The 56,367-nt window shown below is 71.6% G+C and carries 55 protein-coding genes and 1 pseudogene (1 of these 56 only partly in view); 20 read left to right on the top strand and 36 right to left on the bottom strand.

The window, feature by feature from the left end:
- Both AB0958_RS12995 and AB0958_RS12990 read left to right on the top strand, forming a co-directional pair.
- Positions 1-69, top strand: the end of a protein-coding gene (locus tag AB0958_RS12995; RefSeq protein ID WP_366890445.1) for a polymorphic toxin-type HINT domain-containing protein. 6,534 nt of this gene lie to the left of the window's left edge; only the last 69 of its 6,603 coding nucleotides appear in the window; the start codon falls outside the window, past its left edge; the stop codon is at positions 67-69.
- A gap of 13 nt (positions 70-82) precedes the next feature.
- A complete protein-coding gene (locus AB0958_RS12990) occupies positions 83-331 on the top strand; it encodes a hypothetical protein (RefSeq protein WP_366890444.1) in 249 nt (82 codons plus the stop codon).
- 142 nt (positions 332-473) lie between these two features.
- On the opposite strand, the gene AB0958_RS12985 is transcribed toward AB0958_RS12990, so the two are convergent.
- From AB0958_RS12985 to AB0958_RS12975, 3 genes are read right to left on the bottom strand one after another with little or no spacing between them, the layout of a single operon-like run.
- Positions 474-1,775 carry a site-specific integrase gene (locus AB0958_RS12985; protein ID WP_366890443.1) on the bottom strand — a complete coding sequence of 434 codons (1,302 nt, stop codon included), beginning with the start codon at positions 1,773-1,775 and terminating at the stop codon, positions 474-476.
- On the bottom strand, positions 1,775-1,963 hold the full coding sequence (locus AB0958_RS12980) for a helix-turn-helix domain-containing protein (RefSeq protein ID WP_366890442.1): 189 nt from the start codon (positions 1,961-1,963) through the stop codon (positions 1,775-1,777). The genes AB0958_RS12985 and AB0958_RS12980 overlap by 1 nt, the downstream gene beginning before the upstream one ends.
- The gene (locus tag AB0958_RS12975) at positions 1,960-3,666 is read right to left on the bottom strand and encodes a replication initiator (RefSeq protein WP_366890440.1); all 1,707 of its coding nucleotides are present in this window, start codon (positions 3,664-3,666) and stop codon (positions 1,960-1,962) included. The genes AB0958_RS12980 and AB0958_RS12975 overlap by 4 nt, the downstream gene beginning before the upstream one ends.
- Before the next feature lie 350 nt (positions 3,667-4,016).
- Between AB0958_RS12975 and AB0958_RS12970 the strand changes: the two genes are divergently transcribed.
- From AB0958_RS12970 to AB0958_RS12955, 4 genes are all read left to right on the top strand, one after another.
- Positions 4,017-4,436, top strand: coding sequence for a GntR family transcriptional regulator (locus AB0958_RS12970; protein WP_366890439.1), 420 nt, complete (start codon positions 4,017-4,019; stop codon positions 4,434-4,436).
- Positions 4,437-5,013: 577 nt separating this feature from the next.
- The gene (locus AB0958_RS12965) at positions 5,014-5,211 is read left to right on the top strand and encodes a hypothetical protein (protein ID WP_155057999.1); all 198 of its coding nucleotides are present in this window, start codon (positions 5,014-5,016) and stop codon (positions 5,209-5,211) included.
- Positions 5,212-5,220: 9 nt separating this feature from the next.
- Complete coding sequence (locus AB0958_RS12960; RefSeq protein WP_366890438.1) at positions 5,221-5,625, top strand: type II toxin-antitoxin system VapC family toxin; 405 nt, start codon at positions 5,221-5,223, stop codon at positions 5,623-5,625.
- A gap of 952 nt (positions 5,626-6,577) precedes the next feature.
- Positions 6,578-7,147 (top strand): suppressor of fused domain protein, encoded by a 570-nt coding sequence (locus AB0958_RS12955; protein ID WP_366890437.1) that lies wholly within the window; start codon positions 6,578-6,580, stop codon positions 7,145-7,147.
- 89 nt (positions 7,148-7,236) lie between these two features.
- On the opposite strand, the pseudogene AB0958_RS12950 reads toward AB0958_RS12955, so the two are convergent.
- The 10 genes and pseudogenes from AB0958_RS12950 to AB0958_RS12905 all read right to left on the bottom strand — a co-directional run.
- Positions 7,237-7,581: pseudogene (locus AB0958_RS12950) on the bottom strand (tyrosine-type recombinase/integrase); the annotation flags it as partial.
- Positions 7,582-7,750: 169 nt separating this feature from the next.
- Positions 7,751-8,620, bottom strand: a complete 870-nt coding sequence (locus tag AB0958_RS12945; protein WP_366890436.1) for an XRE family transcriptional regulator — start codon at positions 8,618-8,620, stop codon at positions 7,751-7,753.
- Positions 8,621-8,757: 137 nt separating this feature from the next.
- Positions 8,758-9,111, bottom strand: coding sequence for a hypothetical protein (locus tag AB0958_RS12940; protein WP_358970929.1), 354 nt, complete (start codon positions 9,109-9,111; stop codon positions 8,758-8,760).
- Entirely contained in the window at positions 9,108-9,587 is a 480-nt protein-coding gene (locus AB0958_RS12935) for a hypothetical protein (protein WP_366890435.1), read from the bottom strand. Before AB0958_RS12935 ends, AB0958_RS12940 begins: the two co-directional genes overlap by 4 nt.
- A 180-nt stretch (positions 9,588-9,767) precedes the next feature.
- Positions 9,768-10,601, bottom strand: a complete 834-nt coding sequence (locus AB0958_RS12930) for a hypothetical protein (RefSeq protein WP_366890434.1) — start codon at positions 10,599-10,601, stop codon at positions 9,768-9,770.
- 87 nt (positions 10,602-10,688) lie between these two features.
- Entirely contained in the window at positions 10,689-11,726 is a 1,038-nt protein-coding gene (locus tag AB0958_RS12925) for a rod shape-determining protein (protein ID WP_366890433.1), read from the bottom strand.
- 344 nt (positions 11,727-12,070) lie between these two features.
- Positions 12,071-13,414, bottom strand: coding sequence for a carboxyl transferase domain-containing protein (locus tag AB0958_RS12920; protein WP_366890482.1), 1,344 nt, complete (start codon positions 13,412-13,414; stop codon positions 12,071-12,073).
- Entirely contained in the window at positions 13,407-14,846 is a 1,440-nt protein-coding gene (locus tag AB0958_RS12915) for an acyl-CoA synthetase (RefSeq protein WP_366890432.1), read from the bottom strand. The genes AB0958_RS12920 and AB0958_RS12915 overlap by 8 nt, the downstream gene beginning before the upstream one ends.
- Positions 14,847-15,130: 284 nt before the next feature.
- Complete coding sequence (locus AB0958_RS12910; RefSeq protein ID WP_366890431.1) at positions 15,131-15,991, bottom strand: SMP-30/gluconolactonase/LRE family protein; 861 nt, start codon at positions 15,989-15,991, stop codon at positions 15,131-15,133.
- Positions 15,988-16,761, bottom strand: a complete 774-nt coding sequence (locus AB0958_RS12905; RefSeq protein ID WP_366890430.1) for an IclR family transcriptional regulator — start codon at positions 16,759-16,761, stop codon at positions 15,988-15,990. Before AB0958_RS12905 ends, AB0958_RS12910 begins: the two co-directional genes overlap by 4 nt.
- 155 nt (positions 16,762-16,916) lie before the next feature.
- Here AB0958_RS12905 and AB0958_RS12900 point away from each other — a divergent pair, with 155 nt between their 5' ends.
- Positions 16,917-17,483, top strand: coding sequence for a hypothetical protein (locus AB0958_RS12900; RefSeq protein WP_366890429.1), 567 nt, complete (start codon positions 16,917-16,919; stop codon positions 17,481-17,483).
- Here the strand turns inward: AB0958_RS12900 and AB0958_RS12895 are convergent.
- Positions 17,461-18,339 carry a hypothetical protein gene (locus AB0958_RS12895; protein WP_366890428.1) on the bottom strand — a complete coding sequence of 293 codons (879 nt, stop codon included), beginning with the start codon at positions 18,337-18,339 and terminating at the stop codon, positions 17,461-17,463. The two genes, AB0958_RS12900 and AB0958_RS12895, sit on opposite strands and share 23 nt — an antisense overlap.
- A gap of 291 nt (positions 18,340-18,630) precedes the next feature.
- Here AB0958_RS12895 and AB0958_RS12890 point away from each other — a divergent pair, with 291 nt between their 5' ends.
- Positions 18,631-20,142, top strand: coding sequence for an alpha-N-arabinofuranosidase (locus AB0958_RS12890; RefSeq protein ID WP_366890427.1), 1,512 nt, complete (start codon positions 18,631-18,633; stop codon positions 20,140-20,142).
- A gap of 87 nt (positions 20,143-20,229) precedes the next feature.
- On the opposite strand, the gene AB0958_RS12885 is transcribed toward AB0958_RS12890, so the two are convergent.
- Positions 20,230-23,226, bottom strand: a complete 2,997-nt coding sequence (locus tag AB0958_RS12885; protein ID WP_366890426.1) for a beta-galactosidase — start codon at positions 23,224-23,226, stop codon at positions 20,230-20,232.
- Between the two features lie 73 nt (positions 23,227-23,299).
- On the opposite strand from AB0958_RS12885, the gene AB0958_RS12880 reads away from it, so the two are divergent.
- On the top strand, positions 23,300-23,758 hold the full coding sequence (locus AB0958_RS12880) for an Rrf2 family transcriptional regulator (protein ID WP_366890425.1): 459 nt from the start codon (positions 23,300-23,302) through the stop codon (positions 23,756-23,758).
- A 7-nt stretch (positions 23,759-23,765) separates the two neighbouring features.
- Here AB0958_RS12880 and AB0958_RS12875 read toward each other — a convergent pair whose 3' ends face one another.
- The gene (locus AB0958_RS12875) at positions 23,766-24,758 is read right to left on the bottom strand and encodes a YdcF family protein (protein WP_366890424.1); all 993 of its coding nucleotides are present in this window, start codon (positions 24,756-24,758) and stop codon (positions 23,766-23,768) included.
- A gap of 230 nt (positions 24,759-24,988) precedes the next feature.
- Between AB0958_RS12875 and AB0958_RS12870 the strand changes: the two genes are divergently transcribed.
- The gene (locus AB0958_RS12870; protein ID WP_366890423.1) at positions 24,989-25,657 is read left to right on the top strand and encodes a DUF4360 domain-containing protein; all 669 of its coding nucleotides are present in this window, start codon (positions 24,989-24,991) and stop codon (positions 25,655-25,657) included.
- Between the two features lie 76 nt (positions 25,658-25,733).
- On the opposite strand, the gene AB0958_RS12865 is transcribed toward AB0958_RS12870, so the two are convergent.
- From AB0958_RS12865 to AB0958_RS12850, 4 genes are all read right to left on the bottom strand, one after another.
- A complete protein-coding gene (locus tag AB0958_RS12865) occupies positions 25,734-26,720 on the bottom strand; it encodes a helix-turn-helix domain-containing protein (RefSeq protein WP_366890422.1) in 987 nt (328 codons plus the stop codon).
- Positions 26,721-26,781: 61 nt separating this feature from the next.
- Entirely contained in the window at positions 26,782-27,300 is a 519-nt protein-coding gene (locus AB0958_RS12860; protein ID WP_366890421.1) for a hypothetical protein, read from the bottom strand.
- Between the two features lie 122 nt (positions 27,301-27,422).
- Positions 27,423-27,605, bottom strand: a complete 183-nt coding sequence (locus AB0958_RS12855; RefSeq protein ID WP_366890420.1) for a DUF397 domain-containing protein — start codon at positions 27,603-27,605, stop codon at positions 27,423-27,425.
- Positions 27,602-28,441 carry a helix-turn-helix transcriptional regulator gene (locus AB0958_RS12850; RefSeq protein WP_366890481.1) on the bottom strand — a complete coding sequence of 280 codons (840 nt, stop codon included), beginning with the start codon at positions 28,439-28,441 and terminating at the stop codon, positions 27,602-27,604. Before AB0958_RS12850 ends, AB0958_RS12855 begins: the two co-directional genes overlap by 4 nt.
- A 121-nt stretch (positions 28,442-28,562) precedes the next feature.
- On the opposite strand from AB0958_RS12850, the gene AB0958_RS12845 reads away from it, so the two are divergent.
- The 3 genes from AB0958_RS12845 to AB0958_RS12835 are packed head-to-tail and all read left to right on the top strand — an operon-like array spanning position 28,563 to position 29,748.
- Complete coding sequence (locus tag AB0958_RS12845; protein ID WP_366890419.1) at positions 28,563-29,069, top strand: ATP-binding protein; 507 nt, start codon at positions 28,563-28,565, stop codon at positions 29,067-29,069.
- A complete protein-coding gene (locus tag AB0958_RS12840) occupies positions 29,066-29,551 on the top strand; it encodes a hypothetical protein (RefSeq protein ID WP_366890418.1) in 486 nt (161 codons plus the stop codon). Before AB0958_RS12845 ends, AB0958_RS12840 begins: the two co-directional genes overlap by 4 nt.
- Complete coding sequence (locus AB0958_RS12835) at positions 29,530-29,748, top strand: hypothetical protein (RefSeq protein WP_366890417.1); 219 nt, start codon at positions 29,530-29,532, stop codon at positions 29,746-29,748. The genes AB0958_RS12840 and AB0958_RS12835 overlap by 22 nt, the downstream gene beginning before the upstream one ends.
- Before the next feature lie 82 nt (positions 29,749-29,830).
- Here AB0958_RS12835 and AB0958_RS12830 read toward each other — a convergent pair whose 3' ends face one another.
- The 4 genes from AB0958_RS12830 to AB0958_RS12815 form a co-directional block, all read right to left on the bottom strand.
- A complete protein-coding gene (locus tag AB0958_RS12830) occupies positions 29,831-31,444 on the bottom strand; it encodes a carboxylesterase family protein (RefSeq protein WP_366890416.1) in 1,614 nt (537 codons plus the stop codon).
- A 51-nt stretch (positions 31,445-31,495) separates the two neighbouring features.
- Complete coding sequence (locus AB0958_RS12825) at positions 31,496-32,131, bottom strand: GPP34 family phosphoprotein (RefSeq protein ID WP_366890415.1); 636 nt, start codon at positions 32,129-32,131, stop codon at positions 31,496-31,498.
- Between the two features lie 112 nt (positions 32,132-32,243).
- The gene (locus tag AB0958_RS12820; RefSeq protein ID WP_366890414.1) at positions 32,244-32,903 is read right to left on the bottom strand and encodes a response regulator transcription factor; all 660 of its coding nucleotides are present in this window, start codon (positions 32,901-32,903) and stop codon (positions 32,244-32,246) included.
- Positions 32,900-34,063 carry a histidine kinase gene (locus AB0958_RS12815; protein ID WP_366890413.1) on the bottom strand — a complete coding sequence of 388 codons (1,164 nt, stop codon included), beginning with the start codon at positions 34,061-34,063 and terminating at the stop codon, positions 32,900-32,902. Before AB0958_RS12815 ends, AB0958_RS12820 begins: the two co-directional genes overlap by 4 nt.
- A gap of 148 nt (positions 34,064-34,211) precedes the next feature.
- Between AB0958_RS12815 and AB0958_RS12810 the strand changes: the two genes are divergently transcribed.
- Positions 34,212-35,381, top strand: coding sequence for a 4-hydroxybenzoate 3-monooxygenase (locus AB0958_RS12810; RefSeq protein ID WP_366890411.1), 1,170 nt, complete (start codon positions 34,212-34,214; stop codon positions 35,379-35,381).
- 56 nt (positions 35,382-35,437) lie between these two features.
- A complete protein-coding gene (locus tag AB0958_RS12805; protein WP_366890410.1) occupies positions 35,438-37,057 on the top strand; it encodes a methyltransferase in 1,620 nt (539 codons plus the stop codon).
- A 161-nt stretch (positions 37,058-37,218) separates the two neighbouring features.
- Here the strand turns inward: AB0958_RS12805 and AB0958_RS12800 are convergent, their stop codons facing one another.
- From AB0958_RS12800 to AB0958_RS12765, 8 genes are all read right to left on the bottom strand, one after another.
- The gene (locus AB0958_RS12800; RefSeq protein WP_366890409.1) at positions 37,219-38,964 is read right to left on the bottom strand and encodes a histidinol-phosphate transaminase; all 1,746 of its coding nucleotides are present in this window, start codon (positions 38,962-38,964) and stop codon (positions 37,219-37,221) included.
- 233 nt (positions 38,965-39,197) lie between these two features.
- Complete coding sequence (locus AB0958_RS12795; RefSeq protein ID WP_366890408.1) at positions 39,198-40,352, bottom strand: aldose epimerase family protein; 1,155 nt, start codon at positions 40,350-40,352, stop codon at positions 39,198-39,200.
- Between the two features lie 135 nt (positions 40,353-40,487).
- Positions 40,488-41,732 carry a multiple monosaccharide ABC transporter permease gene (mmsB, locus tag AB0958_RS12790; protein ID WP_366890407.1) on the bottom strand — a complete coding sequence of 415 codons (1,245 nt, stop codon included), beginning with the start codon at positions 41,730-41,732 and terminating at the stop codon, positions 40,488-40,490.
- Complete coding sequence (gene mmsA / locus AB0958_RS12785; protein WP_366890406.1) at positions 41,729-43,279, bottom strand: multiple monosaccharide ABC transporter ATP-binding protein; 1,551 nt, start codon at positions 43,277-43,279, stop codon at positions 41,729-41,731. The genes mmsB and mmsA overlap by 4 nt, the downstream gene beginning before the upstream one ends.
- 44 nt (positions 43,280-43,323) lie before the next feature.
- Positions 43,324-44,433, bottom strand: a complete 1,110-nt coding sequence (gene chvE, locus AB0958_RS12780) for a multiple monosaccharide ABC transporter substrate-binding protein (RefSeq protein WP_366890405.1) — start codon at positions 44,431-44,433, stop codon at positions 43,324-43,326.
- A 165-nt stretch (positions 44,434-44,598) separates the two neighbouring features.
- Positions 44,599-45,573, bottom strand: a complete 975-nt coding sequence (locus tag AB0958_RS12775) for a hypothetical protein (RefSeq protein ID WP_366890404.1) — start codon at positions 45,571-45,573, stop codon at positions 44,599-44,601.
- Between the two features lie 116 nt (positions 45,574-45,689).
- Entirely contained in the window at positions 45,690-46,697 is a 1,008-nt protein-coding gene (locus tag AB0958_RS12770; protein ID WP_366890403.1) for an alcohol dehydrogenase catalytic domain-containing protein, read from the bottom strand.
- Positions 46,694-47,851, bottom strand: a complete 1,158-nt coding sequence (locus AB0958_RS12765; protein WP_366890402.1) for a mandelate racemase/muconate lactonizing enzyme family protein — start codon at positions 47,849-47,851, stop codon at positions 46,694-46,696. Before AB0958_RS12765 ends, AB0958_RS12770 begins: the two co-directional genes overlap by 4 nt.
- 201 nt (positions 47,852-48,052) lie before the next feature.
- Here AB0958_RS12765 and AB0958_RS12760 point away from each other — a divergent pair, with 201 nt between their 5' ends.
- Together AB0958_RS12760 and AB0958_RS12755 are read left to right on the top strand one after the other, a co-directional pair.
- The gene (locus AB0958_RS12760) at positions 48,053-48,979 is read left to right on the top strand and encodes a hypothetical protein (protein ID WP_366890401.1); all 927 of its coding nucleotides are present in this window, start codon (positions 48,053-48,055) and stop codon (positions 48,977-48,979) included.
- Positions 48,980-49,107: 128 nt separating this feature from the next.
- On the top strand, positions 49,108-49,581 hold the full coding sequence (locus AB0958_RS12755) for a carboxymuconolactone decarboxylase family protein (RefSeq protein ID WP_366890400.1): 474 nt from the start codon (positions 49,108-49,110) through the stop codon (positions 49,579-49,581).
- Between the two features lie 46 nt (positions 49,582-49,627).
- Here AB0958_RS12755 and AB0958_RS12750 read toward each other — a convergent pair whose 3' ends face one another.
- Positions 49,628-50,077 (bottom strand): MarR family transcriptional regulator, encoded by a 450-nt coding sequence (locus AB0958_RS12750; RefSeq protein ID WP_366890399.1) that lies wholly within the window; start codon positions 50,075-50,077, stop codon positions 49,628-49,630.
- A 90-nt stretch (positions 50,078-50,167) separates the two neighbouring features.
- Here AB0958_RS12750 and AB0958_RS12745 point away from each other — a divergent pair, with 90 nt between their 5' ends.
- The gene (locus tag AB0958_RS12745) at positions 50,168-51,166 is read left to right on the top strand and encodes an NADP-dependent oxidoreductase (RefSeq protein WP_366890398.1); all 999 of its coding nucleotides are present in this window, start codon (positions 50,168-50,170) and stop codon (positions 51,164-51,166) included.
- Positions 51,167-51,248: 82 nt separating this feature from the next.
- On the opposite strand, the gene AB0958_RS12740 is transcribed toward AB0958_RS12745, so the two are convergent.
- Entirely contained in the window at positions 51,249-52,409 is a 1,161-nt protein-coding gene (locus AB0958_RS12740) for a serine hydrolase domain-containing protein (protein WP_366890397.1), read from the bottom strand.
- Positions 52,410-52,583: 174 nt separating this feature from the next.
- On the opposite strand from AB0958_RS12740, the gene AB0958_RS12735 reads away from it, so the two are divergent.
- Positions 52,584-53,372 carry an EI24 domain-containing protein gene (locus tag AB0958_RS12735; protein ID WP_366890396.1) on the top strand — a complete coding sequence of 263 codons (789 nt, stop codon included), beginning with the start codon at positions 52,584-52,586 and terminating at the stop codon, positions 53,370-53,372.
- 211 nt (positions 53,373-53,583) lie between these two features.
- Here AB0958_RS12735 and AB0958_RS12730 read toward each other — a convergent pair whose 3' ends face one another.
- A complete protein-coding gene (locus AB0958_RS12730; RefSeq protein ID WP_366890395.1) occupies positions 53,584-54,558 on the bottom strand; it encodes an aldose epimerase family protein in 975 nt (324 codons plus the stop codon).
- A gap of 22 nt (positions 54,559-54,580) precedes the next feature.
- Positions 54,581-55,480, bottom strand: coding sequence for an SGNH/GDSL hydrolase family protein (locus AB0958_RS12725; protein ID WP_366890394.1), 900 nt, complete (start codon positions 55,478-55,480; stop codon positions 54,581-54,583).
- 251 nt (positions 55,481-55,731) lie between these two features.
- Between AB0958_RS12725 and AB0958_RS12720 the strand changes: the two genes are divergently transcribed.
- Entirely contained in the window at positions 55,732-56,226 is a 495-nt protein-coding gene (locus AB0958_RS12720; RefSeq protein ID WP_366890393.1) for a DUF3145 domain-containing protein, read from the top strand.
- Positions 56,227-56,367 lie beyond the last annotated feature (141 nt).

Below are 56,367 nucleotides of genomic sequence, written 5' to 3'. Positions count from 1 at the left end.
ATCCGGTTGCCGAGCGGTCTGGGCGCGAGGTTCTCCCAGTCAGGGGCCTTCTCCGGGTTCCTCGACTGACAGGAGGTGTGAGATGTCAAGAGATTCATTTCAGGGAAAGGAATTCGACGTCATTGACTTCGATGACGTGACATCGGATGAGCGGGTGATCGAATTCGTTGACCCTGAAAGAAGTGCTCTCGGCTCACTCCTCGCTGTCACCGTTTCTGGTGACGGCGGCTGGGAGGAAGCCTCAGTGAGCATTAGCCCCAGGATTCAGAATGTCTCTGCCGAATTCATGCGCTGGGCACTCGATGTCGCCCACTCGAAAATCGCCGGGTAATGCTGCCGAGGTCTCGCTGGATTTGCTTTCCGGTGGGGCTTCGCGGCTGCCCTGACGGCAGCGCTGACGGCAACGGCGGCGAACGGAAGAGCCCCGCACCGTGGTGACGGTGCGGGGCTCCGTGGTGCTCGGGCGGTCGAGGTCAGCGGGAAGGGGTTACGGCGAGGGGGGCGTCGGGGTCGTTGCCGTCTTCCAAGGCATGGCCGAGGGCTTCGATGGCCTGGTGCTGGAGGCGAAGTCGGACGTGTGCATAGACCTCGGCGGTGACCGCGATGTGGGCGTGGCCGAGGAGTTCCTTGATCGTGACCAGCTCGACGCCCTGCTCCAGGAGGAGGGTGGCGCACGTGTGCCGTAGATCGTGGAAGCGAGTTCGGCGAAGTCCAGCCCTTCCCAACAAGGTTCGGAATCGTTGAGTGACGCCGCCGGGATCGAGCGGGCCGCCGGTGAGGGCGGCAAAGATCAGGTTCCGCTCTGCCCAGGCATCCCCGGCGGCTTGGCGTTCGGTGTCCTGGGTTCGGCGGTGCCTGCTGAGGGCGGTGAGGCAGGCGGCGGGGAGGGCGATGCGGCGTTCGGCGGCGCGGGTTTTGGTGGGGTAGAGGGCGGTGCCGCCGTTGGGGGCGTTCTGGAGGGTGCGGCGGACTTTTAGGGTGCGGCTTTCGGTGGCGAGGTCATCCCAGGTCAGGCCCAGGAGTTCGCCGCGCCGCAGGCCAGTGCGCAGGGCGAGTTCCCACAGCGCGTGGAGCCGGTCAGTTCGTGCTACCTGCAGGAAGCGGCGGGCTTCGGCGGCGGTGAGGGGTTCGAAGCGGCGGTGGCGTATCTGGCCGACCTGGACGTGTCGCGTGACGTTGCGTTCGACGCGTTCGTCGCGGACGGCTTGCTGGAGTGCGGAGTTGAGGACGGCGTGGACGTACTGGAGGGTGCGCGGGGAGAGGCGCTTGTCGCAGCACTGGCCGATCGCGCAGCAGCGGGGCTGCTGGTTCGGGTGCTTGGGGTCGGGGCGTCGGGCGGCGTCGGTGCCGCGTGCGCAGCATTGACAGGCGGCGCGGAGCTGGTCCAACCAGGCGCGCACGTCGGCGATGGTGAGCCGGTGGAGCTTCTTGTGGCCGAGTGCGGGCAGGATGTGGAGGCGGGCGACAGCGGTGTAGCGGGCGTGCGTCGTGGCCCGCAGCCGGTGGACCGCGACGGTGTCGAGCCAGTAGGTGAGGTACTGGGCGACAGTGGTGTCGCTGACGCGCGCGGGCAGGCCGCGGTTACTGGCGGCGGCGGCTTCGGTGAGCTTGTCGGCCGCTTCCTTGCGAGTGGTGCCGTAGACGCGGATGCGCTTGCGGGTGCCGCCGGGGGCGAGGACGTAGCCGGCGGCTTCCCAGCGGCCGTCCTTGCGCTGGTAGATGGTGCCGTCGCCGTTAGCACGGCTGCGGCGGGATGCGGGGCGGGGGTTGGTCATCAGGCGGCTTCCTGTTCGAGTCGGGTGCGGACGAGGTGGTCGAGGGCGTGAGCGGGGATGCGGCGGGCTCGGCCGAGGGTGAGGGAGGGGAGCTGGTGGGTGCGCAGCAGGTCGTAGACAGCGGTGCGTCCGAGTTGGAGGCGCTCCATGACCTGGGGAACGGTGAGGAGTTCGGTGCCGACGGTCACGCGACGGCTCCCGTCCGGTCCGCGCCGGGCTGGCGACCGGGGTGACCAGGTCGGTGACGGTCGGAGTGACCGGGGCCATTCGGTCGATGTCCGTCGGGCCGGGTAGCCCGCTTGGCTTCCAGGAGGTCGGCGAGGTGGGCGAGTTCGGGTAGGAGGCCGGTTCCGGCGTACTGCCAGTGCGAGATGACGAGGGTTGTGTCCGCGCTGCCGCGCTGACCGGCTGTGTCGGCGCAGTGACCGGCTCGGTGACCGGCGGTCAGGTCACTGCGGTCGTCGCGGTCACCGTGCCGGTCAGTGACCGGCTGCCCGCCGGTGGACATGTTGCTGCCGACGTTCGTCTGCCCGGCGCGCGGGCCGACCGGGGCCGGAGCAGCCGCGTCAGCTTGGCGGGTGCGCCAGGCGGTGCGTTCGGCGCGGAGGTGGGCGAGGGTGGTGGAGTAGTGGCGGGTGCGGGTGGAGAAGTGGCCTCGGAAGCCGAGCATGTGGGCCCATTGCCGCAGGCGGAGGTGGGCGTGCTGGGGACGGGCGGCGAGGTGCCAGGCGGTGTGGATCATGCGGCGGGCGTGGTCGGTGATGTCGTACTGGGCGAGTTCGGCGAGGAGTCGGAGGCGGCGGTCGAGGGTGCCGGTGGTGGTCTCGGCGCCCTTGGTGGCGTACTTGGCGATGTAGGCGGCGACGTGTCGGTCGGTGACCGGTGCGTCGCCGGTGAAGTCCGTGCCGCGTATCGGCCGGACGTCGATCTGCCGCCCGAACCGGAACATCAACCGCCGTTCCCGATCAGCGTCCTGGGCTCGGAGTGCGTCCCCGGCGGAGTGCCGCGACTGGCCTTCGTGCAGGACGCGGGTGCGTGTGGCGGCGGCGCGTACGGCGTGGTCGAGGAGCTGGGTGGTGGCCCAGGCGGGCGGGGTGCTGGTGGGGCCGGTGGGTCCGTCGAGGCGGATGACGGCGTGGAAGTGGACCTGGCCGCGTTTTTGGTACTCGGCGACCTTGGCGTAGGAGAGGGTGGCGTGGTGCCGCAGGGTGCGCTGGGTGAGTCCCGCGGCTTTGGCGATCTCGCGGCGCAGGTGGGTGGTGAAGCGCGCCCACAGGGCGGGGGCATGCGCGTTCCACAGCACCGCGCCCGCGTAGTCGTAGCGCTTGGGGTCGAGCGGGGTGCCGAGGAGCGGGTCGCCGTCGGGGTGCCGGGCACCGCAGTGGCAGTGGCCGGTGTCGGGCTGGTTGTGGACGGGGCCGAAGCCGGGGGCGGTGAGGGTGGCGAAGACGCGGGGGTGTGCGGCGACGCTGGTGGGGACGGTCTTGCCGCCGCGCAGTCCGGCGGCGATGAGCTGGTAGGTGTCGTAGCGGTAGACGGTGGAGCAGGCCGGGCAGCGGGTGGCGCGACGGTTGCCGCAGCGGACCAGGAGCTCACCCGCGGGGAGGTGCCGCGAGTCGAGGTGGTCGAGGACCTGGCCCGTCGTGCTGTGGATGCGGGTGCGCTGTCCGGTGAGGCGGACTGGGCGGGCGCAGCCGCCGAGGGTGCTGATCTGGCGTGCCAGTGGTGCGAGGTGGCCGGTGGCGGAGAGTTTCGCCAGCCTGCCGGTCAGCCTGGCCCGGCGCTCCAGCGCCGACCGCCCAACGGTGCCGAGTCGGTGGCGTTCGCCGGGCCGGTCGGCGTGGTGAACGCCGATGACGGACGCGTGCGAGCGGGAGCGGTTGTGCAGCAAGGGAATTGGAGCTGTGCGGACATGCGCGGATGAGCCTTTCGGCGGAAGGCGGAACGTGAGGAGGGGCGGCACGGCGTGCGCGGGCAGGCCGAAGCGATCGGCTCACAGGAGAACGGGCGCCTCGTAGGTGGGCGCGGACGCCGGGACCGGCGGGGTCTGGTCGGCGGGGGCGCGGTGGTGATCACCGGCGGGTGCGTGACGTTAACATCGCTCCACGTGCGCATTCAAGTGCATCCCTCCTCATTCCTTTCTGTGGGTGGCGGGACGCGGGTAGTGTGAGGCCGGTCTCCCGGTTTGGACGGGCCGGAATCTGCTGGTAGAGGGCACGGAAAGCAGGGGTGGCGGGCGTGATGACGACGCGGCGCGGGCGCAGGCCGGCGGGCGGCGGAGTGCCGTTGACGTTCGAGGTCATCGCCGAGACCCTGCGAGAGCAGATCCGCTCCGGCGGGCTGAAGCCGGGGGACGCGCTGCCGACGCAGACCACGTTGATGCGGGAGTTCGGGGCCTCCAGCCTGACCGTGCAGAAGGCCATGGGCCTGCTGAAACAGGACGGCTGGGCTGTCTCGCGCCCCGGCAAGGGCGCCTTCGTCGCCCGCCACGCTGACAGTGATGACCTCGATCAACCGGAGGGGAAGACCGGGCCCGCAGGCGGGACGGCGGCCCGCGTCGAGGCACTGGAGCGGGCACTGTCCGAGGCCGTCGAGCAGCTCGCCGACCTCCGCGCCCGCGTCGAAGCCCTGGAAGCGGGCGGCACCGAGCGAAGCCGCTGAATCGCCGCCCCAGGCGGCGCGAGGAACGTGCGTTCAGATTTTCTCTGCGAGGTTCAAGGCGGGCCCCGCCCGCCAGGGCTGGCCGCCGTCGCCGACAGACCCGCCGTTCACTGCCTGGGATCAGGCGCTACTGGAGGGCGAGCCGCCGGGGGCGGTCGGGCGGCGGGAGCGGCAACGGGCCAGCTCGCTGGGCTGACCGGAGTCGGGCTCCTGGCAGAGCAAGTTGTCGCCTACGACCGTCCTACGGCCGGATCGCAGGCACAGGGCCAGCCAGGGGGCCGACCCTTGACGTCCGTCACCGGGCTCACCGAGGGCGGTGGCCGGCGTCGCCTTGGGCGGGGAGCGAAGCTCCCAGCGCCCCAGCATCGGCCGATCCCTCCCCACCCGGCCCCGGACACCTGCCCCTACCCGACCCCACCCCAGGCAGGCCAGCGGCCCAAGATCCCGCCGGCACCTTCGAGGGCCGGCGCACGCACGTTCGGAGATCGGCTCCGTGGGGTGAAGCCCGGTGTCAGCGCGAGTTGGCCCTCGTATGCTGGTCTCGGTAGTTACATGCCGTCCCTGGTGGAGGTCCCCGATGAGCACACCCGACGCGGAGTACTCCGGCTACCCGCCGCTTCGGCCCCGCGTTTCGGTCGAGGAGCTGCTGGCCGCGAAGAACACCCAGCCGATTCGGTCCCTGGACGACCTCGCCGCCGACACCTTCGAGTCGGACGAGGAACTGGAAGAGTTCCTGGCCTTCACGTACGCCGAGCGCCACCGCGACGTCGCCTGAGCCGCCGCCGTGCAACCCGTCATCCTCGACACCGACGTCGCCTCGCTGTCCCACAAGCGCAAGCTCACCGGCCCGGTCGCCACCAGGCTGATCGGCCGCAAGCCGCTGATCACCTTCGTCACCTTCGGCGAACTGACCAAGTGGACCGAGATCCGCCACTGGGGCGACCGCAGCCGCCAGGAGCTCGCCGACTGGCTCTCCGGCATCCCGGTCCTGCCCGGCGACGAAGCCGTCGCCGCCACCTGGGGCCGCCTGTCAGCCGCGGGCATCCAGCGCGGACGCCCACGCCCGATCAACGACATGTGGATCGCGGCCTGTGCCCTCACCTACGACCTGCCGCTGGCCACGCTCAACCTCAAGGACTACGAGGACTTCCGAGCCCACCACGGCCTGCGCATCCTCGGTGCGGAGTAGCCGCTCACCGCTGACGCAGCCGGACCCGGCTCTCAGACGAGGCAGCGGCCCGTGACCAGGCTGACCAGAAACTGGCTGCTGGCGCAGCAAATTGTTCCGTTGGATATCCCAACGGGCTATCCAACGGGAAGAGGGCCGACCCAGGGGGCCGACCCTTCTCGTCCGTCGCCGGGCTCACCGGGGCGGTGGCTGGCGTCGCCTCCGGCGGAGAGTCGACCGACCACTCCCGCCCCCGGCACTCGTGTTGCGAGGCTGACCGACGCACCAGTGGGCCGCACGCCTGCTGAGGGTCGCCCCGGTGACCGCCCGCCGAACCGCGGAGGTCCCGCCAGACAAGTGGTCTAGACCCTTGACGGCAGTAGTGACGGCAACAACCACGAACAACCCCGGCCGAACGCGTACCTCAGCGGGTCACCGAACACCGCTTGACCTGCAAAAACGCAGGTATAGAGGGGTCGCATAGCACACGTACTATGTGGTGGCGGGCGGCGTTCCGATCTTGGTTCACAATACGGATGCCTCGTGTCGCATACCTGCGGGGCAGCCTGGAGCAGGACGGTTTGCTCCGAATCCTGATCGACTGCAGGCCGGGCAACTGGATAGCGATGGAATGTTGCGTGGCACGAATGAGACCGGGCAAACTACAAGCCGCGGGAGCTTTCGTGTTGCCACAGAGGATGACGCCTGGGACAATGCGGAAGTTGGACCCAATGCGGGACGGCTATGCCCGACACAAGGGCCGAGCTGCGCGGGGGAGGTATTGGTTGCACCGCGAACGCCTGATGTAACACGGGACTGGGATGTGAGTCATAACCCGTCCTGGACTAATCGGCAGTTCGATCCTGGTGTTTCCCGTGAGGAAGTGCTCGACAATTACCAGGAGGGCACAGGCCTTGAATGCATACCCTGTAACCGCGGGGGTGGAAATGACGATTCTAGGTTTGGTTAGCAAGTGAAGCTCATTGAGCACATGGAGAGTCGGCTCGGGCGGATGGTCGAGGGCTGGTCGGTCGACTCCGAGTCGAACCCTATGCCCTTCCAGGTTGGACGCTTCCAGGATGGCGAGCTCTCCGGCGTGGTGACCTATGCCACAATCGGACTCAGTAAATACGCCCTGACGTCTCGCACCTCGGGTCGTGGAATCCACCAAGAGCTAATACTTTCAGTTCACTCGGAAATTGCTTCCGGGATGTTTCCTGCGCTGGTTCATCAGCTCGCCGTGGGCTTGCTTGAGCGCGGCGAGGCAATTTTGCGAGGAGATGTCATTGGGCCCCGGGGGTCAGTGATTTCCGGGAGTTCCATGGAGGCCTTTTATGCGGCAATTCCGGTCTATTATGACGAAGCATTTCCGGCTGTTGATCTAGAGTCCGGAAAGCGGGCGGTGATGGTCTGGATGGTTCCAATTGGAAGGGCCGAGGCTGCGTTCGCGGCGGAGGCTGGTTGGTCCGCCTTTGAGTCGAAGCTTGCTGAGCAGGATCCGGACTTGCTGGATCTGAATCGGAGCGAGATTCACCTGGGGTAAATAGAGTCATGAAGACACCACAGCGGCCCCACCGTATTTGCCTCTGGTGGGGCCGCTGTGGTGTCTGACGGCAGTAGTAGACGGCAACGTCAGCGGACGGGTGCTGCACAAACCGGCGGATCGTCGCCGTCGTCGGGTTGGCCGGCGGACTCCGAGCGCTCGCCGAGGGCGCGGCGGAGGAGGTCGATGGCGTCACGCTGGAGGCGGAGTCGGACGTGTGCGTAAACCGTCGCGGTCACTCCGATGTGGGCATGACCCAACAGCTCCTTGATCACGACGAGTTCGACGCCCTGTTCCAGGAGGAGTCTCGCGGTCGAGTGCCTCAGGTCGTGGAACCGGATCGCCCGCAGGCGGGAGCGGCGGAGCAGGGTGTTGAAGTGGCGGCTGAGGGTGGCGGGTTCGATGGGGTGACCGTCCGGGCGAGTGAAGACGAGATCGGTGTCCATCCACTCCGCTCCGGCCTGTGTCGACGCTCCTTGTCAGCGTTGACCATGCCCCCGGACCGTTCGCACGGCCGCGGGGGTTCTGACGAGACGTCAGCCTGCCGACCCGTGATGCACCGCGGTTGCACCGAAGGGTGCAACTCCACCCGCCAGAGATCCGCTATATCCCGACCCACTCCGCGTACTGCGCCAACGAGCCGTTACGCGCCCGCTCCCGCCGCTTCAGCGCCAGTACGGTCTCCCGCACGGTCGGGTGGTAGCGGGTCTGCTGCGGGGCGATGCGCCGGGCCTGGTGCAGGCAGTCCAGTGCCCTGTCCGGGTGGCCCGCCCACGCGTGGGCCCGGCCGAGGTCCATCCAGTGGTGACCGGCCCGGGAACGGGTCCAGCCGCGTGGAATGCGCACGTTCTCGGCGAGTTCGATCGCGCGCCCGAAGTCGTCAGCCTCCGAGGCGATCGCCACGGCATGCACACCGACGTTCACCGGTCCCCAGGTGACGCCGAAGTCGGGCAACTCGCCTGTGGCCTGGGCAAGGGCACGGGCCTCGGCCAGGCGGGCGTCGGCGTGGTCCCTGTCCTTCATCCGGCCCGCGATGGTCGCGGCACGCAGGTGCAGCATGCCCCGCATCGCCTCGACGCCCGCCGGGCGGCGTGACTCCTGGCCATCGAGGTCCCGCAGAGCCCGATCGACCACCCGCAGACCCACGTCGTACCGACCCGACGACAACGTGGTCTGCGCACGCAGAAAGGCATGCAGCGCGGCCAGCCCCGGCTCGTCGGCGCGCGGCGCGGTCCACGCGAGTCGGTCCAGCGCGACGGTGGCCAGATCGAGGAAACCGAGCTTCCACGCCACGGTGAACACACACCGGAATGCCTCCGCCAGGCACTCGTAAGACAGCCGCTGCTCTTCCCCGGCGCTGGTGTGCACTGCCTGCACCGACTCGTCGATCAGCACAGGCAGGTCGCGCACCATGTCCGTGTACTGCGCCTGGCGGCGCTGCTCCAGCGCCCGCTGGACATCCGCCCAGATCAACGAGGCCGGGCGTGCAGGGGGCGCATGGGCTCACACGGGCGTCCCCATGGGAAGTGCTGCGGGCGATGGCTCCATGCACAGGGCTCCAAAAGCGCACCGTATCCGCCGAGTTATGGCGGGCGGCGGGCGGAGGGCGATCAGTCGGTGGCTTTGGGGTGTCCGGTGCCTGCGTAGGTGATCCAGGCGGTGCGGTTGGTGTCGTCGACGAGGTACCAGATGCGGCCGCCGCCGGTGACCTCGTACTGCCAGCGCTCCAGCGTCTGTCCCTTCCAGACCGTGGAGCCGAGCTTGCCCTTGAGGCGGTGGTGGCGCTCGGGGTCATCCGTGGCGCGTGGGCCGGAGCGGATCTTGTCGAAGGCGCGGCGGAGGTTGCCTGCCGCGTGGCGGGAGAGGTGGTCCCAGCCGTTGGCCGCCTCGGTGTTGGCGAAGCGCAGGTCGAACTCGTCGTCGACCGGGGGTGGAGCCGCCCGGTCACCGCGTTTGGGGCTCACTCGGCGGTCTCGCCTTCAGACGCGGGGACAGGTCCGAGATCGCCTTCTGGCTCGCGGGTGAGGAGGGTGTGCAGGGCGGGGTCGGCGTAGATCTCGGCACTGTGCCGCCACTGGGCCAGCAGCAGCGCGATGGGAGCAAGGTTCTCGAGCGCAGCCGCCCCGCGAGCGGTGTCCACCAGTTCGCCGAGCATCGCCTCGACGTCGTCATCGGGGAGGAAGACCGACCAGGGCAGAGCATCCGGCAGGGCTTGACGCAGAGCGGCGGTGTTCTCGGTGCGGACCAGCCCGGCGAGCAGACGGGCGGTGAAGTCGACCACGGTGGAGTCCTGCTCCAGCTGGTCCGCGCGAATGAGGGCGAGGTCGCCCGCGTCGCGTCGGCGCAGGCGCAGGGCGCGGACCGCGTCCAGGCGTCGGGCGGTGGCAGCGGGGTGGTGGAGCAGCTCGCTGAAGGGCACGTCCTCGTAGGCCGTCGTCATGACATCCACAGTAGCTCGGATGTCCTGTGTGGGGGTAGTGGCTCGCGGTCGGGGCGCCGCTCCTCTGGCGGCGACGCTGACGGAAACCGGCCCGACAGCGCCGCACGCCCACGGACTTCCCCACCGACTTCCTTGTCCGAGAACAGTCGCGGGACTGCAGTGATGCGTCGGTGCCCCGCTCTACCCAAGCGTCCGCAGCACCTCGGCGACGTGGGCACGGTACGTCCGCAGCGCCCGCAGCCCGGCGGTGTAGCGGTCGCGGTGCCTGGAGATGTCCGCGGTCTGCTTCCGTGCCCGGACAGCGTGCCAGAGCTCGGCCGTATGGTGGCGGCGCTTGCAGGTGACGTCCGCGGCGGCGGTGGCCCGCTCCCGCGCCGTGTGCCGGGTGTTGCCGTCACTGCCCCGCTGCCAGGCGGTGTCCGTGTACGCCGCCCCGGGGTCGGGATAGCGCGTGAACCCCTGGTCCGCCACACAGCGGGACCACACGTCCCACGCCGCCCGGAGGCGCGGGTCGCGCTTGACCGCCTTGTCGACCTCGACCGCCCGCGTACCCGCGTAGAGCCAGTCCCGTTTGACGTCGATGCCGCGCAGCAGCCGTCGGCTCGCCTCCGCGTTGCAGGCGGGGAAGTCCGCGTACTCGGCGTCGGTCATGCGACGGCCCTTCGGCCGCTGAGCCTGGGACTTCGCCGGGTCCCAGCCGTAGCCCCAGCGGCGGGCGTCGTCGAGGTCCAGGGCACCGTAGTCGGTGCCGACCGCGGTGGCGACGAGGGGGTCGGTGGGGTAGCGGGGGTCGAGCGGGAAGTCCGGGTGGCCGTGCTCCGCCATGCACTGCCGGACCAGTAACGCCGACGCCCGCTGCGATCGCTGGTAGTCCTGCGGCGTGTAGTCGTAGCGGTCGGCCGGGAGGGGGCCGAGGTCCGACGCCGTAGTGATGACCTCCGGCCGTCCCGTACCGGAGACACAGAGCGCCGCCAGCACCGCCACCACACCTAATCGGTACCCCCGCATTGTCATGCTCAGGGATGCTAGCGAACAGCGCCCCAGGGCCGGCCTCGGCCCCGGCACGCACCGGGTCGGCGAGTCACGCCGGTTGAGGGGTCCTCAGCAGGACCGCGGGCCGAGCAGCAGCGGCTCGATGCGGCCCTCCAGCATCTCCCCGAGGCCCTGGACGGCGCACACGTCCGGCCGCTCCGCGATGTGCACCGGCATCCCCGTGGCCTGCCGCAGCAGCTGGTCGAAGCCGGGGAGCAGCGCGGACCCGCCGACCATCACCATCCCGCGGTCGGCGAGATCGGCGACCAGGTCGGGCGGGCAGTCCCGCAGCACCTTGCCGATCCCGTCCAGGACGGCGGTCAGGGGCGTCTGGATGGCGTCCCGGACGGCCGCCGTGTCGACCTGCACGCTGCGGGCGAGGCCGGTGGCCACGTCCCGGCCGTGGATCTCCGTGGACGTCGGCCCGTGCGGGGTGAGCCCGTTCTCCGAGAGAGCCAGCTGCAACGGCCGTACCGCCTGACTCGGCAGCATCAGTTCGTGCTCGTGGCGCAGCAGCTGCACGATCGCGTGGTCCACCGACTCACCGCCGACGGGCATCCGTTCCGCGCGCACGATCGACCCGAGGGAGAGGACGGCCACCTGGGTGGCGGCCGCCCCGCAGATGAGGATCATGGTCGCCTCCGGCCGCTCCACCGGCAGCCCGCACCCCACGGCCGCGGCGATCAGCGTGTCGACCAGCTCCACCCGCCGCGCGCCGAGCCCCACCAGCGTCTCGATGGTCGCCCGCTGCGCCAGCGGGTCGGCGTCGTGCGGGGTGCAGGCGGCGGCCCGCAGCCGGGGTTTGCGGCGCAGCATGCGGCGGGTCCGGTCGCCGAGCAGCTGCCGCAGCATTCGCTGGGCCATCTCGATGTCGACCACCGTGCCGCCGGAGATCGGGCGGACCACGCGGATGTAGTCGGGGGTACGGCCCGTCATCTTCTCCGCGAACTCGCCCACGGCGATCAGGGCACCCGTGCGCGTGTTCATCGCGGCGACGGACGGCTGGTCGACGACGAGCCCCATGCCCTTCACGTACACCCGGGTGCGGGCGGCCCCGAGATCGACGGCGAAATGGCAGCGGCGCAACTGCTCCAGACTGACGGTCACGGCGATCCTCCCGAGTGCGCGGGCCGTGGGACGGCGGACGACGGCTTCTTTCGCATCCTCTGGGTGATCCCGGCGGCGCGCCTGCGGGAGGGGGCCGGGCGGGGCGCCGCTGAATGGGGGGTTCGGCAACGAACGGCACCGGGGAGGAGCGGAGGGGCGTTGACCGGGGTGGTGTCGATGGAGGCGACGCGGCAGGGCGGTGCCGCTCGGGGCGGATCTCGGTGGAAGCGGCCGGGCCGGTGGTGCGGTTTGGGGGCGGGTCCCGGCGGGAGCGGCCCGGTGAGACCCGCCGGTGTTGTCGTCCGGGCGGGCCGGGGGCGTGGTCGCCGAGGCGGCGCTCCGGGTCAGGGGGCGGTGGGGACGATGCCTCGGATCACGCCCAGGGCCAGCAGGTCCTGGGGGCGGATGCGCAGCTGGTCCGCGGTGGCCTCGACCGCGTCCGGGGGCCGCTTCAGGATCGCCGCCGCCAGCTCCGGGGCGATCACCGAGAAGTAGCTGTCGGGTGTGGCCCAGGTGTTGCCGGGGGCGGCCGGTGCCAGTGCCCCGCCGGAGCCGCCCTCGCCGATGACGAGCGTGGTGACCGGCGTACGGGCCGCGGCCACCGCGCCGAACAGCTCCGCGATCGCGGCGCCCGCGCCCTGCCGTTCCGCCTCCGCGTCGTTGGCGGCGCCCGGGGTGTCGACGAGGGTCAGCACGGGGATCCCCAGCCGGTCCGCGAGCCGTATCAGACGGGCGGCGGTACGGAATCCGGCGGGCCGGGTCGCCGTACCGGTCTGCGCGGCGAAGGCGACGGTACGGCCGTCCCGCTCCCCGAACCCGCACAGGATCCCCTGCGGATCCGCGCCCCCGCACCGGTCGCCGACCAGGGCGACCCGGCGGCTGAAATAGGCGTCCAGGTAGGCGCCGGCGCGCGGGCGCCGCGGGTCCCGGGCGCGCTCGACGGCCGCCCAGCCGGTGCCCGGCAACCGGGCGTCGCCGAGGGCGGCGGGCGGCTCGGCGGGCCGTGTGGAGGGAGAGGTCAGCAGCCGCAGCCACAACCCCAGGCATGCCTTCAGGTCCGCCAGGGGCACCACGGCGTCCGCCGCCCCCGACGCCAGCTGGGCGTCCGCCGTGTACGCGGCCGGGTCCGCGTCCGGTGGGCGGACCCGGGAGCCCGCGAAACCGACCTGGGCGCCGGGCAGCGCCAGGATCACGTCGGCGCCCGCGCCCAGGGTGGCCCAGCCGCCGCCGGTCGTCGGGTCCCGCAGGACCGCGATCTGCGGCAGCCCCGCCTCGCGGGTGAGCGCCGACTGCCGTGCCACCCGCTGCAACTGGGACAGGGCGAGCATGCCCTCCTGCATCCGGCTGCCGCCGGTGGCGACCAGCGGGACGACCGGCAGCCGGTGCGTCCGGGCGTGGCCGTACGCCGCCTCCAGCCGGTCCCCGGTCCGCTCGCCCAGCGACCCGCCGAGGAACCCGAACTCGAACGCGATCAGCACGGCCGCCGTGCCCTCGACGCGCCCGGTGCCGACCACGACCGACTCCCGCTCGCCGGTGCGTGCGGCGGCGCGGGCGCGCGAGGCGTCGTAACCCTGCCAGCCGAGCGGGCCGTCGGGCGCGGACTCCCCTTCGGAGAGCGGGAGTTCGGCAAAGGTACCGGGGTCGGTGACGAGGTCGAGGAACCGCCGGGCGGAGAGCCGCTCAGGCAGGCTCACCGAGGGCCCGCTTCATGATCTTCCCCATGTCGTTGCGGGGGAGGGCGTCCAGGTAGCGGACCACACGGGGGCGTTTGTGCGGGGCGAGCCGGCCGGCGACGTGGCCGGCCAGCTCCTCGGCCGGGGGCGGCGACTGCGGATCCGCCGGGACGATCCAGGCGACGATCCGTTCGCCCAGGTCGGCGTCCGGCTCCCCGGTGACGGCGGCCTCCCGCACCCCGGGGTGTTCGAGGAGCGCGTTCTCGATCTCACCGGCCCCGATCTTGTAACCCCCGCTCTTGATCAGGTCGGTGGCCTTGCGGCCGACGATCCGTACGTAGCCGTCCGGCTCCCGTACCGCCATGTCACCGGTGCGGAACCAGCCGTCGGCGGTGAAGGCGGCGGCGGTGGCGTCGGGCCGGTTGAGGTACTCGGTGAACAGGTTCGGGCCGCGCACCTGGATCTCGCCGACGCTCTCCCCGTCGTACTCCGTGATCGCCGTCCCGTCCTCCTCCACCAGCCGCAGCTCCACCCCCGGCAGCGGCACGCCGACGGTGCCCGTGCGGGCCTGACCGTCGGCCCGCACGCTGGTGTTCATCAGGGTCTCCGTCATGCCGTACCGCTCGATGACCCGGCGGCCGGTGGCCGCCGCGATCCGCTCGTGGTCGTGGACGGGCAGCGCGGCCGAGCCGGAGACCAGCAGCCGGGCCCGGCCGAGCGCCCGCGCCAGCTCGGGGTCGGTGGGCAGGGCCTCGGCGATGCGGTGGTACATGGTGGGGACGCCGAACATCATGGTCGCCCCGTCGTCGAGTTCCCGGGTGACGCCGGCGGTGTCGAACCGCCCCAGGTGCCGGACGCAGCCACCGCGCCGCAGCGGCCCGAGGATCCCGATCACGAGCCCGTGCACATGGAAGAGCGGCAGGGCGTGGACGAGGGTGTCCTCCGCGGTCCACTGCCAGGCGTCGGCGAGCGCGTCCAGGGTCGCGGCGACGGCCCGGCGGGGGATGACGGCGCCCTTGGGCGGGCCGGTGGTGCCGGAGGTGTAGACGACGAGTGCGGGGTCGGACTCGGCGGAGTCGTCCTCCGGTACCGGGGCCGCCGCCTGCGGGTCGACGTCGATGCGGGGCAGACCGGCGAGGGCGGCCGGCAGTTCGGTGCCGGGCGCGGTCAGCACGGCCGTCGGCGCGCTGTCGGAGAGGATGTGCGCGAGTTCCTTCTCGCCCGACCTGGGGTTGAGGGGGACGGCCGCCCGGCCGGCGAGCAGGACGCCGACGACGGCGACGGCGGTCTCCAGCTCCGGGGTCGCCCACACGGCGACCCGCGCGGCCCCCCGCACCCGCCCGGCGACGGCCCCGGCCGCCCCGGCGAGCTGCCCGTACGTCAGCGACCGCCCCCCGAACCGCAACGCGACCCGCTCACCCGCCAGCTCCGGAAACAGACCCGACACGCCACGCCCCTCACCGATCGACAGCCGAACGCCTCCTTCCTACCCCAGCCAGGCCGCCCCCACCACGGCCGACGTCCACCGCCGACCAGTCCCGTAAGGGGCGCTGGGGGTGCCCCCGGCCGTTGCCACCGCCGACCGATCGAGCCACGCCAAGCACAGCGTCCCGTAAGGGGCGCTGGGGGCACCCCCGGCCGAAGGCTGGGGGAGGAACTGCGCGAACTGCGCGATCAGCCCCCACGCACCCGCAGCCGAGACACGACCCCACACCCCCCGAACACAACCCCCTACCCCGCGAACACCGGCTGGACAACCCCCTGCCCCACCCCCGGAACCACCAGCAGCGAACCGGCCGTCGCCTGCGGCGCGGCCAACCCCACGCGCGCCGTCGTGACGTACAGATCGGTCAGCCCGGCGCCGCCGAACGCGCACGCCGTCGTACGCGGCGTGGGCAGCGTGACGACCCGGTCCAGCTCACCCGTCGGCGTGTAGCGGCGCACCGCACCCCCGTCCCACAGTGCCACCCACACACAGCCGTCCGCGTCCACCGTCAGCCCGTCGGGGAACCCGGCGCCCTCCTCGATCGTCACCAACGGCCGCCGGTTGCGGGGGAGTCCGCCGTCGTAGTCGAAGACGTCCACCCGGCGGGTCGGGGTGTCGACGTAGTAGACGAGGCGGCCGTCCGGGCTCCAGCCCGTCCCGTTGCTGACCGTGACGTCCGGCAGCAGCGTCGTCACCGCCCCGTCGGCCCCCACCCGCGACAGCGTGCCCCCGCCCGCCGCCTCGTCGTAGCGCATCGTGCCGGCCCACAGCGAGCCGTCGGGCGCGACGGCCGCGTCGTTGGCGCGGCGGCCGGGCACCGGCTCGCGGTGCAGCCAGCGGAACGTGTCGTCGGGGTCGAGGACCGCCACGCCGTCCCGGAGGTTGAGCACCAGCCCGCCGTTCGCACGCGGCTTCACCGCGCCGACGTGCTGGTCGGTGGTACGGGTCGTACGGCGTCCGGTGGCCGGGTCGTACGTGTGGACGCGGGAGCCGAGTATGTCGATCCAGAGCAGGCGGCCGGTCGCCGCGTCCCACGTCGGGCCCTCGCCGAGCGTCGCCTCCGCCGCGACCGCGACCTCGTACGCGGTGTGCACCGTCGTCGTCATGCCACGCTCCGGTGGCCGAGGCGCTCGGAGAGTTCCGCGGCGCCCTTCACGGCCAGCTGCTCCAGCTCGTCCAGGCGCTCGTCGCTCCAGCGGATCATCGGTACGGAGATGGAGAGCGCCGCGACGACCTGGCCGGTGCGGTCGCGGACCGGGGCGGCGACACAGGAGACGTCGGGGTTGGACTCGCGGCTCTCCACGGCGATGCCGCGCGCGCGGATCTCGGTGAGGGCCTGACGCAGCGCGTCCGGGTCGGTGATGCTGTTCGGCGTCATCCGGACGAGGTCGGCGTCGTCCGGGATGCGCGCGGACAGCTCCGGCTCCGGCAGCGAGGCCAGCAGCATCTTGCCGACGGAGGTGCAGTGCGCGGGCAGCCGGCGGCCCGCGGCGGAGACCATGCGGACCGCGTGCGTGGAGTCGACCTTGGCGATGTAGATGACGTCGGTGCCTTCGAGGATCGCCACGTGGACGGTCTCGTCGCAGGTCTCGGCGACGGACCGGGCGACCTGCTGGCCCTCGGCGGCGAGGTCGAGCTGCTCCGCGTAGCGGCTGCCGAGCTGGTACGGGCGCACGCCGAGCCGGTAGCGTCCGGGCTGTCCGGGTACGGGCACGATGTACGAGCGGGCGGCGAGCGTGGTCACCAGTTCGTGCACGGTGGTCCGCGGCAACTGGAGTTTGCGCACTATGTCGGGGGCGGAGAGGGTTCCGTCCCCGTCCAGGAAGAGCTCAAGAATGTCGAGAGCCCGGGTCACGGCAGGCACAAGGCGTCCCACGTCCGGCCCCCTCCCTTGGGTCTAAGCGCCAGATCTCGTCGGAGCGGCGGAGCCGTTCGAGATATCAACAGGCGATCGGCATGACGAACACAGGCTAACCATCGGGGATTGCCCGGGCAATGGCCGGGAACGAGCCGGGCACGCGGAGGTGCACCATGGGTCCTGTGCGACTGGACTTCCACCTGGTGCTGCTGCGCCGCATGGCCGACCACAATCCGGACCTGGTCGAGGACGCCCGCCGCGAACTGGGCGCGTCCCTCGCGGACATGAGGGAGGCCAACAAGCGCTGGCAGGCGATGGTCCGCTCGCCCCGGTCCCGGTCCGCCGCCGCCCGGTACCGTTCAGTGCTCGGCCCGCCCGAGTGGGAGGGCAAGCGCACCGTCGGCGACCTGGAGTGCGCGGTGTGGCAGTGGCGGCTCCCGCTCTGGCCCACCCTGCGCTTCGAGGTGCTGGTCGCAGGAGGCGGCGCGGTCTGGAACGAGTGGCTGGTCCGCGACCCGGAGGCGCCCGCCCCCACCCTGGAGACCTACGCGGACCTGACCCCCTGGTCCTGCACGATCGACGAGGCCGCCCGCGCCTTCGCCCCCGCCCGCCCCCTGGAGGGCACCGCCCCCACCCGGTGGGGGCTGGCCCTCACCCTCCCCGACGGCCGTCAGGCGGTCGCCGAGTTCACCTGGGGCCTGCTCCAGCGCACCGCCGTCATCGACGGGCCGCGCCGATGACCGCCTCCGTCACCGCGGCCACCGACTGGGGGTGCAGGAACAGGAACAGGTTCGGCTCGACCAGCTCGAGCTCCATCACCCGCGGCCGGCCGTCCTCGCCGTCGACCAGGTCCACTCGGGCGTAGAGCAGCTCGGACGCGTCCGGTACGGCGGTCAACGCTCGCTCCGCCACGGCCAGTTCGGCCGGCGTCGGGGTCCACGGCGTCAGGTCCGGATGGGCGACCTTGTCCGCGTCGTACGCCGTGCCCGGCGTGAGCACGGCTCGCTTGCGGCTGGCGTGCAGCAGCCGCCCGCCGAAGAACTGCAGCGCCCGCTCCCCGCTGACGTCGATGCCCGAGACGTACGGCTGGACCATCGCGGTCAGCCCCTCCTCGTGCATCCGGGCGAGGTGCCGCAGGGCGGTGTCGTGCTCGCCGGGTGTGTAGCGGGCGGCGAACCGGGCGCCGGCGCCGAAGGTGGGCTTGACCACGAAGTCGCGGTCGGCGGGGAGGGCGGGGCCGGCCGGGTCGCCGGGGGCCAGGTAGCGGGTCGGCACCACCGGCACACCGGCCGCCGCGAGGTCACCGAGGTACCGCTTGTCGGTGTTCCACCGCACCACGTCCGCCGGGTTCGCGATCCGGGTCGTCTTGTCCACCCGCTCCACCCACGCCACGAACTCGTCGGCACGCCAGCTGTAGTCCCAGGTGGAGCGGAGGAGGACGAGGTCGTAGCCGCCCCACTCCGTCTCCGGGTCGTCCCACGGCCGGGCGACGGCCTCGGCCCCCGCGTCGGCCAGCGCCCGCAGCAGCACCGGCAGGTCCTGGTCCTTGCTCGGTTCCGCGCCGGGGTCGTAGGTGGCGAGGGCTATGCGAGGCACGGCGGAACTCCCTTGGCTGACGGCGGCCGCGTTCCCCGGCAGGCTAACCGGCCCCACCCGCCGCATCGCAACCAGCTCGGTCCCCGCGGGCGCGGACGAGGTGCCGCTGCTCGACGCCCAGGTCCACAGTGCCAGGCCCACCGGGGGAAAGTCGCCCCGCACCCATTGACGCGCGGGCGCTTCGATCTTACGGTCCGTTCGATGCCACGGGCGCAATTCGACATGTCGAACACGTGAGGAAACGCCCCCACCCGCCCACGACGGAGAACCACCCACCTCGAAAGGCGACCATTGCGCACCGCCCGCTTCACCCTCGACCCCGCCTTCACCATCGGCGAAGTCAACCCCCGTCTCTTCGGCTCCTTCGTCGAGCACCTGGGCCGCTGTGTCTACACCGGCATCTTCGAGCCGACGCACCCCACGGCCGACGCCGAAGGCCTCCGCCAGGACGTCCTCGACCTCGTCCGCGAACTCGGCGTCACCACCCTCCGCTACCCCGGCGGCAACTTCGTCTCCGGCTACAAGTGGGAGGACTCGGTCGGCCCGGCCGAGGACCGCCCCCGCCGCCTCGACCTCGCCTGGCGGTCCACGGAGACCAACCGCTTCGGACTCGCCGAGTACATCGCCTTCCTGAAGAAGGTCGGCCCGCAGGCCGAGCCCATGATGGCGATCAACCTCGGCACCCGGGGCGTGGCGGAGGCCCTGGAACTCCAGGAGTACGCCAACCACCCCTCCGGCACCGCCCTCTCCGACCTCCGCGCCGCCCACGGCGACAAGGACCCGTTCGGCATCAAGCTCTGGTGTCTGGGCAACGAGATGGACGGCCCCTGGCAGACCGGCCACAAGACGGCCGAGGAGTACGGCCGCATCGCCGCCGAGACCGCCCGCGCCATGCGCCAGCTGGACCCGTCCGTGGAACTGGTCGCCTGCGGTTCCTCCAGCCAGTCCATGCCGACCTTCGCCGCGTGGGAGGCGACGGTCCTCGCGGAGACCTACGACCTGGTCGACTACATCTCCCTGCACGCCTACTACGAGCCCCACGACGGCGACCTCGACTCCTTCCTGGCCTCCGCCGTCGACATGGAGTCCTTCATCGAGAACGTGGTCGCCACCTGCGACCACGTGGGCGCCAGGCTGAAGTCCCAGAAGAAGATCAACCTCTCCTTCGACGAGTGGAACGTCTGGTACACGTCGAGGTGGCACGAGATCGAGAACTCCGCCGTGCGGGACTGGGCCGAGGCCCCCCGCCTGCTGGAGGACAACTACAGCGTCCTGGACGCCGTGGTCTTCGGTTCCCTCCTCATCGCCCTGCTCCGGCACGCCGACCGGGTCACGGTCGCCTGCCTGGCCCAGCTGGTCAACGTGATCGCCCCGATCATGACGGAGCCGGGCGGCCCGGCCTGGCGCCAGACGACGTTCTTCCCGTTCGCCCAGGCGTCGCGGCACGGCCGGGGCCAGGTCCTGGACGTGCGCGTGGACTCGCCGACGTACGAGACGAAGAAGTACGGCGAGACGAGCCTCCTGCACGCGACGGCGGTCCGCGCGGACGACGGCACGGTCACCGTCTTCGCCGTCAACCGCAGCCGCACGGAGGCGCTACCGCTGGAGGTGGCCGTGGCCGGCCTCGGCCTGACGTCCGTGGCGGAGCACAGCGTCCTGTCGGACGCGGACCCCGACGCCCGCAACACGTTGGAGAACCCGGAACGCGTGACCCCGCACCTGGCCGAGGGCACTTCACTGACCGACGGCACCCTGAGGGCCACCCTGGAGCCGATGTCCTGGAACACGATCCGACTGACGTAAGGCACAGCGCCCCGTTAGGGGCGCTGGGGGTACCCCCGGCCGAAGGCTGGGGGAGGAACTGCGCGACCAGCCACAACGCACCCGCAGTCAACGGCCGGGGGAGTCCACCGAATCCACGCGCACCCCTCCGGCCGCACTCCCCAGCAACTCCAGCCGCACCACCCCCGGCCCGACCTCACTCGTCCCGTCCGCCAGCACAGCCAACGCCAACGTGTTCGAACCCCGCGTCCGCAGGATCCCGTTCGGCAGCACGAACGTATGCTGCGGCCCCACGTCGTTGACGTACTGCCCGAGATTCCACCCGTTCAGGAAGATCTGCACCCGGTAGGCCCGCGCCGGATCGTCCTCCAGCACCAGCCCCACCGACGCGTCCACCCCGTCCGGCACCGCCAGCCGGAACCCCGTCCGGTACCAGGTGACCCCCATCCCCTGGTCGGCGCGCGGCAGCGAGACCCCCTCCCACTGCCCGTCCGTGAACCCGGGCAGGTGCCACCCCTCCCGCTCCCCGTACAGCCCGCCGTTGTTCTGCGGCCCCCGCACCGGGTCGGCGGCACCGGCCCCCTGGATCCGCCAGCCCACCTTCGGAGAAGCCCCCTCGAAGGTCACGGCGGTCAGCCCGCGGGCCGCCTTCTGGGCGTCGTCGGACCGGCCGTCCATGTCGTGCTGCATCCGCCGCACCAGCACGGACAGCACATGGCGCCGTTTCTTCAGCGTCTTCTTCAGTGTCTTCTCGAACAGTCCGGCCACGGAGAACGTCGCGGTGGCCGTCCAGTTGCCCTGCCGGACCGTCTTCGCGTCCGGCACCGGCATCCGGTGCGAGCCCAGCGGCTTCCCGTCCAGCCAGGCCATGAGCATGCCCTGGGTGCCGGTGCTGTAGGCGAGGGAGACGGATTCCAGGCCGGCCAGCGAGTCGTCCTCGATCAGCCCCCGGTACCAGACGTCCCCGTAGTGGAAGCCGTAGTCGTCGGCGAAGAGCACCGGCTGACCGTCCGGCACGGGCGTGGTGCTGAACGACGTCTTCCGGTCGGCGGCCGTCCACGTCGAGTCGTCGAAGTCCACCGCCGACTCGGGGTTCTCGGCCTTGCGGCGCCAGCCGCCGAGCACGGGCAGCGCCGGCTTCGGCGCGCCCGCCAGCAGGGACGTGGCGACCAGGCTCCCGGAGAGCCCCACCCGGGTCGGCACCGGCCGCCCGTTCCAGGTGACGGCGGTGATCCCGCGCGGTGCCCAGACCTCCAGGCCGGTCGGGCCGACCGTGTCCCCGGTGAGCCGCACGGTCTCCCCGTCCAGGGTCACGTGGCGCAGCAGCGCCGGGCCGTAGACCAGCACGGTTCCGGACGGGGTGTCGTACGGGAACAGCCGTACCGAGGTCGCGTCGTCGGCGAGGAGCAGCAGCAGCGGGGTGTCGCTCTCGCCGCCCTGGACCAGGACCCGGGTGAGGCCGCCCTTGCCGAGCGGGGCGGTGACGTGCAGGACGTCCTGGTCGTAGACCCAGGCGGCCTCCGGGTCGAGGCGCTGGACGAGCGGCTCGGACGGGCAGTCCAGGACCAGGTGGGCCATCTCCCCGTAGCGGCCGGTGAACAGGGCGACGTCCTGGCGGCCCGCGGTGAGGACGAACATCGGCTGGGCGGTGCAGTAGCGCAGCTTCCGCTTGCCGAGGGCGAGTCCGGCGGTGAGGAGCCGGGCGTCGTGGCCCGGGACGGTGACTTCGACGTCGTCACCGGCGTCGGTCCGCAGCGTGGACGTGACCTCGCCGGCGCCGTCGTTGCGCAGCACGTACACGTGCGCCCGGGTGTCCGGGTTGGTGAGGTGGTACGCCTTGAGCCCGGCCGCGTGGACGTCCGCCGCGCGCTCCAGTTTCGCGAAGTCCGGGACGCGTTGCAGGAGATGGCCGAGCTGGTGCATCGGCGCGATCTTCGTCGTCACGTTGCGGGCCTCGTCGATGGCCGCGCCGTAGTCGTACGACGTGTAGACGACCGGGGCGGGCAGCCAGCCCCAGGTGGTGCCGCCGTAGGTCATGTAGACGTTCTGGAGGGTGATGCCGTTGGCGAGGTGGGTGAGGTGGAAGCGGCGTTCGTAGGCCGCGTCCCGGGTCCGGCGGGAGCCGGCGTAGCCCTCCCCGCCGAACTCGACCCCGCCCCAGGGGTCGAACCAGCCGCCGCCGAACTCGGGCATGAACCCGGGCGTACGGGGGCTGGCGGTCGCGCCGCCCTTGAGGCCGCCGATCCCGAAGTCCCCCCAGTCGGGCGGGGTGCGGGAGGGGTCGGGGTAGCCGTCGAAGCCGTACAGCCACTTGGCGCGCCCGCGGCCGGTGTCGAAGGAGCCGGGGATCCAGTAGCCGTTGCGGCCCTTGTCGTTGTGGAAGAGGGGGACGTCGATGCCGTCGGACCGCACCTTCTCGTACAGGTGGGACATGTAGGCGGGGCCGGCCGGGTCGGTGACGTGGCCGTCGTACTCGTTCTCGATCTGGTACAGCAGGACGGTCCCGCCGCCGTCCGTGAGCTGGTGGCGGCGCACGATGCGGTTGACGGCCGTCAGCCAGCCGTCGACGTGCCCGAGGTAGGTGGGGTCGGTGGTGCGGGCGGTGCCCTCGGTGGCGGTCAGCCAGCCGGGGAAGCCGCCCGCGTCGACCTCGGCGTTGATGTAGGGGCCCGGACGCAGGATCACGTACAGCCCGGTCTCGGCGGCCGTGCGCAGGAACAGGTCGAGGTCGCGCACCCCGGTGAAGTCGTACGCGCCGGGCGCCGGGGAGTGGTAGTTCCAGGCCACGTAGATGCTGACCGTGTTGTAGCCGTGCGCCCGCATCTTCTCCAGCACGTCCCGCCACAGGGACGGGCTCGGCAGCCGGAACGGGTGCATCTCGCCGGACCACACCACGAGCCGTCTGCCGTCGACGACGAGGGAGTGGTGGTCGTAGCCGATGGTGTGCCGCTGCCCGTCGGCGCGCGGCGCGGCCGGCGGCGGCCCGGTGGGCACGCTGCGGGCCGCGTACGCCGCGGGCGCCCCGGGGCCGCCGCTGCCGCCCAGGGCGAAGCCGAGCGCGGCCGAGCCGGCGAGTGCACTGAAGGTACGTCTGCTGAGCGCCAAGGGATCCTCCCGGGCGATCTTATGGGGCGCGGGTCCGGTCATTCTGCACGGGAGTACGGCTCACAATGGACGCATGAGGATCTCGGCACGGGCGGATTACGCGGTACGGGCGGCACTGGAGCTCGCCGTACGGCAGGGGAACGGTCCCGTGAAGGCGGAGGAGATCGCCGGTGCGCAGGACATCCCGCACAAGTTTCTGGAGGGCATCCTCGGCGACCTGCGGCGGGCCGGGGTGGTCGACAGCCGGCGCGGCGGGGGCGGCGGCTACCGGCTGGCCCGGGAGGCGTCCGCGATCACGGTGGCGGACCTGATCCGGGCGGTCGACGGCCCGATCGTCTCGGTGCGCGGGGAGCGCCCGACGGGCCTCGCGTACACGGGGACCGCCGAGCCCCTGCTGCCCCTGTGGATCGCGCTGCGCGCCAACGTCCGCAAGATCCTCGAAGGCGTCACGGTGGCGGACATCGCCGCGGACGCGCTGCCGGAGCCGGTACGGGCGCTGGCGGCGGAACCGGCGGCCTGGGAGAACCCGTGACCGCCGCTCACCGGAAGGCGACCAGTCCCAGCAGGCCGAGGACCAGGCAGAGGCCCAGGTTGATCTTCGGGTAGTGCAGGAAGACCGCGACGAACTCGCGGATCGTCGCGCCGGGCCAGAAGTACCGGGCGGTGGCCGCGCCGACCACCTGGCCGCGGACGCCGGTGCGGCGGGCGGTGAGCGCGGCCCGGAAGACGTGGAAGTTGTTGGTGACCACGACGCACCGGTAGTCCGGCTTCAGCTCCTGCATGATCTTCTTGCTGAGGAGCAGGTTCTCCTCGGTGGTGCGGGAGCGGTCCTCGCGCAGGATCCGGTCCTCGGGAACCCCGGCCGCGACCAGGTGGGCGGCCATCGCGTCGGCCTCGGGGAGTTCCTCGTCGCCGCCCTGTCCGCCGGAGGTGACCAGGAGCGGCGGGTTGCCGCGGGCGGCCTGTGCCTCGTACAGCCTCCGTGCCCGGTCCAGCCGGTTCGCCAGCAGCCGCCCCACCCGGGAGCCGCCGACGAGTCCGCAGCCGAGGACGACGACGAAGTCCACGTTGCGCCGCCTCGGCAGCCGGCCGTAGAGGAGCGCGTAGCCCAGGAAGCAGAGGAAGAGGAAGGAGACGTAGCCGACCGGTGGTGCCGAGAAGGCCGCGACGCGGACCAGGGTGGTCGAGCGCCCGGCGACGGCCGTGCCGAGCAGGCTGAGGAAGCCGAGGATCGCGAGCCCGGTGAGCAGCGTGAGCAGGTTGCCGGGGCGTCTGCCCTCCCTGCGGACCATTTTCACGCCGTTCGCCATCAGGAAGAACGCGAGGGCGAGGGCGCCCGCGACGAGCAGCGCGCAGGCGGCCAGGGCCGCCGTCCGCAGCGACGCCGGCGGGAGCGGGGGCCGTACGAACGCGGAGACGGACACGAGGGCGACCGTGATCCCGAGGAGGACGGCGTTGCTGAAGCGGCGCGGGTCCAGCACCACCCGGATGCAGAAGACCAGGAAGACCAGTGCTGCGGCGTACGTGAACATCGGGCTCCCGTCGGAGGCTTCGCTTCGAGGACTGCTCCTCCTCGTCTGTCCCGGGCAGCGCTGTGAAATCCGGTGGTGTGAATGGCCGGAGTTCGCCCTGACCGGTTCATGCCATGGTTCCTACGATGCGAGCGCCCCGGTCTTCACAGGAAAAGCACAGTTTCTTCAAAGTTGAACCGTCGGGACCGCGGGTGCAACCCCCCACTCGAATCACCCGAACTGGAGAAACCATGGCACCCAGGAGACACCGCCTCCTGCTCGGCGGAGCGCTCGCCGCGCTGCTCACCGCCGGGTTGCCCGCGCAGGCCAAGGCCTCGTCGTCGCCCGTGTTCGACGACCCGCCGCCGGACAAGATCGTCATCAACGTGGCCACCGTCAACGGCTCCGGCTGTCCGGCGGGCACCACTGCCGTCGCCGTCTCCGAGGACAACGAGGCCTTCACCGTCACCTACAGCGACTACCTCGCCCAGGCCGGCGGCGGCTCCGACCCCACCGCCTTCCGGCGCAACTGCCAGCTGAACCTGGTCGTCCACGTGCCGGGCGGCTTCACCTACGCCATCGCCAGCGCCGACTACCGCGGCTTCGCCTCGCTGCAATCGGGCGCCACCGGCACCCAGCGGGCCTCGTACTACTTCCAGGGCTCCTCGAACACCGCGGCCGCCAACCACCCCTTCACCGGCCCCTACAACGACAACTGGCAGGCCACCGACACCACCGACTGGGCCCAGCTGGTCTGGGCGCCCTGCGGGGTCCAGCGCAACTTCAACATCAACACCGAGCTGCGCGTGAACGCCGGCAGCGCGAACCCCGGCAAGGTCAGCTTCATGACCATGGACTCCACCGACGGCCAGATCAGCACCGTCTACCACTTCGCCTGGAAGCACTGCCCCGGCAAGTAGCCGCACGGGCCGGCCCCGGCTCGCCCCCGCGCGACGCGTCCCGGTGACGGGACCCCGCGCCGGGGCGAGACCCGGCTCAGGCCTTGCTCACCGCTGTGGCCCGGAACGTGCTCCGGTAGGCCTGCGGGGAGACGCCGATCGCCGCGTGCAGATGCTGCCGCAGTGACGTGCCCGTGGCGAAACCGACCTCGGCGGCGATGCGGTCGACCGACAGCTCGCTGGTCTCCAGGAGGTCGCGGGCGCGCCGTACCCGCTGCTGGATCAGCCAGCGCCCGGGGCTCGTCCCCGTCTCCTCCTGGAACCGGCGGGCGAAGGTGCGCCGGCTCATCCGGGCGTGATCGGCCAGCTCCTGCAACGCGAGCGGCCGTTCCAGGTTCTCCAGGGCCCAGGCCCGGGTGGCCGCCGTACCCGTGGTGCCCTCGTCCGGCACCGGCTGCTCGATGTACTGGGCCTGTCCGCCGTCCCGCCACGGCGGCACCACGCACTGCCGGGCCACGCTGTTGGCGACCGCGCTGCCGTGGTCGGAGCGGACGATGTGCAGGCACACGTCGACACCGGAGGCGGCCCCGGCCGAGGTCAGGACGTCCCCGTCGTCGATGAACAGCACGTCCGGATCGAGCGCGACCTGCGGGAACATCCGCCGGAACCGCGGCGCCAGCGCCCAGTGCGTGGTCGCCGGGCGCCCGTCCAGCATCCCGGCCGCCGCGAGCGCGAACGCCCCCGTGCAGATGGAGACGATCCGGGTCCCGGGCCGGATCCGCGCCAGCGCGGCGGCGACGGGCTCCGGCAGCTCCTGCGCGATCCGCGCCATGTCGTACGGCGGCACGACCACGGTGTCCGCACTCTCCAGCGCCTCGGGCCCGTGCCCGACGGTGACGGTGAAGTCGGCGCTGGTCGCCACCGTACGGTCCGCGCTCGCCGCACAGGTCACCACGTCGTAGGCACCGGGCACGCCGGGAAAGACGCGGTTCGGGATGCCCAGCTCGAAGGGGTACACCCCGTCGAGGGCGAGCACGACGACGCGGTGCGGGCGGCTGGGCAGGAAGTCGACGGCGACGGACATGGCACGATCCTATCGCCGCCCGCACATCAGGCCATAAGAGCGGCGCTCGCGCTTCCGCGCTTCACGTAAGAGCCCTGCCGAGACGGATCCGGGTGTCGCAGCCGATGTCCTGGCGGTACGTCGTGGAGCCCTGTCGGTATTCGTAGCGGCAGTCGGTCAGGTCCCCGTGCACGGCGCCGGTCACCTTGATCCGGGCCTCGTAGGAGAGGTGCGACGAGGTGTGGGCGGGGACTGGGATCGAACCGCCCTGGTGGACGAGGGCGTGGTCGTCCGTGACGCCTACGGGGGTGACCCCCATGGGGTGCGGGCCGGCGCCGTCGTCGACCACCCGGTACCCCGTGATCCGCAGCCCGTCCGGCACGTGGACGATCGTCCCGCTGAGCACGGTGAGCGGCTTGCCCGAGGTGTTCTGCATCTGCGGCATGGTCACCCAGTACTCCTTGCCGACCTGGGTGTGCTCGTACCCGACGAGGCCGCCGGACCCCACACCGCCCGCCAGGGCCGTCCCCCCGCCGTCGGAGCACGAGGTGAGGGCGGCGGCGCTCAGCGCCAGGAACACGGCGAAAAGGCGTCTGGACATGGCTGGATCTCCCCCGGTGGACTCGCAGTACCGGGATCAAATCACGCCGTTCGCGCTATGTGTAGGCCGGATGGATGAAGCGTGCGCACGCCCGCTGGAGAAGGGCCGCCGCGGCCCCACGCTCACTTTCCGGCGTACGTGAGGAAGTCGGCCCAGGCGGCGGGGGAGAGGGCGAGCTGGGGGCCCTGTGGGTTCTTGGAGTCGCGGATGTGGATGGTGGTGGGGTGGGTGGCGACTTCGACGCAGTCGCCCTCGCTGCCACTGCTGTAAGTGCTCTTGAACCAGGTCAGTTCGGACGTGCTCATAGCGCTCCTCGCATCTGCTCCAACAGGGTCCTGGAATCCCGGAGGTTGAGGGCCTGCGCGCGCAGTTTTCCATATCGCTGGTGGAGGACGCTGGTCTCCTTCGGATCGGCGACGAGGCGGCCGTTCTTCTGCCCTTCCGAATAAGCGAACCACTGATTCTCGGGTGTCTCAAGCAGCTGCAACGGGCCATCCAGGCCGGCGTGGGTGGGCTGCCGCAGTGGCATGACCTGGATCTCCACGTTCCGGTGGTGGCCGATCACCTCCAGCAGGTGGTCGAGCAGCTCTCGTGTCACTTCGTCGCCGCCCGTTCGTCGCTCCAGCAGGGCTTGTTCGACGATGAAACTGAACGCGCACGGCCGCTCTCGCTGGGTGGAGAGCAGATCCTGTCGGGCTGCGCGCGCGGCCACCCGATCGTCCAGTTCCTGATCGTTGGGGATCGGCGGCACGCTCAGGAAGACCGCCCGCGTGTAGGCCTCCGTCTGCAACAGGCCTGGCATGACTCGGCATTCGTAGGTGTAGAGGCTGATCGCCGACGCCTCCATCCGCGCCCACCGCCGGAACCAAGCCGCCAGCCCCGGCTGCCGAGCCACATGCCCCGCTGCCCGCCGTAAGGCCCCCGTGTTGCCCAGTGCCTCCTCCGCCGCCTCCACGAAGGACTCGTCCGGCATGCGGCGGCCCAACTCCACCGACGCCACGGTGTGTTTCGAGAACCGCACCCGCTCGCCGAACTCCTCCCTGGTCAGCCCGGCGTGCTCCCGCAACGCCTGGACCACCGCCCCGAAAGTCCGCAGACTGTCCGACGACTCCGGCTCCGCTCCATCGCCCACGTAGGCCACCTCCCGAGAGTCATAGCCACAGTCAGTGACCGGTACGGTCCAGTCGGTCACCGCGTACGCCCGCACGGCGTACGCGGCCGTCACCTGGAGAACTGCCTGTCCGGGGCGGCAGATTGGGCGCATGGAAGCTCCCCCCACCACGGTCACCGTCAGTCGAACACTCGCCCAGCGGCTCAGCGCCACGCCGCGTGGTGCACGTCTGGCCCGTCATCTCGCCGTCGCCCAACTTCACGCGTGGGGAGGGGTGTTCGCGTCGACGGAGGTCGTCGACAAGGTGTCCGTGATCGTCGCGGAGCTGGCGGCGAACGCCGTGACGCACGGCCGTGTGCCCGGCCGGGACTTCGAGTTGCGGGTCACGTTGGTGACGGGGAGCGTGCGCGTCGAGGTGACCGACACGCGAGCCGAACGACGGCCGCCCGCACCCGGCGCCGTACGGCCGCCCCGGCCGCTGGACGACGGTGGGCGCGGGCTCGTGCTCGTGGACGCGCTGGCCGACCGTTGGGAGGTGCTGGACCGCGACCGCGCCGACGCGCCCGGCAAGACCGTACGGGCCGAGGTCGACCTGCCCCTGCGACGCCGCCGCCGGGCGGCATCACCCGGTGACGCTTTGGGCAAGACCGTGTCATGAAAGAGGCCGAGGAGACGACACGGGCGCGGACGTGGACCGTGCGGGCGCTGTGGACCGTTCTGGCGGTGCCCGCGAGCGCCCTGTTGACTGCGGGCTCCTTCGGTATCGCGTACGGAGTGGCCAGTGCGCCCGGCCGGTGGGCGTCGCAACTGGTCTTCGTCGGTGCCGTCCTCGCGGTCGGCTGTCTGATCGGCCTGGTCTTCCTCCTCCTTGACAGCCACCGGGAGTTCGGGAAGCTGGATGTGGCCGCCGCGGTGTGCGTCGCGCTGACGACGGCCGCGTTCGTCTACGCGCTGGAGCAGCAGGCGCTGCACGACCGGGGCCGGGTCGAGCGGGCGGTCGTGACCTCCGTGTTCCACGCCGACGGCGCGGGCGGCCTGAGCGACGGGGGCCAGGTGGCCCGCCTGGCCGACCTGTCCGGTCACCGGCTGCCCGGCACGGTGGGCGCCGGGCTCTCGCCGTGGGCGACCGGCTCACCGTGACCGTCGACCCGGAGGGCAAGTTCCCGGTGCGGCGAGGTCCCCGGCCCGGGACCCCCACCTTCTGGTGGGGGATCTCCGCCGTGCCGGCCGCCTGCCAGGCCCTGCTCTACGCGGCGATCGGGTTCTCCACGGCCAGGCAGAACGAGTGGTACTGGAGGTTTCGGCGGCGCGAGGCCGCGGTCCGGGAACCCGTGTGAGGGGCCTTGGGGGACGTGCGCACCTCGTCGTCCCCCGGGGCCGGACCTCAGCCGGAGACGTGGCCGGTCGCCCGCTGAGCGGTCAGCCGAGGGTGTCCCAGAAGGCGCAGTGGTGGCGGAGGGCGGTCGTCCTGTCGGGGGTGACGTGGTCCGGGGAAAGGGAGAGGGGCGTCCCCTGCGGCCAGTGCGGGGACGAGGGGCCGTTCGGGTCGGCGGTGCGGGCGAAACGGGTCCAGTAGTCGATCATCGTGTCGGCCAGGCGGTGCTGTGCCGCGGTCAGGTCACGGGGACGGCCGCCCAGGTCGAACAGGTAGGGCAGTTCGCTCGCGTGCGGTGCGCCGAGCGGGAACGGCGGGGTGCCCGGGGTGAGCGGCGGGGCGTGTTCGTCGGCGAACTCGTAACGCCAGACGGGGACGTGGGCGGCGAGGAGACGGTCGGTACGTGCCGTGGGGCAGGCGAAGTCCGCGTCGCCGATGACCGCGCCGAACACCGGGCCGCCGTCGGTGGCGTGCACCGGGTACTCGCGGACGATCGCCTCGGCCCGCCCCGGTGCGGGGAAGAAGGCGGACACGACGTCGGGCCAGGTGGCGGGGGTGACGGGGTTTCCGGCCTGGATGATCCCGGCGGCCCAGCCGTTGCCCTCGTCGTGGTTGCCGCCGAGGAGCACCGGGAGGTGCCGGAAGTGGCCGCTGGAGATCGCCGCCGCGGGATCGCCGGGCAGCAACGGGGTGTCGAAGGCGGGATGCTGATCGGTGTCCTGGGCCGCGAGCAGCCGGGCGACGGGCACCCGTCGCAGGCAGACCGGCACGTCACGGGCGGAGCCGCAGCCGGCCCGCGTCGCGAAGTCCGAGCCTGTGGCCCGGGCCGCGGACAGGGGGACGGCCGACGGCGCGAACGGCCGGTCGGGGCGGCCTGTGCACGGGCCGCTCTGGATGATCGCCCGGTCGAACAGGCCCGCCGCGGCGGGCGAGGCGAGCTGGGCGCAGACGCTGTAACCGCCCGCCGACTCACCGGCGAGTGTCACGTCGTGCGCGTCACCGCCGAAGGCGCCGATCCCGGCGCGGACCCAGCGCAACGCCGCCTGCTGGTCGGCCAGGCCGAAGGTGCCGGAGCCGGGCAGCCCGTCGTGCGCGAGGAAACCGAGGGCCCCGAGACGGTAGTCGACGGTGACGACCACGACATCGCCGCGGGTGGCCATGCGGTGGGCGTCGTGCGAGCTGCCCGCGCCGGTGGTGAGGCCGCCGCCGTGCAGCCAGACGATCACCGGCCTGGGACGGGCCGGGCTCGCGTCGTCGGGTGTCGTGACGTTCAGATGAAGGCAGTCCTCGTCGGTGCTGCCGCCGGGCACCTCACCGGCCGGCTGCGGGCAGGCGTGCGCCGGCCGGGTGGCGTCCCGTACCCCGGACCAGGGGACCGGAGGCCGCGGCGGAGCCCAGCGCAGCCGCCCGACCGGGGGTGCGGCGTAGGGAACGTCCTCGAAGGTCCGGTAGCCGCCGTGAGCAGCGCCCCGGACCAGGCCGCTGGGGGTGCGGACGGTGGTCGGGGCGGCGGGTGTCGCGGCCCCTGTGGCGCTGGTCGCGGTGGTGGCCGTCTCGGTGAGCAGGGGCGGCCCCGGTGGTGGGGCCGGTGGCGTCGGCCAGGCCGCCGCGAGTGCGGCGGTCAGCGTGCAGGCCAGGGTGGTCAGGGTGCGGTGCATGGCGTCGTCTCCCCGTTCGGTCGGTCGTTCGACAGGGCGTTCGTCCGGTCGTCAGCCGCCGCCCATGCCGCCCTGTGCGGCGACCATGGTCGTCGGCAGCGCGCGTACGGCCTGCTCCAGGCCGGGTGCGAGGGCCCCGAGCCGCCCCGTGCAGGCGTCGATACGGGGCCGCAGCTCCTTCTGGTCCCGCCGTGACACGACCGAGCGGATGCGGCCCGCCGCGGCGAGCGCCAGCAGCGCCGCGTCGACGTCCGGGATCTCCCGCACGGGGCCGTCCCCGTGCAGCACCGCGGAGACCCGGGTGCGCAGGGCGGCGGCCGCGGTGCGGTCCCTGAGGGTCACCCGCCGGGTACGGGAGAAGGCGCGGGGCGCCCGCACGGTGAGGTGCCCCGTGGCGGCCAGCCGGTTCTCCAGCTCCGTCAGGGTGCGCCTGCGGTGGTGGCGTACCAGCTGCCGCCAGCCGTGCCCGGCGGCATCGCGCAGCACACCGTCCAGGACGGGGTCGCCGGTCGGTTCCGTGCCGGTCACGGCGACCGTGCCGCCGACCTCCCGCAGTCGGCCGCGCAGCGCGAGGTCGATCAGCGCGGCGGCCCGGACCAGCAGTCCGGTCCGGGAACGGTCGTAGGGGCCCGCGGCGGCTTCGTCGTGGGCGAGCAGATACACGAGGCAGGTCAGGTCGTCGGTCACCCCTCGACGCTAGGACCGGACACCCCGGCTGCGGATCGGCCACGGGAACGGGCCGGCACTGGGAACACGGGAGGACCCCGGCCCGGTCTCCTCCCTGAGGAGGAGACCGGGCTCAGGGACGGCGCGGCCGCACCAGCTGATGGTCGTAGGCGGCGACGACGGCCTGGACGCGGTCGCGCAGGCCCAGTTTGCGCAGCACCGCGGTCACGTGGTTCTTGACGGTGGCCTCCGACAGGCCGAGCCGCCCGGCGATCTCCGCGTTCGACAGCGCCTGCCCGATCAGGGTCAGCACCTCCCGCTCACGGCCGGTCAGGTCCCGCAGGGACGGCGGTGGTGCCGGATCGGGAGTGGTGCGCAGGAACCGGTCCAGGACCCGGCTCAGCACGGCCGGCGCGAGCAGCGCGTCGCCGCGCGCGGTGCTGCGGACGGCCTCGACGAGTTCGGTGGGCCGGATGTCCTTCAGCAGGAAGCCGCTGGCTCCCGCCCGCAGTGCGTCGACGACATGCGCGTCCACGTCCCAGGTGGTCAGCACGAGCACCCGGGCCGGTCCGCCGTCCGCCACGATCCGCCGGGTCGCCTCGATACCGTCCAGCACCGGCATGCGGACGTCCATCAGCACCACGTCGGGCGCCAGTTCCCGGGTCAGCCGCACCGCCTCCCGCCCGTCGGAGGCCTCGCCCACCACCTCCAGGTCGTCCCGGGCGTCGATGATCATCCGGAACCCGGTGCGGACCAGGGCCTGGTCGTCGGCCACCACCACACGCAACGTCATGACACGCCCTCCGCAGGCAACAGCGCCACCACCTCGAACCCGCCGCCGGGCAGCGGACCGGCCCGCAGGCTGCCGCCCACCAGCCGGGCCCGCTCCCGCATCCCGACCAGACCGCGCCCGGCGCCCGACGACCCCGAACCCCCCTGTCGTTTACGGCCGTTGTCCACCACCGTCACCCGCACCCCCGTTCCGTCGGCCGCCACCCGCACGCGCACCTCGTCGGCGCCGGCCGCGTGCCGCAGCGCGTTGGTGAGGGCCTCCTGGACGATCCGGTACGCCGCCAGGTCCACCGCGGCCGGCAGCCCGTCGACGGCACCTTCACGGCACACGTGCACGGTCATCCCGGCCGCCCGCACGGCCTCGGCCAGTTCGTCGAGACGCGCGAGCGACGGCGTCCGTCTCCGGGCCCCGGCCGAGTCCTCGCCCTCGTTCTCGTTCTCGTACTGGTCTTCGTGCTGGTCCTCACCCTCCTGCGCACCCGGCCCGAACGCCCGCAGCAGCAGCCGCAGTTCGCCCAGCGCCGAGCGGGCGCCCGTCTCGATGGCCCGCAGTGCCTGCCGGGCCTGGTCGGGGCGCTCCGCGAACACGTCGTCGGCCGCGGCGGCCTGCACGACCATCACGGACAGCGTGTGCGCCACGACGTCGTGCACCTCGCGCGCGATCCGCGCCCGCTCCTCCGTGACCGCACGGCGCGTCTCCGCCCGGATCCTGGCCCCGTGCGCTCGGCGCCACTGGCCCGCCGTCCACGCCAGCACCACCGTCAGCAGGTAGACCGTCAGCCCCGCGGGCCCGCCTGCCACCCAGCCGAGCGGCGCGAGCAGGCACATCGCCGCGAGCGCCCCGGCCGACACCCGTCGCGGCCCGGTCGCCGACAGTACGCACAGCGCGATCTGGGCCGCGAGCAACGCGCCCGTCAGGGTCACCGCGGGCAGCAGCGCCCACACAGCGACTCCCGCGGCCGTGGTCGCGGCCAGCACGGCGACCGGGGCCCGTACCAGCCGGCGCAGCGCGGGAACCTGCGCGAGGACCAGTACCAGTGCCACGGACAGCCGTCCGCCGTGCTCCGCGCCGGCGACGACCACCGAGGTCCCGGTGACCCCGAGCACCAGCCCGGCCGACCCCCACCACAGCGCCTTCGCCTCTCCGCCGCTGTGCTCCACGCCCTGAACCCTATCCACGGCCTCTCTTATCGAACAGCAACCCTTTAGGGCTAATCACGATAGTTCACCCGACTGCATCCAGGATCCAGATGATATGAAACCTGTTGATCAACAAGCCTTGATCAACAAGCGACTTCAGAAGGCGGGCATGGCAACAGCACAGGCCGGGGTAGTGATCGTCGGCGCCGGCCCGGCCGGACTCGTCCTGGGGAACCTGCTGCTGGACCGGGGCATCGACTGCGTGCTCCTGGAACGGCGCGACCGTGCCGCGGTGGAGGGCCGGGCCCGCGCCGGCTTCCTCGCGGCCCGCTCCGTGCGCGTCCTCACGGAGAACGGCCTGGCAGCCGGCCTGCTCACCGGCGGCAAGACCCACACCGCCTGCCGGTTCCGCAGCGGCCTGGGTGAATTCACCCTCGACTACGCCACGTTGGGCCGTGGCGAGGTGCACACCGTCTACCCCCAGCAGGAGCTGGTGCGCGACCTGGTCGCCGAGTACCTGCGGCGCGGCGGCGACCTCCGGTTCGGCGTCGAGGCCACGCACGTCACCGAGGGCCGGGTCCGGCTGCGCGACGGCGCGGACGTCACCGGCCGGTACGTCGCGGGCTGCGACGGGCACCGGGGGACCGGCCGCGCCACCCTGACCGCGCACGGCACCCGCACCGCCCGCTGGGACCACGGCGTCTCCTGGCTCGCCGTGCTGGCCGCGGCCCCGCCCAGCATGCCGGCCACCGGATACGCCCTGCACCCGCGCGGGTTCGCCGGTCACATGGCGCGCACCGCGTCCGTCACCCGGTACTACCTCCAGTGCCCGCGCGGCACCGACCCCGCCGACTGGAGCGAGGACCGGATCTGGACCGAGCTGGCCACCCGGATGCGCACCGCCGAGTTCGGGCCGCTGCGCCAGGGAGCCGTCCTGGAGAAGGCGGTCGTCGACCTGCGCTCGGACGTGCTGGAGGCGCCGGGCGCCGGGCGGCTGTGGCTGGCCGGGGACGCGGCCGGGCTCATCAGCCCGTCGGCGGCCAAGGGCGCCAACCTGGCCGTGCTCCAGGCCGAGTCGCTGGCCCGCGCCTTCGAGGCCGCGCTGCTGCGCGCCGACGACAGCGCCCTCGCCCGGTACGCCGCCGACTGCCTGCCCCGGGTCTGGCGGGCCCATGAGTTCTCGCACTGGATGAGCGGCCTGCTGCACGGCCCCGTCGGTGCGGACGGCGACGGCGACGAGGCCCGCTACGGACGCCAGTTGCAGTACGCCCGCCTGGAGAGCCTGCGCACCTCCCGCGCCCACCAGGACTTCTTCGCCGAGAACTACACCGGCATCTGACCCCCGGGGCGTCTCGGCCCCGGTTCTTCCTGCCCCACGATCAACGGGAATTCTTCATGAACCTCTCCGTCGTACAGGCATGTCTGACGGAAACCGACCTGGACCGGATCCGGCACGCCGCCGACCACGTCCGCGACCACGACACGGACCAGGTCCTGGCCGAGCTGCTGCCCGGCCTGACGGCCGACGAGCGGGCCGACGTCGCCCGCCACGTCGGTTACGACCACACCGCCGTACTGGTCTTCCCCGCCTCCCTCGACGGGCTCCGCGACGAACTGCGCGGCGTCGGCCTCGACCCGGGCCCCGTCGTCCCGAGCGTGGTGGTGCGCGGACGGCTGGCCCGCCGCTACGGCGCCGTCCTCGGCGACAGCCCGGTCGGGATCGTGCACGTGCCGGTGGCCGGGCGGACCGTGGAGATCTTCGCGCTGCCCGTGCCGTCCGGCTCCCCCCTGGAGGCGGTCGCCGCCGACGAACGCGCCGTCGGCCACGAGTCCCACCACGCCTTCGCCGTGACCGCGCCGGGCCGGGTGATCCCCGCCGGACTGCGCACCCTGCTGACCGAACGCGGCGGCGCCGTCCCGGACGGCGGCGGCTACAACAACCACGAGAACGTCACCGTCCTCTACTTCCGCTCCGCCGGCCACCGCCGCTTCGAACTCCGCCTCCCCGGCCGCCAGGAGCCCCTCCCCGACCCCGCCCTCGCCCTCCTCGGCGTCATGACCGGCGCCTGGGCCACCCAGGCCGTCCGCACCATGGCCGAACTCGGCATCGCCGACCACCTGGCCGCCCGCCCCGGCCTCGACGCCGCCGCCCTCGCGGACCTGACCGGCACCGACCCGGACGCCCTGCGGCGCCTGCTGCGCTACCTGGCCGGCCTCGGCCTGCTCACCGCGTCCGACGCCACCTACCACCTCACCGCCCTCGGTGAACCCCTGCGCACCGGCACCGAGTTCTCGATGCACCCGCTCGCGCTGCTCTACGGCGGACCCTTCTACGACTCCTTCGCCGGGCTCCCCTACGCCGTCAGCACCGGGAAGGAAGCTTTCGCCCACCGCCACGGCCGGCACCACTTCCCCTACTTCGCCGAACACCCCGAACTCGCCGACCTCTTCCACCGGGGGATGGCAGCGAGCGCGGAGATGTTCGCCCCGGTACCGCGGCTGGCCGACTTCGCCGCCGCCCGGCGGGTGATCGACGTGGGCGGCGGGAACGGCGCGCTGCTCGGCCGGATCCTGCGCGCCCACGGCCACCTGGAAGGGGTCCTGCTGGAACGCCCGGAGGCGCTGGCGGCGGCGCGCCCGGAGCTGGCGGATCTGGCAGACCGCTGCACCTTCGCCGAGGGCGACTTCACCGACTCCGTCCCGCCCGGCGGCGACGTCTACCTCCTGTCGCGCGTCCTGCACGACTGGGACGACGACCACTGCCTGACCATCCTGCGCAGGTGCGCCCAGGCGATGCGGCCCGGTGCCGAACTCCTCGTCGTGGAACGCCTGCTGCCCAGCAGCACGGCGGCGGCCTGGGACGTCCACATGCTGTGCAACGTCGGCGGCCGGGAACGGGACGAGTCCCATTACCGACGCCTCTTGGAGGAGGCAGGCTTCCAACAGACGGCATGTCACGCCCTGCCCCTGGGAGCCGCACTGATCCATGCCGCCCGGCTGGACACGCCCCTTTAGGAGCAGTACTCCGACACGCCGCCCGGCTGGACGCGCCCCTTTAGGAGCAGTACTCCGACATGCCGCCCGGCTCGACGCGCCCCTTAGGGGCGCGGGGAACTGCGCGGCCAGCAACGACGTCGGCGCACCCGGCAAAGCACAGCCCCCCCCACGGCGGGTGGCTACCCCGCCTGCCCCATCCCCGCCGCGTTCGGCCAGCTCTGCGCGTTAGGCCACCCCGTCGCAGGCGCCGGCGACAACCCGGGCGCGGGCGGCGGCGCGGTCGCCCCCCGCACCTGCGCCGCGGTCAGCCCGCCACGGGCCGGTACCCCGGGGGGCGTGGGCCCGGTCGGCATGGGAGCGGGAGCCGGAGCAGGCGCGGGGACGGGCGCCGGGGCAGGCATCTGCGGCATCTGCGGCATCTGCATCGGCGGCGCGGGCGCGGGGACGGGCGTCATCATCGGCTGCGGTGCCATCGGCTGCGGTGCCATCGGTTGCGGTGCCATCGGTTGCGGTGCCATCGGCGCCTGCATCGGCATCTGCATCTGAGCAGCAGCAGCCGGCACCGGCGCCATCATCGGCTGCGGCGTCCCCGCCCCGCCGGACTGCCCGGCCATCGGCATGCCGAGCCCCGCCGCGGGCGCCGCGGCGAGCCCCGGCCCGGGAGCCGGCGTGAGGCTCGGGACCGGTCCGGCCCCCACCGCCTGCGCCAACGGGATCCCCGCCCCGTTCGTCTCGCTCACCAGCCGGTCGACGGCCGCCGTACCCGAGCTGTAGCTGGTCCCGGTGCCCAGCTCGGGTACGGCGGCTCCCCTCCTGGTCCCGTACAGCACCTGTTCCATGGCGGACACCAGGCGACGCACGTCCACCTCGGGGCGCACCACGAGACGCAGGAAGCGGCTGGAAGAACCGATCTTGTTGCCGCACTCGCGGACCAGGATCCGGTGCTCGGTGAGCATCCGGTCCCGGACCACGGTGCCCTCGGCGCCGACGGGAAGGCGCACGAAGAGGAAGTTGCCCTGGGAGGGGTAGACGGTCAGGCCGGGCAGCGCGGAGAGCTGGCTCGCCATCTCCAGGCGGTCCTTGCGGACCTGGAGCAGGCTCTGCGCGTACTCGGCACCGTGCTCCCTGAGCATGAAGACGACGTACTCGGCGAACGCGTTCAGGTTCCACTTCGGCAGCATGGAGCGGACCTTGCCGGCCAGCGAGGGGTTGGCGACCATGTAGCCGAAGCGGATGCCGTGCAGGCCGAAGTTCTTGCCGAGGCTGCGCAGCACGATGACGTTCGGCCGCATCATCGCCTCCTGCACGACGCTCGGCTCCTGCTCCGCGTCGGCGAACTCCAGGAACGACTCGTCGACGACGATCAGGTCCAGGTCGGCCATGGCGTCCATGAACTGGACGAGCGCGCGCTTGGCGACGTACCCGCCGTCGGGGTTGTTCGGATTGCAGACCACCGCGACCCTGGTCCCCCGGGTGCGGATGAAGTCGGCGTACTGCGCGAGGTCGAGGGCGAAGCCGTTGGACTCCTGGAGCGGGAACATGTCGACCCGCTTGCCGGTCTCCATGGGCTGGTCGGTCCAGCGGCCGAACGTGGGGACGGGGATGGCGAGGGACTCGCGGACCAGCAGGTGGTCGATCCAGGTGATCAGCTCGGTGGAGCCGTTGCCCATGGCCACGGCCTGCGGCGGGAGCTGGAGGAGGTTGCACAGCTCGGCGGTGATGGTGTCGGCGCTGCTCGGGTAGAAGGTGATGATGTCCTTGAGCCGCGCGGCCATGGTTTCCATCATGGCCGGAGTGGGGAAATAGGGGTTGCAGGGGACGCAGAAGTCGACCGGGCCGGTCCCGTCGCCCCCCTCGCGTGCCAGCGCCGCCATCGACGGGCTGTGAGCACCGCTGCGGAACAACGAGGTGACGTTGCCGGCCATGGAACCTCCGTATGAGGCGGGCCCGGTGGGGACGTCCGGGCCCGTCGTCTTGGGCGGCCCGCGCGGGGGAGCACGGGCCGCCCTTGAATACGGAGATGCCTGATCCTCTGTTCACCCGGCGTGAAAAAAGTGTGAGTGTACGTTCTTCTCAGCTCCGGGCCGTGCAGCGCCCCCGAAAGGGGCGTGGGGAACTGCGCGGCCGGCCCCTTACCGCCCGCACAGTCCCCCACAACTCAGGCGCCGAACGAATGCACCGTCCGCGTCCTGTACACGTGCCCCGGCCGCAACACGGTCGACGGGAAGTTCGCGTGGTTCGGCGAGTCAGGGAAGTGCTGCGTCTCCAGGCAGAGCGCGTCCCCCTGCCGGTAGGTGCGCCCGCCCGTCCCCGTCAGCGTCCCGTCCAGGAAGTTCCCGGAGTAGAACTGCAGGCCCGGCTGGTCGGTCGCGATCTTCAGCGTCCGGCCCGACCGCGGGTCCCGCAGCGTCGCGACGTGTTCCGGCTTCGCGGTGACGCCCTTGTCCAGCACCCAGTTGTGGTCGAAGCCCTTGGCCTGCACCTGCTGGACGTGCCCGGCGCGGATGTCCCGGCCGATCGCCTTGGTCTCCCGGAAGTCGAACGGCGTGCCGCGCACGGTGGCCAGCTCACCCGTGGGGATCAGCCCCGAGTCAGTCGGCGTGTAGCGGCCCGCGGCGATCGTCAGCTCGTGGTCCTCGATGGTGCCGCTGCCCTCGCCGGCGAGGTTCCAGTAGACGTGGCTGGTGAGGTTGACGACCGTGGCCTTGTCGGTGGTGGCCTCGTAGTCGATGATCCACTCGCCGCGCCGGGTGAGGGTGTACGTCACCTTCGTCCTGAGCGTGCCCGGGTAGCCCATCTCCCCGTCGACGCTGGTGTAGTGCAGGACGAGGCCGACGTCCGAGCCCTTCACGAACGGCTCGACGTCCCAGACGTGCTTGTCGAAGCCCTGGCTGCCGCCGTGCAGGCTGTTCACGCCGTCGTTGACGGACAGCTGGTAGTGCTTGCCGTCGAGGGTGAACTGCCCCTTGCCGATGCGGTTGCCGTAGCGGCCGATGAGGGCGCCGAAGTACGGGCTCTTGGCGACGTAGTCGTCGATGGTGTCGAAGCCGTTGACCACGTTGGCGTAGTGGCCCCGGCGGTCCGGCAGCTCCAGGGTCTGGACGACACCGCCCCAGTTGAGGACCTTCAGCCGGGTGCCGCCGTTCTCCAGCGACCAGCGGTAGATCTTCGTACCGTCGGCGAGCTTCCCGAAGGGCTCCTTCACCGGCTTCCTGCCTCCCGAGGCGGCCTCGGCGACCCCGCTGCCGAGGGTGGTGGCGGCGATCCCCGCCGCCGCGGCTCCTGCGATGACCGTGCGTCTGTTCAGCTCCATCTAGCGGCTCCTTGGGAAGAGAGTTGAAAGCCGCCCCGCCGAGCCGCGCCCCCGAAGGGGCGCGGGGAACTGCGCGACCAGCCCCTCACGGCCCGCAGTATTGATTCGGCCTTCCCGGCGGAGCGTCCTCGCTGACTACGAACCGGACTTGCGCTTGTTCCACACGTCGAAGCCGACCGCCGCGAGGAGGGCGAGGCCCTTGATGACCTGTTGCCAGTCGGTGCCGACGCTGAGGAGGTTCATGCCGTTGTTCAGCACGCCGAGGACGAGACCGCCGATGATGGCACCGAGGATGGTGCCCACACCGCCGCTCATGGAGGCGCCGCCGATGAACGAGGAGGCGATCGCCTCCAGTTCGAAGCCGTCGCCCGCCTTCGGCGAGGCCGCGTTCAGCCGGGCGGCGACCACCAGCCCGGCCAGGGCCGCGAGCACGCCCATGTTGAGGAAGACGTAGAAGGTGACCTTCTTGTCCTTGACGCCGGACAGCTTGGCCGCCGGCAGGTTGCCGCCGATCGCGTAGATGTGCCGGCCGAAGACCGCGTTGCGCATCACGTAGCCGTAGCCGACGACCAGCACGCCCAGCACGATCAGGACGATCGGCGCGCCCTTGTAGCTGGCCAGCAGCATGGTCATGACGAGGATGGCGGCGATCAGCGCGGTCAGCTTCAGCAGGAACAGCCGGGTGGGCGGCACCTCCAGCGCGAACTCCTGCTGGCGGCGCCGGTCCCGGAACTCCTGCCAGACCACGGCGGCGATCAGCACGATGCCCAGCAGCAGTGTGAGGTTGTGGTAGTTGGTGTTCGGGCCGACCTCGGGCAGGAAGCCGTTGCCCAGGTTCTGCAGGCCGTTCGGGAACGGACCGATGGTCTGCCCCTGGAGCAGGATCTCCGTGAGGCCGCGGAAGAGCAGCATCCCGGCGAGGGTGACGATGAACGACGGTATGCCGAAGTAGGCGATCAACAGGCCCTGGGCGGCGCCCGCGAAGGCACCCATCACCAGGCACAGGACCAGGGCCAGTGGCCAGGCCATGCCGTGGTTGACCGTCAGCACGGCCGCGAACGCGCCCACGAACGCCGTCAGCGAGCCGACCGACAGGTCGATGTGCCCGGCGATGATCACCATCATCATGCCGATGGCGAGGATCAGGATGTAGCTGTTCTGCAGCACCAGGTTGGAGACGTTGCGCGGCAGCAGCAGGTCGCCGTTGGTCCACACCGCGAACAGGGCGACGATCAGACCGAGGGCGATCAGCATCCCGTACTGGCGCATGTTGCGGCGCAGCCCGTCGAGGACCAGCTGGAGCAGGTTCCCCTCGGCGGCCGATCCGCTCTTGCCCGGCGGCGCGGGCGCCGGGCTCTTGGCGGTGACATCCGTGCTCATCGCGTTACCTCTTTGTCCTTCGTCATATGGCGCATCAGCACTTCCTGCGTGGCCTCGGCCCTGGGCACCTCACCGGTCAGACGGCCCGCGGCCATGGTGTAGATGCGGTCGCACATGCCGAGCAGTTCGGGCAGTTCGGAGGAGATGAAGACGACCGCCTTGCCCTGGGCGGCGAGCTGGTCGATGACCGTGTAGATCTCGTACTTGGCACCCACGTCGATCCCGCGGGTCGGCTCGTCCAGGATCAGCACGTCGGGACCCGCGAAGATCCACTTGCTGAGGACGACCTTCTGCTGGTTGCCGCCCGACAGCTTCCCCACCGGCTCGAACACCGTCGGCGCCTTGATGTTCATGGACTTGCGGTAGCCCTCCGAGACCTGCCGCTCCTCGTGCTCGTCCACGATCCCGCGCCTGGCCACCTTCTTCAGCGCGGTCAGCGAGATGTTGCGGTTGATGGTGTCGATCAGGTTGAGGCCGTAGTGCTTGCGGTCCTCGGTGACGTACGCGATGCCGTGCCCGACCGCCTCGGCGACCGACTTGGTACGGATCTCCGTGCCGTCCTTGAGGACCGTGCCGCCGTCGTAACGGCCGTACGTCCGCCCGAAGACGTTCATCGCGAGTTCCGTGCGGCCCGCGCCCATCAGGCCCGCGATACCGACGATCTCGCCGCGCCGGACGTGGATCGACACGTCGTCGACCACCTTGCGCTCCTGGTCGATCGGGTGCCGCACGGTCCAGTTGCGGACCTCCAGGGCCGGCGCCGCGTCCTCCTCGCCCTCGTAGGCGGTGCGCTCGGGGAAGCGGTGGTCCAGGTCACGGCCCACCATGCCCGAGATGATCCGCTCCTCGGTCGTCTCCTGCGACTTCACGTCGAGGGTCTCGATGGAGTGGCCGTCCCGGATGATCGTCACCGAGTCGGCGACCCGGCGGATCTCGTTGAGCTTGTGGGAGATGATGATCGAGGTGATGCCCTGGTTCTTCAACTCCAGTATCAGATCCAGGAGTTTGCCGCTGTCCTCGTCGTTCAGCGCCGCGGTCGGCTCGTCGAGGATGAGCAGCTTCACCTTCTTCGACAGCGCCTTCGCGATCTCCACCAGCTGCTGCTTGCCCACGCCGATGTCGGCGACGCGGGTCTCCGGGTGGTCGTCCAGACCCACCCGGCGCAGCAGCTCGGTGGCGTGCCGCAGGGTCTCCCGCCAGTCGATGAACCCGCCCTTGGCGTGTTCGTTGCCGAGGAAGATGTTCTCCGCCAGCGAGAGGTACGGCGACAGCGCCAGCTCCTGGTGGATGATCACGATGCCGCGCTGCTCGCTCGCCCGGATGTCACCGAACGCGCAGGGCTCACCCTCGAAGAGGATCTCGCCCTCGTAACTGCCGTGCGGGTGGACGCCGGAGAGGACCTTCATCAGGGTCGACTTGCCGGCGCCGTTCTCCCCGCAGATGGCGTGGACCTCGCCCTGGCGGACGGTCAGGGTGACGTCCGACAGCGCCTTGACGCCGGGAAAGGTCTTGACGATCGAGCGCATTTCCAGGACGGGTCCCGCCATGGTCTGCCTTCCAATCAGTGCTTGTCGATCAGGGCTTGGCGGGGTTACTTGAGCTGGGCGTCGGTGTAGTAGCCGCCCTTGACCAGGACTTCCTCGTAGTTGGACTTGTCGACGCTCACCGGCTGGAGCAGGTAGGCGGGGACGACCTTCGTACCGTTGTCGTACGTCTTCGTGTCGTTGACCTGAGGGGTCTTCTTGTTGAGCGCGTCGTCGACCATGGTCGCGGCGACCTCGGCGAGCTTGCGGAGGTCCTTGTAGACGGTCTGCGTCTGCTGCCCCGCGATGATCGACTTCACCGAGGCCAGCTCGGCGTCCTGGCCCGTGATGACGGGCAGCGGCTGGCTGCCGGAGCCGTAGCCGTCCGACTTCAGCGCGGCGATGATGCCGATCGAGATGCCGTCGTAGGGCGAGAGCACCGCGTCGACCTTGGCGGACTTGTAGGAGGAGGTGAGGATGTCCTCCATGCGGGACTGCGCGGTCGCGCCGTCCCAGCGGAGCGTGGTCACCTTGTTCAGCGCGGTCTGGCCGGACCTGACCACCAGCTGCTTCTTGTCGATGTACGGCTGGAGCACGCTCATCGCGCCGTTGAAGAAGTACTTGGTGTTGTTGTCGTCGTTCGAGCCGGCGAACAGCTCGATGTTGAACGGGCCCTTCTTGCCGCTGTCCAGGCCGAGCTTGTGCACGATGTACGTGCCCTGCTCGACACCGACCTTCTCGTTGTCGAAGGACGCGTAGTAGTCGACGTTCTTGGTGCCGAGGATCAGCCGGTCGTAGGCGATGACCGGGATGTGGGCGTCCGCGGCCTCCTGGAGCACGTTGTTCAGGGACTTGTTGTCGATGGCCGCGATGACCAGGCCCTTGACGCCCTGCGTGATCAGGTTCTCGATCTGCGAGACCTGGGTGTCCGGGTTGTCCTCGCCGAAGACCAGCTTGGTCTTGTAGCCCTTGGCCTTGATGTCCTTGACGAGGTTGTTGCCGTCGTTGATCCAGCGCTCCGACGACTTGGTCGGCATCGCGATGCCGATCGTGCCGCCCTTGGCACTGCCGCCGTTCTCCTTGCTGCCGCCCTCACTGCTCTGACCGCAGGCGGACAGCGTCAGGGCGAGCGAGGCGGCCCCGGCTATGAGGGTGAGGGCGCTTCTACGAGTGCGCATGATGATCGTCCCTGTTCTTCTCGTCGTTGAGATGTTTCAAGCAAGTTCGGTTTGCAACGCCCCTGAGGGGCAGCGCCCCAAAGGGGCGCTGGGGGTACCCCCGGCCGAAGGCTGGGGGAGGAACTGCGCGACCAGCCACCGACGGCCTGCAGACCCCAACGCACATCAAGCGGAACCCTCGACGGGGAACCGGCGCAGAACCCCCGGCAGCCGCGACCCCAGCGGAGCCATCCCCCCGTCCGCCCCGTGCCGCGCGAGCAGGTCCAGCGCGAGCCGCCCCCGCCGCACCCGCTCCTTGGCGGTGCTGAGGGTCACGTCCCGCAGGTGGTTGCCCCACGGGTAGATCCCGGGCGCCTTGGACAGGCCGAACTTCAGGTACACCGGCGCGCCACGCCGGATCAGCTCGGCGACCTCGTACATCCGGACGTAGCCGCCGAGGTCGTCGGGGGCCTCGATGTACATGTCCAGGGGAGCCCCGGACACCCGCCGGATCTCGGTGAGGTGATCGAGCGTCAGGTCGCTCGGCACGTTGATCGAGTCGGCACCGAGGTGCTCGAAGACGGAGTACGACGCCGGGTTGACCGGACCGATCAGCGCGGACACCTTCAGCGTGGTGTCCGCCGGGATGATCCCGGCCTCGCGCGCCCGGTGCAGCGTCCACAGCACGCCCTCGTCGGCGACGAGCAGGCACTTGACGCCGAGTTCCGTCGCCCGGACCGCGTCCTCCACGCAGCCGGCGACGGCGTCGTGGCCACGGGCGCGCAGTCCGGCGCCCCGCGAGTCGGAGCGCACCGAGCCGCCGGTGTCCCAGGTGCCGCGCGGCCCCGTGAACAGGCACAGCTCGATGTCCCGTTCGCCGGTCGCCTCGACCATCTCGGTGATCTCGGCGTCGGTGAGCATCCACACGCCGCTGCCCTGGCTGATCCGGTGGATCGGCACGTCCAGGCGCGAGGACTCCTTGAGGACGACGGCAAGCGCCTCGGGGCCCTCGCAGGAGGGGATCTCGGTGCGCCACGTGCCGCCGCCCGGGAAGCTGTGGGCGGAGGCGTCGGCGGGGTCGAGGGCGGGCGCGCCCAGGCCGAGGGCGGCGAGCGCCTGCTCACCGGGTCGGCGGGCCGCAGCGGAAGCGTCGGTCGTCACAAGCTGTCCTTCAGGTTCGGTATATCGGACAAGGTTCGCGGCTCGGGATGAAAAAAAGCGGTGTGGTGGTACGCCGGCCCCGGCGAGGTCGGGCCACGCCGCGACCGGCGTACGACTCAGGGGCGGAGCAGCACCTTGCCCACCTTCGGATCACCGGCCCCCATCAGCTCGATGGCCTGGGGGAACTCGGTCAGCGGCAGCTCGTGCGTGACCAGCGGCAACGGGTCGAGGAGACCGGCGGCGAAGACCCGTACCGTGTGCGCCCAGGCGTCCGGCGGTGCCCCGAAGACGGTGTGCACCTCCAGCTGCCGTACGACGAGGTCGGTCGGGTCCAGGCCGTCGGCACCCGGGGCCGGGATGCCGGTCAGGACCAGGCGTCCGCCGCGCCTGAGCAGGGAGGCGGCGGTGCGCGCTGCGGACGCGGACCCGGCGGTCTCGATGACCACGTCGAAGTCGTCGGGCAGTTCCTGGACCCTGGTGCGGAAGTCGGTGGCCCCGAACTGCCGGGAGAGCGCCTCCCGGTCGCCGCGGGTGCCGACGACCAGCAGCTCGCCCGGCGAGACCGCGTGCAGGAACTGCACGGCGAACATGCCCAGCGTCCCGGTGCCGACCACCGCGACCCGCTCGCCCGGCCGGGCGTTGCCCTTCAGGGCGGCGGCCGCGATGCAGGCGGCCGGCTCCAGGAGCGCGGCGGCGGTGAGGTCGGCGTCGTCCGGCAGGGGGTGCAGCAGCCGGGCCGGCAGGGTGAGGGTGGTGGCCATGGCGCCCGGCTGGGTGAAGCCGGTCTCCTCGTAGCCGTGGCTGCACAGGGTGGTCTCGCCGGCATGGCAGCGGTCGCACACCTGGCAGTTCCGGAAGCCCTCGCCGACGACCTTGCGGCCGACCAGCCCGGTGGGCACTCCGGCGCCCACCGCGCTCACCGTCCCGGACCACTCGTGGCCCGGCGTCAGCGGATAGCGGACGTACCCCTCGGGCCGGTTCCCCTGGTACACCTCCCGGTCGCTTCCGCAGATACCGACCGCGTGCACCGCGACCAGCGCCTCACCGGGACCGGGCTCGCGGGGCGTGTGTTCCTCGACCCGGTGCGCGCCCGGCGCCTCGATGACGACCTGGGTCGCGCTCACTTGGTGCCCTTCGGCTTGCGCTGCTCCCAGCCGTCCGCCCACAGGTCGAAGCGGGCCTGCTGCTGCGGGAACTCGGCGGCCGCGTCGACGTCGAACTCGACCCCGAGACCCGGCGCGTCGGACAGGTGGAAGTACCCGTCGACCACCTCGGGCGCGCCCTTGACGACCTTCTTGATCTCGGCGTCCGCGAAGTCGTTGAAGTGCTCCAGGATCTTGAAGTTCGGGGAGCTGAACCCGACCTGGAGGGAGGCGGCGGTGAGCACGGAGCCGCCGACGTTGTGCGGGGCGACCAGGACGTAGTGCGTCTCGGCGGTGGCGGCGAGCTTGCGCGTCTCCCAGATGCCGCCGATGTGGCCGACGTCCGGCTGGATGATGTCCACGGCCTGGCTCTCGAAGAGCTCGCGGAACTCGATGCGGTCGTGAATGCGCTCACCGGTGGCGACCGGCATGTCGACCTTGGCGGCGACCTTCTCCAGCGCCTTCAGGTTCTCCGGCGGGCACGGCTCCTCCAGCCAGGCCGGCTTGAAGGGGGCCAGCTCCTTGGCCAGCCGGACGGCGGTGGCGGGGGAGAAGCGGCCGTGCATCTCCAGCATCAGCTCGGCGTCCGGGCCGATGGCGTCGCGCACCGCCTCGATCAGCGACACGGAGTACAGCGTCTGCTCGTGGTCCAGCTCGAAGTGCCCGGTGCCGAAGGGGTCGATCTTGAGCGCCTTGTAGCCGCGCTCCATCACCCCCTGGGCCGCCTTGTGGTACGCCTCCGGCGTCCGCTCGGTCGTGTACCACCCGTTGGCGTACGCCTTGACCCTGTCGGTCACCTTGCCGCCGAGCAGCTGCCACACCGGCACGCCCAGCGCCTTGCCCTTGATGTCCCAGCAGGCCATCTCGATCACGGCGATACCGGACATGACGATTTCGCCCGCCCGGCCGTAGTCGCCGTACTTCATCCGGCGGACGAGGTCTTCCAATGCGAACGGGTCGGAACCGAGAATGTGGTTGGCCTCGGCCTCCCGGAGATAGCCGATCAGCGCGTCGGTGTGACCGAGCATCCGGGTCTCGCCGACTCCGGTGATCCCCTCGTCGGTGTGCACCTGGACGTAGGTCAGGTTCCGCCAAGGCGTCCCGACCACGTGTGTGCTGATTCCGGTGATGCGCACGGCAGTTGCCCCTCAGCTGTTCGAGATTTCGTCACGCGTTCGAAATGCTGGCGTGACAGTAAGGACGGGGTGAGGGCAGTGTCAATGGGTCGAACAGGTAACGGTTTCGGCAAGGCTTTCGACAGTTCTTTCGGTCTCCCACGGAACCTTCACAGTGGCGGCTGGTGAGGAGGCCCGCGGGGAACTTAGTCTTCCCGCGTCATGGACTACTGCCACCCGTGCCGACGGCACCTCAACGGCGCCCTCGCCTGCCCCGGGTGCGGCGCCCCGGTCGAAACCCGCCAGGCGTCCGGGAGCGTCGAAACGCCGTACGAGGGGGTGGAGCCCACCGGCGCGGGACAGGACGGCCATCCCCCCTTCGGCCGACCCGCCGCCGGTCACCCCACCGCCGGTCCATCCGCCGACGAACCGGACGCCGACGAACCGGACGCCGACCACGGCGATGACGAGGGGGACGGGGCCGGGGCCGACGCCCCCGGCGCGTTCCGGCCGGGCGGTCGGGCGGACCGGCGCCGCGCAACCCGTGGCCGAGGGCGCGGCCGGGCCGCCGAGAGCCCCGCCGGGCCTTCCGCAGGCCCCTCCGGCAACGGCCCCACGGGCCCCTCCGAGGCCGACGGGAGCCGCCGCGACCGCAAGGCCGCGGCCCATCGAAGACGGCGGCGCAGGATCCTGCTCGTGAGCGCCGCCTGCGTCCTGGCGGCCGGTGCCCTGAGCCTCGCCGAACTGGGCACCGACGCCATACCGTTCACCAGCCCCGGCTCGGCCTCGGCGGGCGGCGAGACGGCCGACGGCGGTACGGCCACGTCGTCCCCCGGGACGACGGCCCGGCCCGCGGCCGGCGCGGCCGACGCGTCCGGCGCGCCGGACGCCTCGCGATCCGCCTCGCCCGACCCCTCGGCCTCCCCGTCCCCCTCCGCGTCGAAGGGCGAGGCGTCCGGCTCCCCGTCGGCCTCCCCGAAGGACCCCGCCGCCCAGTCGGCGACGACGGGCCCGACCGGCGGCAGGCCGACGGCGACGGCGACCGCCACGCCGGACGCGCCCCCGACCGCCACCCCGACGGCGCCGGCCCCGTCCCCCGACCCGTCCCCGACGGACCACTGCAACCGCTTCCTGTGGTGGTGCACGTGACGGCGGCTCCCTCGTGACGGGCGACGCCACCAAAGCAAATCCAGCAAACGTGTCACATCCGTCGCCCCCGCTCCGTCATAGGTGTGCAACCCACTGAGACGCCACCGACGACACCACAGGGAGCCCCCATGGAAGCCCGTCTGAACCTCTTCGGCAGCCCCGTCGCCAACAAGCTCATCAAGGCCTTCAACGGGGTGGGCAAGGCCGTCGAGGGGACGTCGATCCCCGCCGCCACCCTGGAACTGGTCAAGATCCGCGCCAGCCAGATCAACGGCTGCGGCTTCTGCCTCGACATGCACACCAAGGACGCGGCCGAGGCCGGCGAGACCCAGCAGCGCCTCCACATGGTCGGCGCCTGGCGCGAGGCGACCGTCTTCACCGAGGCCGAGCGCGCCGCCCTGGAACTGGCGGAGCAGGGCACCCGCATCGCCGACGCGGCGGGCGGCGTGCCCGACGAGGTGTGGGAGAACGCGGCCAAGCACTACACCGAGGACGAACTCGTCGCGCTGGTGGCGACGATCGCCCTGATCAACGCCTACAACCGGCTGAACGTCATCCTGCAGCAGCCGGCGGGAGACTACCGGCCCGGCCAGTTCGCCTGACCCTCCGGCGGGGGCCGGCGCCCTCCGGCGCCTGCCCCCGCCGCGTTCAGTCCTCCAGCATGCGGCGGAGCAGGTCCCGCAGGGACAACCGCTCCGCGTCCGAGAGCCCCGCCAGCGGCTCGCGCGCGAAGCGCAGCCCCTCCCGCAGGTCACGGGCGACCCGCCGGCCCTCGTCCGTCGCCGCGGCCAGCTTCACCCGGCGGTCCGCCGGATCGGGCCGCCGCTCCACGAGCCCGCGCCCCTCCAGCCGGTCCACGATCCCCGTCACGTTCGACGGCTCGCACTTCAGTTTCTGCGCCAGCTTCCGCATCGGCAGCGGCTCCAGCGACAGCAGGCTGAGCAGCCGCGCCTGCGCCCCGGTGAGCGCGTGCTCGCCCGCCGCCTCCTCGTAGTCCGCGTAGAAGCGGGCCACGACGTCCCCGATCAGCTCGACGACCTCAAGGGTGAGGGCGTCCGGACGGCGGGTAGGCGTGGGACTGGACTGTGAGGACGACATGCTCCGAGGGTACCCCGTTACTTGACATCATGAAATATTCAGGAGCATGGTTGTTTCAGGTACTGAAGTAATTCCGGAAAGGCGCACGTCATGATCAACCGCGAGTGGCACCTGCTCAGCCGTCCCGTCGGCTGGCCGAAGCCCGAGGACTTCGCCCTGGTCGAGGCCGAGGTCCCGACGCCGGGTGAGGGACAGGTGCTGGTACGGAACAAGTACGTCTCCGTCGACCCGTACATGCGCGGCAGGATGAGTTCGGCCAAGTCCTACGTCGCCCCGTTCGAGCTGGGCAAGGTCATGCAGGGCGGCGCGGTCGGCGAGGTCGTCGAGTCGAACGCCGAGGGCATCGCGGCCGGCGACCACGTCCTGCACTTCTTCGGCTGGCGCGAGTACGCGGTCGTGGACGCGAAGAACGCGGTCAAGGTCGACCCCGAGGCCGCGCCCCTGTCGACGTACCTCGGCGTCCTCGGCATGACCGGCCTCACCGCCTACGCGGGTCTGCTGCGCACCGCCTCCTTCAAGGAGGGCGACTCCGTCTTCGTGTCCGGCGCGGCCGGCGCGGTCGGCAGCCAGGTCGGCCAGATCGCGAAGCTCAAGGGCGCCTCGCGCGTCATCGGCTCGGCGGGCTCCGACGAGAAGGTGAAGCTGCTGGTCGAGGAGTACGGCTTCGACGCGGCCTTCAACTACAAGAACGGCCCGGTCGCCGAGCAGCTGCGCGCCGCCGCCCCGGACGGTGTCGACGTCTACTTCGACAACGTCGGCGGCGACCACCTGGAGGCGGCGATCGGACAGCTCAACCGGGACGGCCGGATCGCCGTCTGCGGCATGATCTCCGTCTACAACAGCACCGAGCCCGTCCCCGGCCCGAAGAACCTCGCCCGTCTGATCCAGACCCGCGGCCGCATCCAGGGCTTCCTGGTCGGCGACCACTACGACCTGCAGCCGCAGTTCGTCGCCGAGGTCGGCCCGTGGGTGGCGTCCGGGCAGCTGAAGTACCGCGAGACGGTCGTCGAGGGCATCGAGAACAACCTGGAGGCGTTCCTCGGGGTGCTGCGCGGCGACAACACCGGCAAGATGATCGTCAAGCTCTGACAGGGTGCGCTGTGCGGAGGCCGCATCCCCGGACGGGGTGCGGCCTCTCGTGCGCGGGGTGTGGTCGTGACGCCGGGTGCGGTCAGCGCGTTTCGAGCGCCGCCCTGTGCACGGCCTTCGCCAAGCGGTCGTTCTCCGGGGCCGCGCCGCCCGGGAACGCGAACCGTCGCCTCGTGTAGCCGTAGGCGATCCCGCTCCTCGGGTCCGCGAACGCCTGGGAGCCCGCCGCCCCGCTGTGGCCGATCGTGCCGGCGCCCAGGAAGGGGTGCCAGACGTCCGCCGTCGCCTGGAAGCCGAGGCCGTACGACTTGTGGGTGCGGGCCACCAGGTCGTACCCCACGGAGTGGAACTGGCCGAACTCCGCCACCGTGTCCTCCTTCAGCAGCGGGGCCTTGCCGTCGATCTCGCTGAGCAGCGCCGCGTACATCCCGGCCAGGCCGCGCGCCGACGCCACCCCGCCGAACGACGCCGGGCCCTTCGCGCGCACCCGCGGGTCGTTGGGCAGGGACCCCAGGTCGGTCGGCTCGGCCGGGTGCGTGTTGAACGCGATCGCGGCCAGCGTGTGCGGGCCGGACGGGACCGAGTCGAGCAGGGCCTGCTCCGCGGGCGTGGGACGCATCGGCTGGACGGTGCGAAATCGCGGCTCGTGCGCGGCCGGCAGCCCCAGGAAGAAGTCGAGCCCGTACGGAGCCCGGACCCGCTCCTCGTACACGTCCTGGAGGGTACGGCCCGTCGCGCGCCGCACGACCTCGCCGGTGAGCGCCCCGATGACGAGGGCGTGGTACCCGAAGGCGGTGCCGGGGCGCCAGAAGGGCCGCTGGTCGGCGAGGCGTTCGGCCATCGCCCGGTCGTCCGCGAGGTCCTGCGGGCTGAACCCCGTGTCGGTGCCGATCAGACCGGCCCGGTGCGCGGCCAGCTCCCGCAGCGTCAGCGAGCCCTTGCCCTCCGCGCCGAACTCCGGCCAGTAGTAGGTGACTTTACGGTCGAGTTCCAGCGTGCCGTCCTGCACCAGCATCGCCACGACGAGGTGCGCCGCACCCTTCGTGGACGAGAACACCCCGTACAGGGTGTCCCCGTCGACCCCCGCACCGGCCCACAGGTCGACGACCCGCCGGCCGTGGACGTACGCGCACAGCTGTCCCTCGTAGTCGGCCGGTTCCTCGGCGACGAACGCGGCGAACTCCTCGCGTACCGCCTCGAAGCCCTCCGCGACCGTGCCCTGGACGGTGATCTCCTGCGTCATCCGCTCTCCTCAACCGAGCCGCCACCTGTGTGGTTCCGTAGGTCGGTACGGCGAGACCTACCCGTTCGACTCAACAGCGGCAAGGCGGCCCGCCGCACCGCCGCCCCGGCCGGCCCGCGGTCCGCGTCCACAGCCGCCACCGGGCCGTTCGCGAACCCCGGTAAAGTTTTCGCCATGCGTGATCTCGGGGCGGGCTTCGGACATCTCCTCAAGGGCCAGCGGTGGGTGGGCCGGCACGGCAGGCAGTACGGATTCGGACTGCTGCCCGGCCTGATAACGCTCGTCCTGTACGCGGTCGCGCTGGTCGCGCTGGCGCTGTGGGGAGCGGACCTCGTCGCCTGGTCGACCCCGTTCGCCGACGACTGGTCCGGCCCCTGGCGCGGCCTGTTCCGCGGCTTCCTCACCGCCGTGCTGTTCGCCCTCGGCCTGCTCGGCGCCGTCCTCACCTTCACCGCCGTGACCCTGCTGGTCGGCCAGCCGTTCTACGAGAACCTCTCCGAGAAGGTCGACGCGGACGTCTCGCCCGACGGCACCGCGCCCGAGTCCGGGCTGCCCTTCTGGCGCGAACTGTGGATCTCGGCCCGGGACAGCCTGCGCATCCTGCTCCGCGCCGGACTGTGGGGCCTGCTCCTGTTCGTCCTCGGCTTCCTCCCCGTCGTCGGCCAGACCGCCGTCCCCGTCGTCGGCTTCTTCGTGACCGGCTTCTTCCTCACCGAGGAACTCACCGCCGTCGCCCTCCAGCGCCGGGGCGTCGACCTGCGCGGCCGGCTCGCCCTGCTGCGCTCCCGCAAGACCCTGGTGTGGGGCTTCGGCACCCCGCTGGGCCTCGCCTTCCTGGTCCCGTTCGTCGCGGTGTTCCTGATGCCGGGAGCGGTCGCGGGCGCCACCCTCCTCGCCCGCGACCTCCTGGGCGAGGACACGGCGGAGCAGGACGAGCACGACACCGAACCCGTCAGCCCCTGAGCCCCGCGTCCCCGGCCGCGGTCACGGTCCTGACACTGGTGCCGGCCGGTTTGTGAAGGGTTCGTACGGGATCTCCGGCGGGCGCTCCCTCACCGGCCGTCGTCTCACCGCCGCGGCTAAGGTGTGATTGGGGACAAGTCCCCCCTGAGCAGCCCCGGTCCGGGACCTGACCCCTGGACCGGGGCTTGCGTGCGGGGGAGTTCCCAGGGTGTCAGTTTCGTACGCCGAAGCCGTACACCGTCTCCGAGCGGTACACCGCGCCCGGGTCCAGACGGGTGCTCGGGAACTCCGGGTGGTTCGGGGAGTCCGGGAAGTGCTGCGTCTCCAACGCCACGCCGTCACCGGGGGCGAACGGGGCCGACAGGTGCTCGGCCGTGTACAGCTGCACGCCCGGTTCGGTGGTCGCCACGGTGAGGGTGCGGCCGGACCCCGCGTCGTGCAGCTCGGCGACCTCCACCGGGCTGTCCGTGACGCCCTTGTCGAGGACGAGGTTGTGGTCGTACCCGGAGCCCACCTTGCGGGCCGTCCGGAAGTCGAAACGGGAGCCCGAGACGTCCGCCAGGACCCCGGTAGGGATCAGGTCGCCGTCGACGGGCGTGTAGTGCGAGGCGGCGACCCGCAGTTCCTGGCCGGTCGCGTTCCCGGAACCCGCCAGGTTGAAGTAGCTGTGGTTGGTGAGGTTCACGACGGTCGGCGCGTCGGTGACCGCCTCGTAGGAGATGTGCAGTGCGCCCGCGGCGTCCAGCGTGTACGTCACGGACACCTCCAGCCGTCCCGGGAAGCCCTCCTCGCCGTGCGGGCTCACCCGGGTCAGCCGTACCCCGTGCTCGACGGCCGCCGTCTCCCACACCCGCTTGTCGAAGCCACCGCTGCCGCCGTGCAGCGAGTTGGGGGCGTTGTTCGGCTCCAGGGCGTACGTCACGCCGTCCAGCGGGAAACGCGCGTGCGCGATCCGGTTGGCGTACCGGCCCACCAGGGCGCCCAGGTACGGGCCGGGATTCTCCACGTACCCGTCGAGATCGGCGAACCCCAGCACCACGTCCGCCGTCCGCCCGTCCCGGTCCGGGACCTCGACCGACTGCACGATCCCGCCGTAGGACAGGATCCGCACCCGCGTACCGGCGCGCTCCAGCGTCCAGCGGTGGACCTCGGTGCCGTCCGAAAGTGTGCCGAAAAGTTCGCTCATGAGGAAACTCTAAGCCAAGGGTCTAGTCCACCGGGCCCTCCGCGGTGACGGTCCGGTAGGCGATCGCGGCGAGCTTCGACTGGCCGTCGGTGCTCGGATGGAACCAGTCCCAGTGACTCAACTGCTCCGTCCCGAAGCGGTACTGATACACCGCACCGCCGTCGAACCGGCACCGCCGGTCCTTGGCGCAGACCTCGGCCAGCACCTTGTTGTAGTCCTCGACCCGCTGCTGCACCCGGTCCCTGCGCAGGGTCGCCGCGCTGGTCAGGTCGTCCGCGTCGCCCAGCATCGAAGGGCAGATGCCCAGCTTCCAGATCTGCTTGCCCAGCGGATTGGTGCGCCCCTCGGACCACAGCCGCTTCAGGTTCGGCACGCTCGCCACGTACACCTGCGTCTTCGGCAGCGCCTTGCGCAGCGTGCCCAGCGCCTCCTCGAACTGGCTGCGGAAGTTCGCCACCGACGTCATCGCCCGCACCGACGAACGGCAGGCGTCGTTGGACCCCACCATCACCGTCACCAACTCCGGGCGGCGCACCACCGCGTCGGCCAGCTGTCCGGACAGGTCGGCCATCCGGGCCCCGGTCTGCGCGTAGTTCCAGCTCCGGTCGGCCGCCCTGGCCCGCCCCAGCAGCCGGACCGCCAGACTCTCCACCTGCTCGCTGGTGCCGGTCGCCCAGGACACCTCCGGGCAGTCCGAGAGCACCGTGCACGCGTCGAAGCCACGCGTGATGGAGTCCCCGACGGCCGCGATCGACGCCGGGCTGCGGTCCCACAGCTGCACGGCCCGCGAGGCCCGCGTCCGCCCGCCGTCCGCAGAGCCGGAGGAACCGCCGACGACATCACACCCGGCGACCCCCAGCGCGGTAGCGGCGGCGACGATCCCCACCAGAGCACGCGAACGCCGACGCCGCTGCTTGCGCATACCCCGCTGGTCCTCTCCGTCGCCTGGTTCGTCCCCCTTCATAACAACGCACGGGAGTTCCCGCCCGCGCCCTGCAACGGACCACCCCCGTACAAGCGTCCCCATGGGTGAATGGCGGGGGTTTCCTGGCCGTGGGACCGACGGTACGTCACACTCCTTGCCCCGCCGCACGGTAGCCTCGCCATCAAGCGGCCGTCGTGCCACTGCCGCCCGCCAGCCAGCAAGATGTCCCGCTCTGCCCGGAGGTTCCGGTGACGACACGTGGAGTTCTGTACGTGCACTCCGCGCCGCGCGCGCTGTGCCCGCACGTCGAGTGGGCCGTCGCCGGGGTGCTCGGCACGCGCGTCAACCTCGACTGGATCCGGCAGCCCGCGGCCCCCGGGACCTGGCGCTCCGAGTTCTCCTGGCAGGGCGAGGTCGGCACGGCCTCCAAACTGGCGTCCGCGCTGCGCGGCTGGCACCTGCTGCGCTTCGAGGTCACCGCGGAACCCTGCGCGAAGGCCGAGGGCGAGCGCTACAGCTGCACCCCCGACCTCGGCATCTTCCACGCGGTCACCGGCATCCACGGCGACATCCTCATCCCGGAGGACCGTCTGCGCGCCGCCCTGACCCGCTCCCAGCGCGGCGAGACGGTCCTGGAGGCCGAGATCGCCAAGCTGCTGGGCAAGCCCTGGGACGACGAACTGGAGCCCTTCCGCTACGCGGGCGAGGGCGCCCCGGTCCGCTGGCTCCACCAGGTGGTCTAGCGCTCCCGCATGCCGTCCGCCGGCTGCGTCGCCGTCGTGGCCGTTCGCGCAGTTCCCCGCGCCCCTGAAGGGGCGCATCACCCTGTGGCGAGGGGGGTGGGGACGCGCGCTGTAGAGGCCGATCGTGGGATTTCCCCGGGC

This window comes from Streptomyces sp. NPDC006655, assembly GCF_040703965.1.
Taxonomy (GTDB): Bacteria; Actinomycetota; Actinomycetes; order Streptomycetales; family Streptomycetaceae; genus Streptomyces.
Note: the sequence above shows the minus strand (reverse complement) of the source record. Positions and strands in the feature narration are given on the sequence as shown.

Coding starts and splice junctions, on each gene's coding strand:
- AB0958_RS12910 (WP_366890431.1), bottom strand. CDS start 15,991: ATGACGACGACGGTGCACACCGCGTACGAGGTCGCGGTCGCGGCGGAG.
- mmsA (WP_366890406.1), bottom strand. CDS start 43,279: ATGGCGGGACCCGTCCTGGAAATGCGCTCGATCGTCAAGACCTTTCCC.
- AB0958_RS12750 (WP_366890399.1), bottom strand. CDS start 50,077: ATGTCGTCCTCACAGTCCAGTCCCACGCCTACCCGCCGTCCGGACGCC.
- AB0958_RS12830 (WP_366890416.1), bottom strand. CDS start 31,444: ATGCACCGCACCCTGACCACCCTGGCCTGCACGCTGACCGCCGCACTC.
- AB0958_RS12735 (WP_366890396.1), top strand. CDS start 52,584: ATGCGTGATCTCGGGGCGGGCTTCGGACATCTCCTCAAGGGCCAGCGG.
- AB0958_RS12965 (WP_155057999.1), top strand. CDS start 5,014: ATGAGCACACCCGACGCGGAGTACTCCGGCTACCCGCCGCTTCGGCCC.
- chvE (WP_366890405.1), bottom strand. CDS start 44,433: ATGCGCACTCGTAGAAGCGCCCTCACCCTCATAGCCGGGGCCGCCTCG.
- AB0958_RS12800 (WP_366890409.1), bottom strand. CDS start 38,964: ATGGCCGGCAACGTCACCTCGTTGTTCCGCAGCGGTGCTCACAGCCCG.
- AB0958_RS12795 (WP_366890408.1), bottom strand. CDS start 40,352: ATGGAGCTGAACAGACGCACGGTCATCGCAGGAGCCGCGGCGGCGGGG.
- AB0958_RS12810 (WP_366890411.1), top strand. CDS start 34,212: ATGGCAACAGCACAGGCCGGGGTAGTGATCGTCGGCGCCGGCCCGGCC.
- mmsB (WP_366890407.1), bottom strand. CDS start 41,732: ATGAGCACGGATGTCACCGCCAAGAGCCCGGCGCCCGCGCCGCCGGGC.
- AB0958_RS12855 (WP_366890420.1), bottom strand. CDS start 27,605: ATGAGCACGTCCGAACTGACCTGGTTCAAGAGCACTTACAGCAGTGGC.
- AB0958_RS12900 (WP_366890429.1), top strand. CDS start 16,917: ATGGGTCCTGTGCGACTGGACTTCCACCTGGTGCTGCTGCGCCGCATG.
- AB0958_RS12820 (WP_366890414.1), bottom strand. CDS start 32,903: ATGACGTTGCGTGTGGTGGTGGCCGACGACCAGGCCCTGGTCCGCACC.
- AB0958_RS12805 (WP_366890410.1), top strand. CDS start 35,438: ATGAACCTCTCCGTCGTACAGGCATGTCTGACGGAAACCGACCTGGAC.
- AB0958_RS12970 (WP_366890439.1), top strand. CDS start 4,017: ATGACGACGCGGCGCGGGCGCAGGCCGGCGGGCGGCGGAGTGCCGTTG.
- AB0958_RS12745 (WP_366890398.1), top strand. CDS start 50,168: ATGATCAACCGCGAGTGGCACCTGCTCAGCCGTCCCGTCGGCTGGCCG.
- AB0958_RS12985 (WP_366890443.1), bottom strand. CDS start 1,775: ATGACCAACCCCCGCCCCGCATCCCGCCGCAGCCGTGCTAACGGCGAC.
- AB0958_RS12875 (WP_366890424.1), bottom strand. CDS start 24,758: ATGTTCACGTACGCCGCAGCACTGGTCTTCCTGGTCTTCTGCATCCGG.
- AB0958_RS12865 (WP_366890422.1), bottom strand. CDS start 26,720: ATGTCCGTCGCCGTCGACTTCCTGCCCAGCCGCCCGCACCGCGTCGTC.
- AB0958_RS12730 (WP_366890395.1), bottom strand. CDS start 54,558: ATGAGCGAACTTTTCGGCACACTTTCGGACGGCACCGAGGTCCACCGC.
- AB0958_RS12845 (WP_366890419.1), top strand. CDS start 28,563: ATGGAAGCTCCCCCCACCACGGTCACCGTCAGTCGAACACTCGCCCAG.
- AB0958_RS12840 (WP_366890418.1), top strand. CDS start 29,066: ATGAAAGAGGCCGAGGAGACGACACGGGCGCGGACGTGGACCGTGCGG.
- AB0958_RS12740 (WP_366890397.1), bottom strand. CDS start 52,409: ATGACGCAGGAGATCACCGTCCAGGGCACGGTCGCGGAGGGCTTCGAG.
- AB0958_RS12755 (WP_366890400.1), top strand. CDS start 49,108: ATGGAAGCCCGTCTGAACCTCTTCGGCAGCCCCGTCGCCAACAAGCTC.
- AB0958_RS12930 (WP_366890434.1), bottom strand. CDS start 10,601: ATGACAATGCGGGGGTACCGATTAGGTGTGGTGGCGGTGCTGGCGGCG.
- AB0958_RS12935 (WP_366890435.1), bottom strand. CDS start 9,587: ATGACGACGGCCTACGAGGACGTGCCCTTCAGCGAGCTGCTCCACCAC.
- AB0958_RS12725 (WP_366890394.1), bottom strand. CDS start 55,480: ATGCGCAAGCAGCGGCGTCGGCGTTCGCGTGCTCTGGTGGGGATCGTC.
- AB0958_RS12990 (WP_366890444.1), top strand. CDS start 83: ATGTCAAGAGATTCATTTCAGGGAAAGGAATTCGACGTCATTGACTTC.
- AB0958_RS12760 (WP_366890401.1), top strand. CDS start 48,053: ATGGACTACTGCCACCCGTGCCGACGGCACCTCAACGGCGCCCTCGCC.
- AB0958_RS12860 (WP_366890421.1), bottom strand. CDS start 27,300: ATGTCCAGACGCCTTTTCGCCGTGTTCCTGGCGCTGAGCGCCGCCGCC.
- AB0958_RS12880 (WP_366890425.1), top strand. CDS start 23,300: ATGAGGATCTCGGCACGGGCGGATTACGCGGTACGGGCGGCACTGGAG.
- AB0958_RS12870 (WP_366890423.1), top strand. CDS start 24,989: ATGGCACCCAGGAGACACCGCCTCCTGCTCGGCGGAGCGCTCGCCGCG.